The sequence below is a fragment of the Frigoribacterium sp. AC759 genome (assembly GCF_979256015.1).
This window is the reverse complement of the sequence record NZ_CEEDMT010000005.1, coordinates 1-56644: the sequence shown is the minus strand read 5'-3', so window position 1 is coordinate 56644 and position 56644 is coordinate 1. Positions and strand designations below refer to the sequence as shown.

49 protein-coding genes and 1 pseudogene are annotated in these 56644 nt (G+C 72.4%); 24 read left to right on the top strand and 26 right to left on the bottom strand.

What is annotated here, in order from left to right; translation table 11 throughout:
* Positions 1 to 83: 83 nt before the first annotated feature.
* Positions 84 to 524, top strand: coding sequence for a GNAT family N-acetyltransferase (locus ACZ6JE_RS06670; protein WP_243215100.1), 441 nt, complete (start codon positions 84 to 86; stop codon positions 522 to 524).
* 108 nt (positions 525 to 632) lie between these two features.
* On the opposite strand, the pseudogene ACZ6JE_RS06665 reads toward ACZ6JE_RS06670, so the two are convergent.
* Positions 633 to 1571 (bottom strand): annotated as a pseudogene (locus tag ACZ6JE_RS06665) (acyltransferase family protein); the annotation flags it as partial.
* A 117-nt stretch (positions 1572 to 1688) separates the two neighbouring features.
* A complete protein-coding gene (locus ACZ6JE_RS06660; RefSeq protein ID WP_243215099.1) occupies positions 1689 to 5459 on the bottom strand; it encodes a multifunctional oxoglutarate decarboxylase/oxoglutarate dehydrogenase thiamine pyrophosphate-binding subunit/dihydrolipoyllysine-residue succinyltransferase subunit in 3771 nt (1256 codons plus the stop codon).
* Between the two features lie 123 nt (positions 5460 to 5582).
* On the opposite strand from ACZ6JE_RS06660, the gene guaB1 reads away from it, so the two are divergent.
* The 3 genes from guaB1 (at position 5583) to ACZ6JE_RS06645 (ending at position 9591) form a co-directional block, all read left to right on the top strand.
* Positions 5583 to 7019, top strand: a complete 1437-nt coding sequence (gene guaB1 / locus ACZ6JE_RS06655; protein ID WP_192058237.1) for a GMP reductase — start codon at positions 5583 to 5585, stop codon at positions 7017 to 7019.
* Positions 7020 to 7144: 125 nt separating this feature from the next.
* Positions 7145 to 8551, top strand: a complete 1407-nt coding sequence (locus tag ACZ6JE_RS06650; protein WP_464318510.1) for a hemolysin family protein — start codon at positions 7145 to 7147, stop codon at positions 8549 to 8551.
* Positions 8548 to 9591, top strand: a complete 1044-nt coding sequence (locus ACZ6JE_RS06645) for a hemolysin family protein (RefSeq protein ID WP_192058233.1) — start codon at positions 8548 to 8550, stop codon at positions 9589 to 9591. The genes ACZ6JE_RS06650 and ACZ6JE_RS06645 overlap by 4 nt, the downstream gene beginning before the upstream one ends.
* A 273-nt stretch (positions 9592 to 9864) precedes the next feature.
* Here the strand turns inward: ACZ6JE_RS06645 and ACZ6JE_RS06640 are convergent, their stop codons facing one another.
* A complete protein-coding gene (locus ACZ6JE_RS06640; RefSeq protein WP_464318509.1) occupies positions 9865 to 11034 on the bottom strand; it encodes an NADH:flavin oxidoreductase/NADH oxidase in 1170 nt (389 codons plus the stop codon).
* 163 nt (positions 11035 to 11197) lie between these two features.
* On the opposite strand from ACZ6JE_RS06640, the gene ACZ6JE_RS06635 reads away from it, so the two are divergent.
* Positions 11198 to 12034 (top strand): ADP-dependent NAD(P)H-hydrate dehydratase, encoded by an 837-nt coding sequence (locus ACZ6JE_RS06635; protein WP_464318508.1) that lies wholly within the window; start codon positions 11198 to 11200, stop codon positions 12032 to 12034.
* Here ACZ6JE_RS06635 and ACZ6JE_RS06630 read toward each other — a convergent pair.
* From ACZ6JE_RS06630 to ACZ6JE_RS06615, 4 genes are all read right to left on the bottom strand, one after another.
* Positions 12031 to 12723 (bottom strand): YceI family protein, encoded by a 693-nt coding sequence (locus ACZ6JE_RS06630; RefSeq protein ID WP_464318507.1) that lies wholly within the window; start codon positions 12721 to 12723, stop codon positions 12031 to 12033. The genes ACZ6JE_RS06635 and ACZ6JE_RS06630 overlap by 4 nt on opposite strands.
* A gap of 139 nt (positions 12724 to 12862) precedes the next feature.
* Positions 12863 to 13636 (bottom strand): amino acid ABC transporter ATP-binding protein, encoded by a 774-nt coding sequence (locus ACZ6JE_RS06625; protein WP_192058225.1) that lies wholly within the window; start codon positions 13634 to 13636, stop codon positions 12863 to 12865.
* A complete protein-coding gene (locus ACZ6JE_RS06620; RefSeq protein WP_243214259.1) occupies positions 13633 to 14412 on the bottom strand; it encodes an amino acid ABC transporter permease in 780 nt (259 codons plus the stop codon). The genes ACZ6JE_RS06625 and ACZ6JE_RS06620 overlap by 4 nt, the downstream gene beginning before the upstream one ends.
* Positions 14413 to 14501: 89 nt before the next feature.
* Positions 14502 to 15329 carry an ABC transporter substrate-binding protein gene (locus ACZ6JE_RS06615; RefSeq protein WP_464318506.1) on the bottom strand — a complete coding sequence of 276 codons (828 nt, stop codon included), beginning with the start codon at positions 15327 to 15329 and terminating at the stop codon, positions 14502 to 14504.
* Between the two features lie 78 nt (positions 15330 to 15407).
* Between ACZ6JE_RS06615 and ACZ6JE_RS06610 the strand changes: the two genes are divergently transcribed.
* Together ACZ6JE_RS06610 and ACZ6JE_RS06605 are read left to right on the top strand one after the other, a co-directional pair.
* Entirely contained in the window at positions 15408 to 16706 is a 1299-nt protein-coding gene (locus ACZ6JE_RS06610; protein WP_464318505.1) for a glycosyltransferase 87 family protein, read from the top strand.
* Positions 16703 to 17029 carry a thiamine-binding protein gene (locus tag ACZ6JE_RS06605; RefSeq protein WP_243214255.1) on the top strand — a complete coding sequence of 109 codons (327 nt, stop codon included), beginning with the start codon at positions 16703 to 16705 and terminating at the stop codon, positions 17027 to 17029. Before ACZ6JE_RS06610 ends, ACZ6JE_RS06605 begins: the two co-directional genes overlap by 4 nt.
* A 30-nt stretch (positions 17030 to 17059) precedes the next feature.
* Here the strand turns inward: ACZ6JE_RS06605 and ACZ6JE_RS06600 are convergent, their stop codons facing one another.
* A complete protein-coding gene (locus ACZ6JE_RS06600) occupies positions 17060 to 17650 on the bottom strand; it encodes a hypothetical protein (protein ID WP_464318504.1) in 591 nt (196 codons plus the stop codon).
* A gap of 179 nt (positions 17651 to 17829) precedes the next feature.
* Between ACZ6JE_RS06600 and ACZ6JE_RS06595 the strand changes: the two genes are divergently transcribed.
* The 3 genes from ACZ6JE_RS06595 to ACZ6JE_RS06585 all read left to right on the top strand — a co-directional run bounded on the left by ACZ6JE_RS06595 (position 17830) and on the right by ACZ6JE_RS06585 (position 25158).
* On the top strand, positions 17830 to 23184 hold the full coding sequence (locus tag ACZ6JE_RS06595; protein WP_464318503.1) for a DUF6531 domain-containing protein: 5355 nt from the start codon (positions 17830 to 17832) through the stop codon (positions 23182 to 23184).
* Between the two features lie 90 nt (positions 23185 to 23274).
* The gene (locus ACZ6JE_RS06590; protein ID WP_464318502.1) at positions 23275 to 23673 is read left to right on the top strand and encodes a hypothetical protein; all 399 of its coding nucleotides are present in this window, start codon (positions 23275 to 23277) and stop codon (positions 23671 to 23673) included.
* 198 nt (positions 23674 to 23871) lie between these two features.
* Positions 23872 to 25158: an MFS transporter gene (locus ACZ6JE_RS06585; protein ID WP_464318501.1), complete on the top strand. Its 1287-nt coding sequence runs from the start codon at positions 23872 to 23874 to the stop codon at positions 25156 to 25158.
* 51 nt (positions 25159 to 25209) lie between these two features.
* On the opposite strand, the gene ACZ6JE_RS06580 is transcribed toward ACZ6JE_RS06585, so the two are convergent.
* From ACZ6JE_RS06580 to ACZ6JE_RS06560, 5 genes are all read right to left on the bottom strand, one after another.
* Complete coding sequence (locus ACZ6JE_RS06580) at positions 25210 to 25884, bottom strand: response regulator (protein ID WP_464318548.1); 675 nt, start codon at positions 25882 to 25884, stop codon at positions 25210 to 25212.
* 87 nt (positions 25885 to 25971) lie between these two features.
* Entirely contained in the window at positions 25972 to 27222 is a 1251-nt protein-coding gene (locus tag ACZ6JE_RS06575) for a hypothetical protein (protein WP_243214250.1), read from the bottom strand.
* Positions 27219 to 28376 carry a sensor histidine kinase gene (locus ACZ6JE_RS06570; RefSeq protein WP_243214248.1) on the bottom strand — a complete coding sequence of 386 codons (1158 nt, stop codon included), beginning with the start codon at positions 28374 to 28376 and terminating at the stop codon, positions 27219 to 27221. Before ACZ6JE_RS06570 ends, ACZ6JE_RS06575 begins: the two co-directional genes overlap by 4 nt.
* A gap of 99 nt (positions 28377 to 28475) precedes the next feature.
* Positions 28476 to 29684 (bottom strand): homoserine O-acetyltransferase MetX, encoded by a 1209-nt coding sequence (gene metX, locus ACZ6JE_RS06565; protein ID WP_243214247.1) that lies wholly within the window; start codon positions 29682 to 29684, stop codon positions 28476 to 28478.
* A 72-nt stretch (positions 29685 to 29756) separates the two neighbouring features.
* Complete coding sequence (locus ACZ6JE_RS06560; protein WP_192058202.1) at positions 29757 to 31088, bottom strand: bifunctional o-acetylhomoserine/o-acetylserine sulfhydrylase; 1332 nt, start codon at positions 31086 to 31088, stop codon at positions 29757 to 29759.
* A 189-nt stretch (positions 31089 to 31277) separates the two neighbouring features.
* Between ACZ6JE_RS06560 and ACZ6JE_RS06555 the strand changes: the two genes are divergently transcribed.
* From ACZ6JE_RS06555 to ACZ6JE_RS06535, 5 genes are all read left to right on the top strand, one after another.
* Positions 31278 to 32066 (top strand): SDR family oxidoreductase, encoded by a 789-nt coding sequence (locus ACZ6JE_RS06555; RefSeq protein WP_192058200.1) that lies wholly within the window; start codon positions 31278 to 31280, stop codon positions 32064 to 32066.
* Between the two features lie 804 nt (positions 32067 to 32870).
* A complete protein-coding gene (locus ACZ6JE_RS06550) occupies positions 32871 to 33761 on the top strand; it encodes a glycosyltransferase family 2 protein (RefSeq protein ID WP_192058198.1) in 891 nt (296 codons plus the stop codon).
* Positions 33758 to 34768, top strand: coding sequence for a glycosyltransferase family 2 protein (locus ACZ6JE_RS06545; protein ID WP_464318500.1), 1011 nt, complete (start codon positions 33758 to 33760; stop codon positions 34766 to 34768). The genes ACZ6JE_RS06550 and ACZ6JE_RS06545 overlap by 4 nt, the downstream gene beginning before the upstream one ends.
* Complete coding sequence (locus tag ACZ6JE_RS06540) at positions 34765 to 36129, top strand: glycosyltransferase family 2 protein (protein ID WP_464318499.1); 1365 nt, start codon at positions 34765 to 34767, stop codon at positions 36127 to 36129. The genes ACZ6JE_RS06545 and ACZ6JE_RS06540 overlap by 4 nt, the downstream gene beginning before the upstream one ends.
* Entirely contained in the window at positions 36126 to 37427 is a 1302-nt protein-coding gene (locus ACZ6JE_RS06535) for a hypothetical protein (RefSeq protein ID WP_243214241.1), read from the top strand. The genes ACZ6JE_RS06540 and ACZ6JE_RS06535 overlap by 4 nt, the downstream gene beginning before the upstream one ends.
* Here ACZ6JE_RS06535 and ACZ6JE_RS06530 read toward each other — a convergent pair.
* Positions 37424 to 37993: a hypothetical protein gene (locus ACZ6JE_RS06530; protein WP_464318498.1), complete on the bottom strand. Its 570-nt coding sequence runs from the start codon at positions 37991 to 37993 to the stop codon at positions 37424 to 37426. The two genes, ACZ6JE_RS06535 and ACZ6JE_RS06530, sit on opposite strands and share 4 nt — an antisense overlap.
* A gap of 67 nt (positions 37994 to 38060) precedes the next feature.
* Here ACZ6JE_RS06530 and ACZ6JE_RS06525 point away from each other — a divergent pair, with 67 nt between their 5' ends.
* The 6 genes from ACZ6JE_RS06525 to ACZ6JE_RS06500 all read left to right on the top strand — a co-directional run bounded on the left by ACZ6JE_RS06525 (position 38061) and on the right by ACZ6JE_RS06500 (position 43629).
* Positions 38061 to 38813: a YqjF family protein gene (locus ACZ6JE_RS06525; RefSeq protein ID WP_192058191.1), complete on the top strand. Its 753-nt coding sequence runs from the start codon at positions 38061 to 38063 to the stop codon at positions 38811 to 38813.
* 47 nt (positions 38814 to 38860) lie between these two features.
* Positions 38861 to 39448 carry a phosphoribosyltransferase gene (locus ACZ6JE_RS06520; protein WP_192058189.1) on the top strand — a complete coding sequence of 196 codons (588 nt, stop codon included), beginning with the start codon at positions 38861 to 38863 and terminating at the stop codon, positions 39446 to 39448.
* Positions 39445 to 40188: a Type 1 glutamine amidotransferase-like domain-containing protein gene (locus tag ACZ6JE_RS06515; RefSeq protein WP_243214238.1), complete on the top strand. Its 744-nt coding sequence runs from the start codon at positions 39445 to 39447 to the stop codon at positions 40186 to 40188. The genes ACZ6JE_RS06520 and ACZ6JE_RS06515 overlap by 4 nt, the downstream gene beginning before the upstream one ends.
* The gene (locus tag ACZ6JE_RS06510; protein WP_464318497.1) at positions 40185 to 40967 is read left to right on the top strand and encodes a uracil-DNA glycosylase; all 783 of its coding nucleotides are present in this window, start codon (positions 40185 to 40187) and stop codon (positions 40965 to 40967) included. Before ACZ6JE_RS06515 ends, ACZ6JE_RS06510 begins: the two co-directional genes overlap by 4 nt.
* A 497-nt stretch (positions 40968 to 41464) precedes the next feature.
* A complete protein-coding gene (locus ACZ6JE_RS06505) occupies positions 41465 to 42067 on the top strand; it encodes a GNAT family N-acetyltransferase (protein ID WP_243214237.1) in 603 nt (200 codons plus the stop codon).
* Positions 42068 to 42168: 101 nt separating this feature from the next.
* Positions 42169 to 43629, top strand: a complete 1461-nt coding sequence (locus ACZ6JE_RS06500; RefSeq protein WP_464318496.1) for an amidase — start codon at positions 42169 to 42171, stop codon at positions 43627 to 43629.
* A 10-nt stretch (positions 43630 to 43639) separates the two neighbouring features.
* Here ACZ6JE_RS06500 and ACZ6JE_RS06495 read toward each other — a convergent pair whose 3' ends face one another.
* From ACZ6JE_RS06495 to ACZ6JE_RS06475, 5 genes are read right to left on the bottom strand one after another with little or no spacing between them, the layout of a single operon-like run.
* Positions 43640 to 44452, bottom strand: coding sequence for an ABC transporter ATP-binding protein (locus ACZ6JE_RS06495; RefSeq protein WP_464318495.1), 813 nt, complete (start codon positions 44450 to 44452; stop codon positions 43640 to 43642).
* Positions 44449 to 45228, bottom strand: coding sequence for an ABC transporter ATP-binding protein (locus ACZ6JE_RS06490; protein ID WP_320479090.1), 780 nt, complete (start codon positions 45226 to 45228; stop codon positions 44449 to 44451). The genes ACZ6JE_RS06495 and ACZ6JE_RS06490 overlap by 4 nt, the downstream gene beginning before the upstream one ends.
* Positions 45225 to 46100 carry an ABC transporter permease gene (locus ACZ6JE_RS06485; protein ID WP_243214231.1) on the bottom strand — a complete coding sequence of 292 codons (876 nt, stop codon included), beginning with the start codon at positions 46098 to 46100 and terminating at the stop codon, positions 45225 to 45227. Before ACZ6JE_RS06485 ends, ACZ6JE_RS06490 begins: the two co-directional genes overlap by 4 nt.
* A complete protein-coding gene (locus ACZ6JE_RS06480) occupies positions 46097 to 47050 on the bottom strand; it encodes an ABC transporter permease subunit (RefSeq protein WP_192058177.1) in 954 nt (317 codons plus the stop codon). The genes ACZ6JE_RS06485 and ACZ6JE_RS06480 overlap by 4 nt, the downstream gene beginning before the upstream one ends.
* Entirely contained in the window at positions 47047 to 48561 is a 1515-nt protein-coding gene (locus ACZ6JE_RS06475) for an ABC transporter substrate-binding protein (RefSeq protein WP_464318494.1), read from the bottom strand. Before ACZ6JE_RS06475 ends, ACZ6JE_RS06480 begins: the two co-directional genes overlap by 4 nt.
* A 260-nt stretch (positions 48562 to 48821) precedes the next feature.
* On the opposite strand from ACZ6JE_RS06475, the gene ACZ6JE_RS06470 reads away from it, so the two are divergent.
* Positions 48822 to 49253, top strand: coding sequence for an SIP domain-containing protein (locus ACZ6JE_RS06470; RefSeq protein ID WP_192058173.1), 432 nt, complete (start codon positions 48822 to 48824; stop codon positions 49251 to 49253).
* An 83-nt stretch (positions 49254 to 49336) separates the two neighbouring features.
* The gene (locus ACZ6JE_RS06465) at positions 49337 to 50278 is read left to right on the top strand and encodes an SIP domain-containing protein (RefSeq protein WP_192059205.1); all 942 of its coding nucleotides are present in this window, start codon (positions 49337 to 49339) and stop codon (positions 50276 to 50278) included.
* 7 nt (positions 50279 to 50285) lie between these two features.
* On the opposite strand, the gene ACZ6JE_RS06460 is transcribed toward ACZ6JE_RS06465, so the two are convergent.
* Genes ACZ6JE_RS06460 through ACZ6JE_RS06450 form a run of 3 tightly spaced genes read right to left on the bottom strand, consistent with a single transcriptional unit; the run spans position 50286 to position 52857 of the window.
* Complete coding sequence (locus ACZ6JE_RS06460; protein ID WP_464318493.1) at positions 50286 to 51107, bottom strand: SDR family NAD(P)-dependent oxidoreductase; 822 nt, start codon at positions 51105 to 51107, stop codon at positions 50286 to 50288.
* Positions 51104 to 51493 (bottom strand): Fe-S oxidoreductase, encoded by a 390-nt coding sequence (locus ACZ6JE_RS06455; RefSeq protein ID WP_192058169.1) that lies wholly within the window; start codon positions 51491 to 51493, stop codon positions 51104 to 51106. Before ACZ6JE_RS06455 ends, ACZ6JE_RS06460 begins: the two co-directional genes overlap by 4 nt.
* Positions 51457 to 52857, bottom strand: a complete 1401-nt coding sequence (locus tag ACZ6JE_RS06450; RefSeq protein WP_464318492.1) for a dihydrolipoyl dehydrogenase family protein — start codon at positions 52855 to 52857, stop codon at positions 51457 to 51459. Before ACZ6JE_RS06450 ends, ACZ6JE_RS06455 begins: the two co-directional genes overlap by 37 nt.
* A 159-nt stretch (positions 52858 to 53016) precedes the next feature.
* Here ACZ6JE_RS06450 and ACZ6JE_RS06445 point away from each other — a divergent pair, with 159 nt between their 5' ends.
* Complete coding sequence (locus ACZ6JE_RS06445; RefSeq protein ID WP_192058164.1) at positions 53017 to 53187, top strand: CsbD family protein; 171 nt, start codon at positions 53017 to 53019, stop codon at positions 53185 to 53187.
* A gap of 102 nt (positions 53188 to 53289) precedes the next feature.
* Here ACZ6JE_RS06445 and ACZ6JE_RS06440 read toward each other — a convergent pair whose 3' ends face one another.
* The 4 genes from ACZ6JE_RS06440 to ACZ6JE_RS06425 all read right to left on the bottom strand — a co-directional run.
* The gene (locus ACZ6JE_RS06440; protein WP_464318491.1) at positions 53290 to 54111 is read right to left on the bottom strand and encodes a crotonase/enoyl-CoA hydratase family protein; all 822 of its coding nucleotides are present in this window, start codon (positions 54109 to 54111) and stop codon (positions 53290 to 53292) included.
* Positions 54108 to 54929 carry an arginase family protein gene (locus ACZ6JE_RS06435; protein WP_320479097.1) on the bottom strand — a complete coding sequence of 274 codons (822 nt, stop codon included), beginning with the start codon at positions 54927 to 54929 and terminating at the stop codon, positions 54108 to 54110. Before ACZ6JE_RS06435 ends, ACZ6JE_RS06440 begins: the two co-directional genes overlap by 4 nt.
* 90 nt (positions 54930 to 55019) lie before the next feature.
* Positions 55020 to 56138, bottom strand: a complete 1119-nt coding sequence (locus tag ACZ6JE_RS06430) for a DUF418 domain-containing protein (protein ID WP_464318490.1) — start codon at positions 56136 to 56138, stop codon at positions 55020 to 55022.
* A partial coding sequence (locus ACZ6JE_RS06425) for a PspA/IM30 family protein (protein ID WP_464318489.1) occupies positions 56135 to 56644 on the bottom strand: 510 nt, incomplete at its 5' end. The genes ACZ6JE_RS06425 and ACZ6JE_RS06430, both read right to left, overlap by 4 nt.

The following is a 56644-nucleotide window of genomic DNA, read 5'->3' as shown; positions in this document are numbered from 1 at the left end:
CGCGGGCGCCGAGGAGGCACGGGTCGGCCGGCCCCCTCCGCCGCCGGTCGTCACGGGCGGCGGGCCTGCGCTAGCGTCGGTGCATGACCGCACCGGTGCAGCCCCTCGGTACTCCGACCGCTCGCGACCTCGACGACCTCGTGTCGTTGATCCGCCTCCTCGGCTACACCCTCGACTCCGACGTCCTGTCGGCCCGGCTCGGGCGCCTGTCGATCGACGGCGGTCATGAGACCTGGGTCGTGCGCGACGCCGACGACCGCATCACCGCCGTCGCCGGCGGGCGCATCGTCTGGGCCTACAACGACGACTCACCCACGGCCGAGCTGCTGCTGCTGGTGGTCTCCGAGGTCGGACGTCGCGACGGACTCGGCTCGCACCTCCTCGGGCACGTCGAGACCTGGGCCCACGGGCACGGCGCCCGTGTCGTCAACGCCGTCGGCGCAGCCGCGACCGACACCGCCAGCCGGTTCTACCGCAAGCGCGGGTACCACGAGGCCGGCGTCCGCTACTCGAAGCTCATCTGATCGCGCGGCGCTCGCCCGCCGCCGCGCTCGCGAGCCGGCAGGAGTCGGCCAGCGGAAGAGGATGTCCGCCGGAGGCACGACGGTGACGAGCGCGTGCAGGGCGACCCCGACGCCGAACGACAGGCCGATGCCGAGCACCGTCCAGCTGAGGCTCGTGGCCCCCACGCGCTCGGTGACGGCGACGGCCATCGCCAACCCGACGAAGTGCGAGAGGTAGTAGACCACGCTGCGACGGCCGACGACGGCGAGCAGTCTCGACACCCGACGGTGCTGGAGGGCCTGAGCCGCCCGCACGATGGCGATCATCCCGACGGCGACCGCGGGCGCCATGCTGGGCAGGTAGTGCACCTCGGCGGTGCCCCGCGCGACGGCGATGGCGACGCAGGCGGCGGCCGCGACGGCGCTGACGACGACGGCCTGCGGCGTCCTCGCGACGGCGACCAGGCGGCTCGGCAGGCGGGTGAGGGCGACGCCGCCCATGAAGAAGGCCAGGAGGACGAAGAAGCGGTCGATCTCGGGGTCGGTGCCGACGCGGGGCGTGACGAGGGCGATCGACCAGGCCCCGACGGCCACGATCGTCGGCGGCAGGCGCCTCGTGAGCAGGGCGATGGCGGAGAAGACCAGCAGATACGCCAGGAACCACACACCCGCCGGCGCGGCCAGCCGCGTGCTGAGCAGTGACTCGACCGGTGAGCTCAGCACTGCCGAGCCGTTCGCCGCGACGACCTGGATGCCCCAGGACATCAGCGACCAGACGACGAGGGGCCACGCCACCCCCGCCAGACGTCGCGTGACGAAGCGCCATGGCCCGTGGCGCAGCGATGCGGGGACGAAGAGGCCGCTCAACACCATCAGCAGGGGCATGCGGAAGGGCGCCATCGCGTCGTTCAGCCACACCAGCGGAGCCGGAACGAGATGCGCGTTCTGCTGCAGGACGACGTAGTGGAACAGGACGACCAGCACGATGCAGGCTCCCCGCACGGTGTCCGTCCACGTCTCACGTGTCGTGGTGCCGGGATCGCGTCGAGCAGGCTGATGAAACGTCATGTATGCAAAATATCATAGACATATCAGTTTGTCGTGGTAACAGAGAGACGGGGCGACAGAGAGACGGGGCGCAGCATCGTGCGATGCTGCGCCCCGTCGTCGAGCGATGAACCGTGCCTACAGCGTGAGCGCCTTCTCGATCAGCTCGGTCTGCTGGCGGGCGCTGGCCTTGGTCGACCCGGCAGCCGGAGACGCGGACGCCGGGCGCGAAGCCACCGTGATGCGGCGGTCGAGGTGCTTCTGCAGCTCGAGCACGACGAACGGCCAGGCGCCCTGGTTCTCGGGCTCCTCTTGCGCCCAGAACAGCTCGGCCTCGGGGTACTGCGCCAGCACCTCGCGGATGCGGTCGAGGGCCAAGGGGTAGAGCTGCTCGAGTCGGACGAGCGCGACGTCGTTCTGCACGCCCCGCTTGTCGAGCTCGGCGGCGAGGTCGTAGTGGATCTTGCCGCTGTGCAGCACGACGCGCTTCGTCGTCGACGGGTCGGAGACGCGGGTGCAGTCGAGCACGGGCTCGAAGCGGCCGGTCGTGAAGTCGTCGACGCCGCTGGTCGCACCGCGCAGTCGCAGCATGGCCTTCGGCGTGAAGACCACCAGCGGCCGGCGGGGGCGAGCGTAGGCCTGACGGCGCAGCAGGTGGAAGTACGACGCGGGGGTCGACGGCCGGGCGATCGTCATGTTGTCTTCGGCGCACAGCTGGAGGAAGCGCTCCATACGGGCCGACGAGTGGTCGGGGCCCTGGCCCTCGTAGCCGTGGGGCAGCAGGAGGACGACGCTCGAGCGCTGCCCCCACTTCTGCTCGGCGCTCGAGATGAACTCGTCGACGACCGTCTGGGCGCCGTTCGCGAAGTCGCCGAACTGCGCCTCCCACATGACGAGGGCGTCGGCGCGCTCGACCGAGTAGCCGTACTCGAAGGCCATCGCCGCGTACTCGCTGAGCAGGGAGTCGTAGATCCAGAGCTTGGCCTGGTCGTCGGAGATGTACTGCAGGGGCAGCCACTCCTGGCCGTTCTCACGGTCGTGCAGCACGGAGTGGCGCTGCACGAAGGTGCCGCGTCGGCTGTCTTGGCCGGCGAGACGCACGGGCGTGCCCTCCGTGACGATCGAGCCCATCGCGAGCAGCTCGCCGAAGGCCCAGTCGATGTTGCCGTTGCGGCTCATGTCGACGCGCTTCTTCAGCAGCTGCTGGAGCTTCGGGTGCACGACGAAGCCCTCGGGCGGGTTGTCGTGCGCGTCGCCGATGCGGTGCAGCAGCTCGAGGGAGATCGCCGTCGACTCGGGCTCGCCGGCGCTGTCGTCGCGCTGGGTCGCCGGGCGCTCGAGGTCGGCGACGTCGTGCGCATCGCCGGTGATGACGGGGATCGACCCGGTCTGGGCGGCGTGCGTCTCGGCGAAGGCCCGCTCGAGTCGATCCTGGAAGTCGCGGTGGGCGCCGTCGTACTCGTCTCGCGTGATGTCGCCTCGGCCGACGAGGGCCTCGGTGTACAGCGTGCGGACGCTGCGCTTCTCCTCGATGAGGTTGTACATCAGCGGCTGGGTCATCGAGGGGTCGTCGCCCTCGTTGTGGCCCCGGCGGCGGTAGCAGACGAGGTCGATCACGACGTCGCGCTTGAACTGCTGGCGGTAGGCGAAGGCGAGCTCCGCCACCCGCGCCACGGCCTCGGGATCGTCGCCGTTCACGTGGAAGACGGGAGCCTGGATGGTCTTCGCGACGTCGGTCGAGTAGACCGACGACCGCGACTCGGACGGCGGGGTCGTGAAGCCCACCTGGTTGTTGATCACCAGGTGGATCGTGCCGCCGACGCGGTAGCCGCGCAGCTGCGACATCTGCAGCGTCTCGACGACGACGCCCTGCCCGGCCATGGCGGCGTCGCCGTGGATCAGGATGGGCAGCGTGCCGAAGACCCCGGAGGCGCCGCGGTCCTGTTTGGCGCGGACGATGCCCTCGAGCACGCCGTCGCCGGCCTCGAGGTGCGAGGGGTTCGCGGCGATGTAGACCGGGATGGTCTCGCCCGTCGCGCTCGTGAACTCGCCCTCGGTGCCGAGGTGGTACTTGACGTCGCCGGAGCCCTGGACGGTCTTCGGGTCCTGGGTGCCCTCGAACTCGCGGAAGATCTGACCGTAGGTCTTGCCGGCGATGTTGGTGAGGACGTTCAGACGACCGCGGTGGGCCATACCGATGGCGACCTCGTCGAGGCCCTCGCGAGCGGCCTGCTGCAGCACCGTGTCGAGCAGGGAGATGGTCGACTCGCCGCCCTCGAGGCTGAAGCGCTTCTGCCCGACGTACTTCGTCTGCAGGAACGTCTCGAACGCCTCGGCCTCGTTGAGCTTCGCGAGGATGCGCATCTGCTCGTCGTGCGACGGCTTCACGTAGGGGACCTCGACGTGGTCCTGGACCCACTTGCGCTGCGCAGGGTCCTGGATGTGCATGTACTCGATGCCGATCGTGCGGCAGTACGAGTCGCGGAGGATGCCGAGGATGTCGCGGAGCAGGAGGTTCGTCGTGCCGCCCAGGCCGCCGGTGACGAACTCGCGGTCGAGATCCCAGAAGGTGAGTCCGTGGCTCTCGATCGCGAGGTCGGGGTGCGTGCGCTGGCGGTACTCGAGCGGGTCGATGTCGGCCATCAGGTGACCTCTGACCCGGTAGCTGTTGATCAGCTCCTGCACGCGCGCCGTCTTGTTGATGCGCTCGGCGATGTTGACGTTGATGTCGGGGTTCCAGCGGATCGGCTCGTAGGGGATCCGCAGCGCCGCGAAGATGTCCTCGTAGAAGCCGCGCTGACCGATGAGCAGCTCGTGGACCTTCTTGAGGAACTCGCCGGAGCCGGCTCCCTGGATGACACGGTGGTCGTACGTGCTCGTCAGGGTGATGGTCTTGCCGATGCCGAGCTCGACCAGGGTCTTCGACGCCGACCCCTGGAACTCGGCCGGGTAGTCGAGCGCCCCGGCGCCGATGATCGACCCGGCGCCCTTCATCAGGCGCGGCACGCTGTGGACGGTGCCGATGCCGCCCGGGTTGGTCAGCGAGATCGTGTTGCCCTGGAAGTCGGCGGCGGCGAGCTTGTTGTCGCGAGCCCGCTTGACGACGTCCTCGTAGGCCTGGAGGAACTCGCCGAAGTGCATCTCGTCGGCCTGCTTGATGCCGGGCACGAGCAGCGCCCTCGTGCCGTCGGGCTTCGGGATGTCGATCGCGAGACCGACGTTGATGTGCGGGGGAGTGACGATCGAGGGCTTGCCGTCGACCTCGTCGTAGAAGACGTTCTGGCTCGGGAACTCCTTCAGGGCCTGGACGAGGGCCCAGCCGATGAGGTGCGTGAACGAGATCTTGCCGCCGCGCGCCCGCTTGAGGTGGTTGTTGATGACGATCCGGTTGTCGATCATCAGCTTCGCCGGGATCGTCCGAACGCTGGTCGCGGTCGGGACGGAGAGGCTCGCGTCCATGTTCGTCGCCAGCGACTTGGCCATGCCCCGCAGCGGTGCGACCGTGTTCACGGGCTCGGGCGTCGGCTGCTCGGCGGTGGACTCGGCCCGTGCCGGCTCCTTCTTCTTCTTCGGAGCCTCGGCCGGGATCGGCTTCTTGGCGGGCTCGACGGAGGTCGTGCGGGCCGCGACCGACTTCTTGGCCGGAGCGCCGTCGCTCGGGGCCTGGTCGGGTGCGGGGGCCGGGGCCGCCGCCGGGGTGGCGGCGTCCGTCTGCGGGGGAGCGGTGGTCGGCGTCGACTCGGACGAGGTCTCGGAGGGGCTGTACGCCTCGAGCACGGGCCACCACGATTCGTCGACCGAGTTCTTGTCGACCACCCACTGCTCGTAGAGCTCGTCGACCAACCACTCGTTGGCCCCGAACTCGGCCGCCGCGCCGTCGTCCGTCGTTCCCGTCACGTGGCTAGTCACTGCCGATCGCCCACTCTCCGTTGATTGTTGATCAGGTGGGGCCCCGAGGGGCCCGCCTCGACCCAGCTTAAACGCTTACCGCGCTCCGGGGCTCTCGGACTCACAGGGATTAACGTTGTCCGCATGAGGTTCTACGAGACGACGCCGACCCACGACCTGACCTACTCCGACGTGTTCCTGGTGCCCAGCCGGTCGTCGGTGACGAGTCGCCTCGACGTGTCGCTCGCCCCCGGCGACGGCACCGGTGCCACCATCCCGGTCGTCTCGGCGAACATGAACTCGGTCACCGGGCCCCGCCTGGCGGCCACGCTCGCCCGGCGGGGCGGTCTCGGGGTCCTCCCTCAGGACATGCCCCTCCAGCAGCTCGACGCCGCCATCCGCTGGGTCAAGAGCCAACCGGTCGAGTACGACACCCCCTACACGCTCGACGCCGGCCAGACGGTCGACGCCGCGCTGTCGACCGTCCCCGCCGTCGAGGGCCACGGCATCGTCCTGCACGACGCGGACGGCGCCTACCTCGGCTGCATCGCCGCCTCCCGCCTCGCGACGGCCCCCCGCGACGCCGTGCTCGGCGACCTCCTCCACGGCGCGCTGACCTCGCTCGACGCCGACGACGTCGAGGGCCCCCGCGCGGCGTTCGACCGCCTCGTCGCCGCCGACCTCGACTTCGCCCCGGTGCTCCGGCACGGCCGCGTCGTCGGAACCGTCAGCCGGAAGAGCGCCCTCCGCTCGACCCTCTACCAGCCCGCGCTCGACGCCGGTGGGCGGCTCCGCGTCGCCGCGGCCGTCGGCATCAACGGCGACGTGGCCGAGAAGGCCAAGGCGCTCGCCGCGGCCGGCGTCGACGTGCTCGTCATCGACACCGCGCACGGCGACCAGGACGGCATGGTCAAGGCCATCGCTGCCGTCTCGGCGCTCGGGCTCGGCCTGCCCATCGTGGCCGGCAACGTGGTCACCGAGCAGGCCGTCCATCACCTGGTCGGCGCCGGGGCGACCATCGTCAAGGTGGGCGTCGGTCCCGGCGCGATGTGCACCACCCGCATGATGACCGCGGTCGGGCGGCCCCAGTTCTCGGCGGTGCTCGAGACGGCGGCCGCCGCGAAGGCCCTCGGAGCCCACGTCTGGGCCGACGGCGGCGTCCGCTACCCCCGCGACGTCGCGCTGGCGCTCGCCGCCGGAGCAGCCTCGGTGATGATCGGCTCGTGGTTCGCCGGCACGATCGAGGCCCCCGGCGATCTGGCAAGCGACGAGCGCGGCCTCTACAAGGAGAGCTGGGGCATGGCCTCGACCAAGGCGGTGCAGGGTCGCTTCGAACGACTCGACCCCTACGAGCTGGCTCGCAAGACCCTGTTCGCCGAGGGGATCTCGTCGTCGAAGATCTACCTCGACCCGCTGCGCCCCGGGGTTGAGGACCTCCTCGACATGATCACGTCGGGCGTCCGCAGCTCGTTCACCTACGCCGGGGCCCGTTCGGTGCCCGAGTTCGCGGAACGCGCCCTCGTCGGCGTGCAGTCCGCCGCAGGCTACGAGGAGGGGAAGGCCCTGCCGGTCGGCTGGTGAGAAGAGGCCCCGAGGGGCGCGCGAGTGCCGTAAGCTCTTCCGTCTATGGACGACCCTCCGTCTCCGACGCCGATCGCGTCGACGACCCCCCTCCCGCACCGTTCCGAGCGAGGTGACCGTTCGTCGTGAACGAGTGGATCCTCCTCGGCTTCGGCCTCCTCCTCACCATCGGCACCGGGCTGTTCGTCGCGAGCGAGTTCTCGCTCGTCAACCTCGACCGGTCCGAGCTCGAATCCCGACAGGGCAAGGGCGAGAAGGGGCTCACGACCACCATCGGGGCCCTGCGCATCACCTCGACGCACCTGTCGAGCGCGCAGCTCGGCATCACGCTGACGACGCTGCTCACCGGTTACACGATGGAGCCGGCGATCTCGCGACTGATCTCGCCTCCGCTTGTGGGCGCGGGCGTCCCGGAGGCCGCCGTGACGATCGCGGCGCCGATCGTGTCGATCGTGGTCGCGACCCTGCTCTCGATGATCATCGGCGAGCTCGTGCCCAAGAACTTCGCTCTGGCCCTCCCGCTCAAGACGGCGAAGCTCGTCATGCCGTTCCAGGTCGGGTTCACCACGGTCTTCAAGCCCGCCGTCGCGCTGCTCAACAACACCGCGAACGGCATCCTCCGCGCGATCGGCGTCGAACCCAAGGAGGAGCTCTCCGGTGCACGGACGGCCGAAGAGCTCTCGTCGCTCGTGCGTCGATCGGCGACCGAGGGCAGCCTCGAGGCCGACACCGCGACGCTGCTCTCTCGCACGCTGGCCTTCAGCGATCACACCGCCTCCGACGTGATGACCCCGCGACCCCGGCTGTCGTCCGTCTCGCGCACCGACAGCGCCGAGACGGTGCTGCAGCTGGCCCGACGGACGGGCTACTCGAGATTCCCGGTGACCGACGACGGCATCGACGACGTCGTGGGCCTCGTGCACGTCAAGCAGGCCGTGTCGGTCCCTCGTGAGCGTCGCGCCGACGTGCCCGTCTCGGCCCTGCAGACCGACGCCGTGCGAGTGCCCGAGACCATGACCCTCGACAACCTGCTGACCGAGGTCAGGGGCAGGGGCTACCAGATGGCGGTCGTCGTCGACGAGTACGGCGGCACCGCCGGGGTCGTCACCCTCGAGGACCTCATCGAAGAACTGGTCGGCGAGGTGTCGGACGAGCACGACCGCAGCCGCGTCGACGTCGTCCGATCACGCAACTGGCTGACCTTCCCGGGTCTGCTCCGCCCCGACGAGCTGCTCGAGCGCGCCTCCGTCAAGGTGCCGGAGGACGGCCCGTACGAGACCGTCGGAGGATGGCTGATGAGCGAGCTCGGACACCTGCCCTCGGCGGGCGACGTCGTCGAGACCGAGGCCGGCGCGTTCCGCGTCGAGCGGCTCGACGGGCGTCGGATCGATCGGATCCGCTTCACGCCCGCCACGGACGACGACCCGGTCGACGGGTCGGGTGCGGTGCCGGTCGACCCGACCCGCGCCTCCTCGGCCACCGCTGCGGCGACCCCTCGCGGGTCGTCCGCCGACCGGAAGGCCGTCCGATGAGCGGCGACTGGTTGGGCATCGTCTGGCTCGTGCTGCTGCTGATGGGCAACGCGTTCTTCGTCGGGGCCGAGTTCGCCGTCATCTCGGCCAGACGGTCGCAGATCGAGCCCCTGGCCGAGGCTGGCAGCCGCGCCGCGCGCACGACCCTCTGGGCGATGGAGCACGCCACGATGATGCTCGCGACGACGCAGCTGGGCATCACCATCTGCTCGCTGCTCATCTTGAACGTGTCCGAGCCGTCGATCCACCACCTCCTGGAGGGGCCGCTCGGTCTGACCGGATTGAGCCCCGAGCTCGTGAGCGTCGTGGGCTTCGTCATCACATTGGTGCTCGTGTCGTTCCTGCACGTGGTGTTCGGCGAGATGGTGCCGAAGAACATCTCGTTCTCGCTGCCCGACCGCGCAGCGCTGATGCTCGCGCCGCCGCTCGTCGCCATCGCACGCGTGCTGCACGTGGTCGTCGTCTCGCTGAACTGGTCGGCGAACACGGTGCTGCGGGCGTTCAAGGTCGAACCGAAAGACGAAGCCGCCAGCGCCTTCACCGTCGACGAGGTCGCCAACATCGTCGCGCAGTCCCGCCGCGAGGGCACCCTGACCGACGCCAGCGGCACCGTCCAGGCGGCGTTCGAGTTCACCGAGAAGAAGGTCTCCGACGTGGCCGTGCCCATGCCGGGCCTCGTCACCCTGCCCGAAGACGCGACGCCGTCGGACGTCGAGCGGGCCGTCGCGCAGAACGGCTTCTCGCGCTATGTGCTGGTCGACGACCAGGGCGACCCGACGGGCTACCTGCACCTCAAAGACGTGCTCGACCTCGACGACGACGAGTTCGGCGACCCTGTGCCGCCGAAGCGGATCAGACAACTCATCTCGATCTACCGGGGCACCGACCTGGAGGACGCCCTGGCGACCATGCGCCGCAGCGGCGTGCACGTCGCGCGGTCGTTCGACGAGTACGGCACGACCGAGGGTGTGCTCTTTCTGGAGGACATCCTGGAGGAGCTCATCGGCGAGGTTCAGGACGCCACGCGACGCGGTCGCTGACCGCGCCGCGGCGTCCATGTGACGCAGAAGGGGCCCCCAGCATGGCTGGGGGCCCCTTCTGCGTCACCTCGATGGGCGGGGTTGCTGGCGGCGGCGTCGAGGTGACGCGAAAGGGGCCCTCGGGGTGAGCGAAGGCCCCTTCTGCGTCACCTCGATGGGCGCAGGTTGGGGACCAGCGTCGAGGTGACGCAAAAGGGGCCCTCGGGGTGACTGAGGGCCCTGTTCGCGTCACTTCGATGAACTGCGGGCCGCGGCCGCGGCTGGCGCGGCGGGTCAGCGCGCGCGGAAGGGTGCGCGCTGGTACTGCGCCGGCACGTAGTCGAGCTCGACCCCGAGCTCGGCGGCGGCCCGCAACGGGAAGTGCGGGTCGCGGAGGAACTCGCGCGCCATCAGCACCACGTCGGCCCGACCGCTCGCGACGATCTCGTCGGCCTGCTCGGCCCCGACGATGAGGCCGACCGCGCCGGTCTCGACCTCGGCCTGCGTGCGGACGTGCTCGGCGAAACGCACCTGGTAGCCGAGGCCGACCGGGATGCTGACCCCGGCGACCAGGCCGCCGGTCGAGATGTCGAACAGGTCGGCACCCGCCTCGCGCGACCACGCGGCCACGGTCGCGGTGTCGTCCTCGTCCCAGCCGCCCTCGGCCCAGTCCGTGGCGCTGAAGCGCACGAGCAGCGGGTAGTCGTCGCCGACCTCGGCGCGCACGGCCCGGACGACCTCGAGCAGGAGGCGCGCCCGGTTCTCGAGGGAGCCCCCGTACTCGTCGGTGCGCTCGTTGCTGAGCGGCGAGAGGAACTGGTGCAGCAGGTAGCCGTGGGCGGCGTGCAGCTCGATCAGCTCGAAGCCGGCGTCGACCGAGCGGCGAGCGGCGACACGGAACGCCTCGACCAGACCGCCGACCTCGGCGGTGGTCAGGGCCACAGGCTCGTCGTAGCCCTCGAAGGCGACGGCGGACGGTGCGACCGTCTGCCAGCCGCCCCGGTCGGCCGGCACGGTGCCCTGCTCGGCGCTCCACGGGCGGAACGTCGACGCCTTGCGACCGGCGTGCGCCAGCTGGACGCCGGGCACGGAGCCCTGCGACCGGATGAACGCCGTGATCGGGCGGAACGCCTCGAGCTGCTCGTCGTTCCAGAGACCGAGATCCTGGGGAGAGATGCGGCCCTCGGGGGTGACCGACGTGGCCTCCGCGATCACCGCACCCGCGCCTCCTCGGGCCAGCGCACCAAGGTGCACGAGGTGCCAGTCGGTCGGGACGCCGTCTTCGCGCTCGGCCGAGTACTGGCACATGGGCGCGACCCAGAGCCGGTTGCGGAAGCTCTGTCCGCGCAGCGTGATCGGATCGAAGAGTCCGAGGGGGCGGTCGCCGACCTCGTCGCCGTTCTGCGCGGAGGTCTGCGGGGTGGTCGTGGGTGTCGCTGCCGTCTGGGTCACGAGTGGGGTCATCGCCTTTCGATGGTGGATCGTCGTCGGGGTGCAACGGTACGCGGGGGCGGGATGTTCCCTCGGGCGCGGTGCAGCGGGGAAGGGCGCGGCTGCCCTCGGGTCGCGACCGGACGCGCGGCGACCGACGCGCGGCGACCGAGGCGCGGCGACTAGCGTCGACGGCATGACCGACTTCGTGCCGTGGACCCCCGCCGACGCCGCCGACTGGATCGCCGTGCCCGCGGCCGACGACGACAAGTACAGCCGCGGCGTGCTCGGCGTCGTCACCGGCTCGAGCGCGTACCCCGGCGCCGCCGTGCTGGGCGTCGAGGCGGCGCTGCACACGGGGCTCGGCATGCTCCGCTACCTGGGTCCGGCGCGCGCGTCGGACTTCGTGCTGCATCGCCGACCCGAGGCCGTCACCAGCCCGGGGCGGGTCCAGGCCTGGCTGCTCGGCTCCGGTGTCGACCCCGACCACCTCGACGACGAGACCCGCGAGGGGTTCGCGACCGGCGCCTCCTCGGGGCTGCCGCTCGTGCTCGACGCCGGCGCCCTCTCGGTGCGCGACGAGGCCACCGGGCCCGTGGTGCTGACACCGCACTTCCGAGAGCTGGCGCGGGCGTCTGGTCGCGAGGTCGCTGACGTGGCCGCCGACCCGGGCGACGCAGCGATCCGCGCGGCGGGGGAGTGGGGCTGCACCGTGCTCGTCAAGGGGCACCGGACCCACGTGGCCTCGCCCGGTGGCACGCTGCTGGTCGCCGAGAGCGCTCCGACCTGGCTGGCCACGGCCGGTGCGGGCGACGCGCTCGGCGGAGTTCTGGGCGCCCTCGTCGCGACGCACGCCGACGAGATCGCCGCCGACGACGAGGCCCTCGCGCGGTTGGCCGCCACGGCGGCGGTCGTCCACGGCCTGGCGGCGGAGCGGGCGAGCGGCGGCGGTCCGATCACCGTGCTGGGCCTGATCGACGGACTGCCCGCCACGATCGCGTCGATCGTGACGGGCAGAGGGCGGCGAGCCTAGGAGGCGGGGGTCGCCGCCACGAGGAACTCGACGGTGCCCTGGTCTTCGACCTCGACGAAGCCGAGGCTCGGCGCGGTCACGCCGTAGTCGGAGAACGTGACGGGGATCGAGCCGCTGACCTGGACGCCGTCGCCGGAGAGCGCGGCCTGGAGCGGCACCTCGACGGTCTGCGTGACGCCGTGCATGGTCAGCTCGCCGGTGGCCTGGACCGTCGCGACCTGGCCGTCGGACGGCACGGCGGCGTCGATCGGGTCGGTCAGGGTGAAGGTGGCGGTCGGGTAGGTGCCGACCTCCATCGCGTCGTCACGGAAGTACCCGTCGCGGTTGCCGCTGTCGGTGGCGATGCTCGCCACGTCGACGGTGATGTCGGCCGCCGTGACGGCGGTGCCGTCGACGGTCACGGTGCCCGAGACCTGATCGGTGGTGCCGACCACGGTGACGTCGGTGCCGTTCAGCACCTCGTCGACGCGGTAGCCGGCCGAGCTGCCCTCGCCCACCGACCAGTCGCCGGTGAGCTGGCCCTGATCCACCGTGCTGGCGCCGGGGGTGAGTGACACGGTGGGCGCGGCGTCGGGCTCGCCGACGATGACGTCGCGGTAGAAGGCGGGGCCGGCGACGGCCGCCGTAACGCCCAGGCCGACGACGACGACCGCCGCCACTCCGATGATGATTCCGGTCTTCTTCTTCATGGTTCGTGTCTCCTGGGTCGGCTCGGGTTGGGCGTGACCACGCCGCGGGGTCGGCTCGGATGCCATGGGCCGGAACGGCTTGGTGGAGATGATGGCGGGTGAGTCTATGGGGTGGCTGGAATCAGCTGGGAGTCACCCGTCAGGCGGTGAAGCGGGTGAGGAACTCCCTCGCCCGTGCGGTTCGCGGGGCCGTGAAGACCTGTTCGGGCGGGCCCTGCTCGGCGACGCGGCCGGCGTCGAGGAACACCACGCGGTCGGCGACGTCGCGCGCGAAGGCCATCTCGTGGGTCGCCATGACGATGGTCGTGCCGACCTCTTTCAGGGTGCGGACCAGATCGAGCACCTCGCCGACCAGCTCGGGGTCGAGAGCGCTCGTGATCTCGTCGAGCAGCAGCAGGGTCGGACGCGGGGCGAGGGCCCGGGCGATCGCGACGCGCTGCTGCTGGCCGCCCGAGAGACGGTCGGGGTAGGCGCCCGCCTTGTCGCCGAGACCGACGCGTTCGAGCAGCTCGCGGGCCCGTGCGTGGGCCTCGGCCTTCGGGCGACGCAGGACATGCCGACTGGCCAGCGACACGTTCTCGAGCACGGTGAGGTGCGGGAACAGGTTGAAGTGCTGGAAGACCACGCCGATCCGCGCGCGCACCGCGTCGGCCTTGACCCGGGGGTCGCTGATGTCGTCGCCGCCGAGCACGATGCGACCGTCGTCGATCGGCTCGAGGAGGTTGATCGTGCGAAGCAGCGTCGACTTGCCCGAGCCGCTCGCCCCGATCAGCGCGACGACCTCGTCTCGGGCGACCTCGAGGTCGATGCCGTCGAGCACCGTCGTGGCGCCGAACGACTTGCGGACGCCCTCGAGACGGAGGACGACCTCGGGGCCGGGGCCGGCGTCGCCTGTGATGCGTGACCCGGTCATACGACGCTCCCTGCCTGTTCGCGACGACGGAGGCGCGCCGACAGCCAGTCCGTCAGCCACAGTGTCGGCAGGGCCAGCACGACGAACAGCAGCCCTGCGAGCACGTACGGCGTGAAGTTCGCGGCGGTCGCCGTCTCGATCTGGGCCGCGCGCACCGCGTCGACCGCCCCGAGCACGGAGATCAGCCCGACGTCCTTCTGCATCGAGACGAAGTCGTTCATGAGCGCCGGCGTCACCTTGCGGATCGCCTGGGGGAAGACCACCAGACGGAGGGTCTTCGCATGACCGAGACCGAGCGACCGCGCGGCCAGCCGCTGCGAGGGGTGCACGGCGTCGATGCCGGCCCGCACCACCTCGGAGACGTAGGCCGAGTAGGTGAGGATGAGCGCGATCGTGCCCCAGAACTCGGCCGGGAGGCGCGGGATGCCGAGCCCGAGACCCGGCAGACCGAAGCCCACGAGGTACAGGACGATGATGAGCGGCAGCCCGCGGAACAGGTCGGTGTAGCCCCGGACGAGCGCGCGGACGGGGAAGAACACGGGGCCCCGGAGGGTGCGGAGGGCGGACAGCAGCGTCGCGAGCAGCGCCACGCCGATCGCCGCCACCACGAGCACCCTGATGTTCAGCCAGAGGCCCTCGACCACGCGAGGCCAGGCGGCGATCAGGGTGGGGCCGTCGAAGAAGCTGAATTTCACGCGCTCCCAGCCCGGGGTGCTGGTGACCGCCCACCAGGCGAGGGCCGCGAAGACGATCGTGCTGACGACGGCGACGAGCACCGAGCGGACCGACTGGCGACGGCGATAGGCCCGTCGCCCCAGTTCGAGATCGCTGATCGGGGCGGACCCCGGGGCGATCGCGGTGGGCGCTACGAGAGGTCCGAGACGTCGTAGTCGGCGAGCCACTGCTGCTGCAGCTCGGCCAGCGTGCCGTCGTCGCGCAGATCGTCGACGGCCTGCGTGACCTCGTCGGTGAGGGCGCTGTCGAGCGGCAGGACGATGCCGAGCTGGTCGCTGGCGCCGTCGACCGCGGCCAGCTGACCGAGGACGATACCGCCCTCGACGAAGTAGGTCGCCGTCGGGACGTCGAGCACGATCGCATCGACCTGCCCCGACTCGAGGGCGGCCTTGGCGTCGTCGTTCGAGTTGTAGGCCTGCACGCCGCCGTCGGGATCGATGACCGACTCGGCCGCGGTGAAGCTCGTCGTGCCGCTCTGCGCCCCGATGTCGAGCCCCGTCAGGTCGGCGACGCTGGTGGCGCCCTCGGCGGCCGAGCCCGGCAGTGTCACGACGGCCTGGCGGGTCTCGTAGTAGGGCGACGAGAAGTCGACCGCCCTGGCCCGCTGATCGGTGATCGAGAACTGCTGCAGGTTGAGGTCGAAGGTCTTCGGGCCGGGGGCGATGGACTCGTCGAAGGTGGCGCGCACCCAGACGACGTCGTCGCGGTCGTAGCCGAGACGATCGGCGACGGCATACGCGAGCGCGGACTCGTAGCCGTCGCCGGTGGTCGGGTCGTCGTCTTCCACCCAGGGGGAGTAGGCGGGCTCGCCGGTGGCGATCGTCAGCTCGCCCTCGGTGACGGCACCGACGCCGTCCGAGCCCTCGGAGTCGGACGTGGGCGCGCAGGCGGCCAGGACGCCGATCGAGAGGAGGGCGGCGGCGACGGACGCGACGAGTCGCGACGGTGTACGGGTCATGCCCCCGAGGATAACGGTGACCGACGACACCGCCGAGCTGTGCGGCGTCGTGTGACGCGCGGCGGCTAGCCTGACCGGATGACCGTCGCCGCGCCTCCTGAGATCCCCGGCGCGCGGACGACGACGGGGCGGATCGTCTCGACGCTGGCACAGCGGCGGGTGGTCCTCTGGACGGCCTTCGCGGTCGTGCACCTCGTGGTCGCCTGGGTCGCGCTGGCCGGCCCCGACCAGTCGCTCGGCGACGTCCGCACCGTCTACCGGTCGTGGATGGACGACTTCGTCTCGGGCGGCGACCGGGTCGGGATCGACGTCGCCTGGGTGTACCCGCTGCTGGCGGCCGTACCGATGCTCGTCGCGCGACTCGGCGGCTCGACCGACTACGCCACCGTGTGGCTGCTGGTCGTGATCGCCCTCGACGCGATCGCCTTCGCCGTCCTGCTGCGCCGGGCGACGCGGACGACGCGGGCGACGACGACCGCCGCCTGGTGGTGGCTGCTCTTCGTGGTCGCGCTCGGTCCGATCGCCTTCGGGCGCATCGACGCCGTCACCGTGGCCCTCGCCCTTATCGGTCTGCTGCTGGTGGCCGAGCGCCCCGTGGCGGCCTCGGTCGTGCTGACGATCGCCGCGTGGGTGAAGGTCTGGCCGGCCGCCCTGGTCGCCGCCGCCATGCTGGCCTCCCGTCGCGGCATCGCGATCGTCGTCGCCGCGGCCGCGACGACGGTCGTGGTGGTCGCCGTCTCTCTGGCGCTCGGCAGCGGCGTCACCGTGCTCGGCTTCGTCGGTCAGCAGGCGGGCCGGGGGCTGCAGATCGAGTCGCCCGCGGCCACCCCCTGGCTGTGGCGCGCCGCGGCGGGGGTGGCCGGCACGGGCGTGTACTACGACCAGCAGATCCTCACCTTCCAGGTGCAGGGCGACGGGGTCGGTCTCGCGGCCAGGGCCGCCACGCTGGTCATGGCTCTGGTGGTGGGCGCCGTGGTGCTGCTCGGTCTGCGGGCGCGACTGGCGGGGGTCGCCGCGCCGCACCTCCTCGGTCCGCTCGCTCTCGCGCTGACGACGGCGCTGATCGTGACCAACAAGGTCGGTTCGCCGCAGTTCGTGTCGTGGTTGGCCGTGCCCGTCGTCGTGGGGCTCGTGACGTCGCGGGCCGGCGGGCCGTCGTTCCGACTCGCGGCGGGGCTGGCGGTCGGCATCGCCGCCCTGACCCAGCTGATCTACCCGTGGTTCTATGACGACCTGCTGCGGGTCGAGCCGTGGATGCTCGTCGTCATCACGCTGCGGAACCTCGGCGAGATCGCCCTGCTCGTCGTCGCGTGCGTCATGCTGTGGCGCCTCGGGGGAGTGCGCCGCGGCCCGGCCGCTGACAGGATGAGCGCATGATCGTCGCCTTCTCGCTCTCGCCCAGCGGCGGTGCCCCCGCCGGAGACCTCGACCCCGACGCCCACGGCGACTCCGTGCACGCCGCGGTGGCCGCCGCCGTGCGGGTCGTGCGGGACTCCGGGCTGCCGAACCGCACCTCCTCGATGTTCACCGAGATCGAGGGCGACTGGGACGAGGTCATGGCCGTCGTCAAGGAGGCCGCGGAGGCGGTGGGCGCGTTCGGCAGTCGGGTCTCGCTGGTGCTCAAGGCCGACATCCGCCCCGGGCGGACCGGCGAGCTCGACGGCAAGGTCGAGCGCCTCGAGCGGGCCCTCGAGGCCTGAGCGACGCCTCGCAGTCGGCCCCGTGACGCGTCAGCGCGGGGGACGGCCTCGGAAGTCGGCCAGCGCCTCGGGCGTGTGCCGCTCGAGGTGGTCGAGCAGCTTCCGGTAGTTCTCGTCGCGCCGGTTGGCGATGAAGAGGCGCTTGCGGCGGGCGTCGCGGGCGTCGATGCCCGACCCGTCGATGGCGCCCGGGCTGAGCAGAGGGCGGTACGACGCGATGTCGCTCACCAGGACCCAGCGTGCCGGACGGAACCAGGACTGCACGAGGAGCCCTTCGTCGTGGACGTCGAGGCGCGTGCGCCGGATGCCGCGCCAGAGGAGGACCTCCATGGCCCCGAGGGCGCACAGTGCCCCGGCGATGGCCGAGCCCTCGGCGACGTCGGGCTCGTCGGTGAAGGGGACCTGCAGCGCCAGCACGAGACCGAAGAAGAACGAGGCCAGACCGACGACGGCGAACATGACCGACACGAGGCGCGGGGGGTGCGTGGTGAACAGCGGGGGGGAGTCTGGTGCCGCCGCTCGACGCGACCGGCTGAGGAGTGAGGCGGCGAGCGGCACGCCCACGGCGGCCAGGACCGAGACGGCGGTCACCACGAGCCCGAGGACGGTCCAGTCGATCATCCGGCGATGATACCGACCACTCTGTGGAGAGGATCGCGACAGAAGGCGCCTCTGCCCGTACAGTTGGCATGTTCGAGCCCCGGGGGCGCGTCTTGCGCGGGGGCGGACGCCGGGATCCGTGACGAGTCGTTCGTTGGACACGGCGTCGAGACGACGTATCACCAGGGGGAACGAGAATCGTGGCGAATCCGACCGGCAACGAAGAAGTGACGTTCGACGACGCGACAGCGGACGCTCTCGTCACCGAGGCCAACGCATCGGCCGAGGCGATCGAGGGGCAGGTGGCTTCGCGCCGGTCGTATCGGACCACGGCCGAGCAGGACTTCCTCGGGCGCTTCTCGGAGATCTTCGGCGCGAACCAGGACACCGCGAAGGCGGACGGCGACAAGATCGTCGCCGCGCTCCGCGACATCGCGAGCTGGGTCGGCACGATGAAGGAGTCGGCGCAGAAGGAGAACGCCCGTCGCAAGCGCGCCCGCGAGTGGACGGAGCGTCAGGAGAACCGGTCGGACATCGAGAAGTGGTGGGACGGCATCGTCGGCGGAGAGGACATGCCGACCGAACCGGCCGAGAAGGAGCCGACCTTCCCGGCGTCCACCGTCGCCACCGGTTCCCGGGAGACGCCCCTGCCCGCATCTGGAGGCGGCGCTGCAGGGGGCGGCGCTGCCGGAGGCGCCTCGTCGGCACGACCCGAGAACCTCCGGTCGTTCGCCACGGGCTCGTCGCAGCTCGACACCGAGCTGACGGGCCGGCCGGCCGCGCTGCGGGGCAAGCTCGCGGACTTCGCGTCGCGGTGCAAGTGGGGCGAGATCGAGGCGAGCGGACTCGTCACGGGATTCGAGAAGTGGCTCGAGGCCAACGGCCAGGACGTCGCGTGGGCCAACACCGTGGCCGACGCGTTCGCGGCCGCCGGAGGAGAGGGCGACGTCTCGACCGTGTCCGACTCGGCGCTCGCCGCCGCCCTCCAGGCGGCGGGGGTCTCGGCCGACCGGACCGCCCTGACGATCGATCCGCCACGGGCCTTCGGCGAGCAGCCGACCACGGGCTTCACGATGGACCCCGTCAACACGACCACCGGCAACTTCCTCGAACCGGAGCACGACCTGGGCTTCGGGGGAGCCTCGGCGTCGCTCGCCATGACGCGCATGTACAACTCGCTCGACGACCGCGTCGGTCTCTTCGGCCCCGGCTGGTCGTCGGTGCTCGAGACGAGGCTGCTGATCGACGACGAGGGAGCGTCGTTCGTCGGCGCGGACGGACGCCAGATCCGGTTCCCCCGTCAGGACACCGGCTGGGGCCGCGGCATCGGCGAGAACCGCTGGCTGACCGAAGAGGACGGCCTCCTCGTCGTCAGCGACAACGAGGGCGTGCGCGTCGACTTCACGCCGTCGGGTCGCTGGGTCGGGCAGCGAGGGAGGCGCGGCACGGCCGTCCGGGTCGAGTACGACGGCGACGTGGTCACCCGGCTCGTCCACGAGCGGGGGCGCTCGATCGAGATCGAGCACCTCGACGGCCGAGTCGTCGTCGTGCGCGGATCGGACGGCCGGCGGGTCGAGTACGAGTACGACCAGGGCCGGAGGCTCGTCGGCGTCACCACGCCAGGGGGGACCCGCCGATACGGCTGGAACGACGAGGGGCTCGTCTCGACGGTCACCAGCGCGGCGGGCGTGATCGAGGTCGACAACACGTACGACGAGCACGGACGCGTCGTGCTGCAGGTCAGCCCCCATGGCCGCCGGGTCCGCTTCGCCTACCTCCCCGGTCGGGTGACGGTCGTCTCCGACGAGGACGGCAGCCGGTCGAACACCTGGCTGGCGGACGCCAAGGGCCGTCTCGTCGGCGTCGTCGACAGCGACGACCGGCGGCAGTCGATGAGCTACGACGCCCACGGGAACCTCGTCTCCGCCACGCAGCGCGACGGGGCGATCACCGTGCACGCCTACGACGACCGCGGTCGTCGGACGCGCACGGTGACTCCGGCGGGAGCCGACATCACCTACGGCTACGACGACCTCGATCGCGTGACGACCGTCGTGACCGAGTCGGGCGGGGTCGTCGCCTTCGAGTACGACGGCGACGACCGGAACCCCTCGGCGATCATCGACCCCGCCGGCGGGCGATCCGAGTCGACGTGGCGGGACGGCCGCCTCGTCCGCGTCGTCGACGCGACGGGCGTGCCGCTCGAACTCGAGCACGACCGCTTCGGGGACATCGTCGCGGCTCGCAACGCCGACGGCGGCGTCGTGCGTCTGGAACGCGACGCCACGGGTCACGTGGTGGCCTCCACGACCCCGTCCGGAGCTCGGACCGAGTACCGCTACGACGGCTCGGATGAGCTCGTCTCGCGGCGCGACCCCGACGGCGCGCTGTGGCGCTTCGAGCGCGGCCCGGCGGGTCGACTCGAGGCGGTCGTCGATCCCCGTGGTGCGGTGACGCGGTACGGCTACGGTCCGGCCGGCGATCTGGTCTCGGAGACCGATCCTCTCGGGCGCACGACCACCCGCACGATGGACGATCAAGGCGACGTCTCGCGCCTCGAGCTGCCCGACGGAGCCGCCTGGGCCTTCGAGCACGACGCCCTCTCCCGCCTGCGGGTCGTCACGGATCCGACGGGCGCGCGCTGGGATCGCGAGTACGGGGTCACCGGGGACCTCCGGTCGATCACGGACCCGACGGGTGTGCGGCGCCTGGCGGAACGCGACGAGACGACCGGACTCTCGTCCCTCCGAGACGCCTTCACGACGACGACCGTGCGGACGGACGAGTTCGGGCGGCCCGTCGAGATGACCTCCGACGAACGCGGGCACGAGCTCGTCACCTACGACGCCTGCGGTCGTCCCGTCGAGCTCGTCGACGGGGAAGGCGGACTCACGCGTCTCGAACGCGATCCGGCCGGCCGGGTCGTCGCCGTCACGACGGCGACCGGGGCGCGATCGACGTACGAGTACGACGCCTGCGGACGGGCCGCCGTCGCGACCGACGCCTCCGGCGCGCGGACCAGCCTCTCGTACGACGCCGACTCGCGCGTGTCCACGCGCACGTCGCCGACGGGCGAGGTGGAGCGATTCGAGTACGACCCCGTGGGTCGTCTCGTGAGTCGCACGATCCCGGGCGCCGGGACGGCACGGTACCGCTGGGACTCCGTGGGTCGTCTCGTCGGCAGCCACGACCTCAGGTTCGGACGGAGGAGCTTCCGATACGACGACGCGGGGCAGCTGATCGCCGTCGTGAACGGCCTCGGCGGCGTGACCTCGTACGACTACGACGAGCGCGGTCGCCCCGTGACGATCACCGACCCGGTCGGCGGCGTGACCCGGCGGGCCTACGATGCCGCGGATCGCGTGGCGGCCGTGACCGACCCTCTCGGACGGACGACGAGGTACTCGTACGACGCCGCGGGGCGTCTCGTGGCACGGACGGACCCCGACGGGCACCTCCTCGAGAACGGGTACGACCGCGCGGGCCGGCAGAGCAGCGTGAGCGTCGACGGCGCGGTGGTGCTCGAGATCTCCCGCGACCCCTTCGATCGAGCGGTCGTCGTGAGCGATCACAGCAGGGGTGAGGGGCGTTCGATCGAGCACGAGCTGCGGCACGACCGACGTGGACTGCTCGTCCGTCGATCGCGGGGTGCCGAGTCCATGACATGGGAGCGCGACGCCGACGGCGCCGTCGTCACCCGTACCGGCCCCACGGGTTCGCGGACGGAGTATCGACGTGATGCGAACGGTCGGGTCGTGGGGGTGGCGCTCGACGGTGCGCACCTCGGCGGCGTCTCGTACGACCGGGCGGGCCGCGTCGTCGAATCGATCGCGAGCGACCTCGTGCAGACGTGGTCGTACGAGGGCGGCGTCGTGGTGGAGCACACCGCGACCCGGGCGAGCGGAGTCGACCGGACCCGCGTCGAGCACGACGCGGATGGGCGCATCTCGGCGGTGGAGCAGGGCGGCGGTCGGGTCGAGTACCGCTACGACGACGCCGCGCAGCTCGTGGGCGCGCAGGCGAGGGGAGGCGCCGGGCGCACCTGGCGGTACGACGTGGCCGGCCGGCTCGTCGTCGAGACCGCCGACGGGGTCGAGACCCGACGGGAGTACGACGCGGCAGCCCAGCTGGTCGCCACCGAGACGCTCGGCGTCCGTGTGGAGTACGTGCACGACGGCCTCGGGCGGCGGATCCGCCGCACCGAGCCGGACGGCACGACGCGGCAGTACGCCTGGTCGGACCTCGGGCGTCTCGGCGGCATCGTCGACCGCGACCGCGACGGCGCGGAGATCGGACGGATCGACGTCTGGGTCGACGGCCTGGGTGAGCTCGCCGAGGCAGGAGGAACGTCGATCTGGTGGGACTCCGCCGCAGCCGTGCCGGCGCTGGCCTGCCTCGGGCCAGCACCCGTGCTCGCACTCCCCGGCGGGGTCACGGCGATCGACGACGCGGTCCTGTCCAGCGGGTGGCGCGCGGCGCGCGCCACGGACGTCGACGACCCGTGGGAGGCGCTGGCCGCCGTGTCGAGTCCCGGTTCGGGTCTCGGACTGCCCGACGGCATCGGCCTCACGGCAGGCGGCGGTCTCACGATCGGCGGCCTCGACTGGCTCGGCGCCCGCGTCTACGACCCCTCGGCACGGGGCTTCCTGTCGACGGACCCGATCGTGGCGACGCTCGGCGCAGGATGGGCGGCCAACCCCTACTCGTACGCCGGCAACGACCCGCTGCAGGCGCTCGACCCGCTGGGCCTCAAGCCCGCCACCGACGCCGACCTCAAGGCCTACAACGATGCGAACCAGGGGTTGCTCGTCGATGCCTGGGACGAGGTCAAGTCGCACAAGGAGGCGATCCTCGCCGGAGCCATGATCGCGGGGAGCATCGCCCTGATGTTCGTGCCCGGTGTCAACATCCTCGCGCTGGCTGCAGGCGGTGCCCTCATGGCGGGCGGGTTCAGCATCATCCAGCAGGGCCCGGACAGCGGGAACGTCGACTACAAGCAGGTCGGTCTGCAGATGCTGATCGGAGGCGCCGCGGGTGCCGCCGGCGGAGCCGCTGCGATCGCGGCGTCGAAGGCCGCTCCGGCGGTGACCCAGGCCGTGGCGCCGGTCGTCCAGCGGATCGCGTCTCCGATCGGCCAGCGCGTCGCGACGGCCGCCGTGGGTCGGGCCGGCCAGGGCGCCGTCGCCGCCGGTGTCGAGGGGGCCACGAGCAACGTGCTCGACTACGGCCTGGACCCGAAGCAGGACCACTCGTTCGCGGGCTACGTCGGCCAGGGAGTGAACGGCTTCGTCGCCGGGTCGGCCACGAGCGGGATCTCGAGCATGATCCCCGCTCCTTCGTCGACGAACATCCTGTCCGAAGCCCTGCCGTCGCTGAGCCCGCGGTGGAACGCGGCGGGCGAAGGGCTGCTCGACATGGGCCAAGATGGCTTGGTGGGCGGGACGTCGGGGCTCGCGCAGTACGCGCTGGATCCCGACCCCGAGACGACTGCCGGGCAGGCGTTCTCGAACGGCTTCTTCTCGGGAGCCGAGGGACCGAGCCTTCCGCGACACTGACCGGCCGCATCACGAGCCGTCTGACGAGAGAGATGAATGACCATGTCGAATTCGCACCGTTCCGCGGCAGCACCACCGAGAAAGCGTTCGGTGCGTCGCGCGCGGCTCATCCTGGTCGGCGGGCTCGCAGTTTTCGTGGTGCTCGTCGGTACGTTCGGCGTCGGACCTCATGTCCTCGAGTCGTACGACTCCTCTCACCGAGAAGAACTCACCTGCAGGGTCGACTCGGTGGACGCCCTGTCGGGGCGGAGCTCGAGCCGGACCGGGATCGGCGGTGCCTCCGCGCTCGTGAGGGTGCAGACCGACTCCTGCGGCGTCCTCGACATCCGCGACGGGGTCACTCCCGAGAACGTCGACGCCAAGGCGGCCGAGCTGACCGAGGGCGAGACCTACGTGTTCTCGGTCGGCGCCGGCTCGCTGCGGATCGAGGGCCTGCTCGGATTCTTCAGGCAGGAGCCGCCCATCTACGACTTCCGCCCCGCTGCGTGACGACGGCGCCCTCGGGGCTGTCACCGCGCCTCCTGAGGTCGTAAGCTCGTCGGTGGTCTCGCGCTCATCGAATCGATTCGGTGACGCCCCGACCGGCCGGAGGCGCGGGTCGCCTCCGACGCCCCACCCGGCCCGTTCGACGGAGAGCCCCGGGCCACCGCCGCCCGACACCTCCCACCCCAGCGAAGGCAGCCGCCCGTGAACACCCTCTCCACCCATCGCAAGACGTTCGCCCTGATCGCCCTGGCCCTCGGCGGCTTCGGCATCGGCTCGACCGAGTTCGTGGCCATGGGGCTGCTGCCCAACATCGCGCAGGATCTGCTGCCGGGGCTGTACGCGCAGTCGTCCGACGAGGGCATCGCCCGCGCCGGCTGGCTGGTCAGCGCCTACGCGCTCGGCGTCGTCGTCGGGGCACCCACCATCGCCGCGATGTCGTCGCATCTGCCGAAGAAGAAGCTGCTGATGGGCCTGCTCGGGCTGTTCGTGCTCGGCACCGTGCTCTCGGCCGTGCTGCCCTCGTTCGGCTGGGTGCTCGGCGCCCGGTTCTTCGCCGGTCTGCCGCACGGCGCCTACTTCGGCATCGCCTCGATCGTCGCCGCGACCATCATGGGGCCCGGCAACCGCGGCAAGGGCGTCGCGCTCGTCCTCAGCGGGCTGACGATCGCCAACGTGATCGGCGTCCCCACGATCACCGCCCTCGGCCAGGCGCAGGGCTGGCGCGTCGCCTACCTCGCGGTCGCCGCGATCTTCGCACTCACCTTCGTCGCGGTCGCCCTCGCCGTGCCGCACCTCGAGGGCGACTCGTCCGCCTCGATGAGGCGCGAGCTCAGCGCGTTCCGCAAACCCCAGGTCTGGCTCGTGATGGGTATCGGCGCGATCGGCTTCGGCGGGTTCTTCGCGGTCTACAGCTACATCGCCAACGCCGTCACCGAGGGTGCGGGCGTCGACGAGGGCGTCGTGCCGTGGGTGCTCGTCGGCGTCGGGGTCGGCATGACCATCGGCAACGTCATCGGCGGATGGGCCGCCGACAAGAACCTCAAGGCGGCCCTGACCGTCGGGTTCGTCGGGCTCATCGCCGCCCTCGTCGCCTACGCGCTGCTCGTCGACGGCATCGTCGGCATCTTCGCGACGACGTTCCTGCTCGGGCTCGTCAGCTCGATGATCGGCCCGTCGGTGCAGTCGCGCCTCATGGAGGTCGCCGGCGAGAGCCAGGTGATCGGCGCCGCCCTGAATCACTCGTCGATGAACCTCGGCAACAGCGCCGGCGCCTACCTCGGCGGGGCCGTCATCGCCGCGGGCTTCGGCTTCGCCGCCCCGGGCTGGGTCGGAGTCGCCCTGGCCCTCGCCGGCGTCGTGCTCACGGTCGTGAGCTTCCGCCTGCAGAAGAGCGGCGACGCCCGTCAGGCGGCGCTCTGCGCGGCGGCCGCCGAGGCGGACCACAAGGAGGACACCGATAGCGGCTCGATCTTCATCGTGCAGAACTGACGGAGGCGCGGGGCGGCGCGAGAGCCGACCCGCGCCTCCGGCAGGGGGACGCTAGAAGCTGGTCTGCGTCGGCAGATCGGTCTGCAGCAGGATGCCGTCTTGGATGGCCCGCTTGCGGAGCGCCACCTTGGTGCCCACGTCGTAGCCGGCGACGCGGTACTTCTCGCGGATCCGCTTGAGGTAGCTCTTCGCCGTCTCTTCGCTGATGCCGAGCTGGTACGCCACGGCCTTGACCGGCTCGCCGCCGCCGTAGAGGGCCATGACGCGACGCTCTTGAGCGCTGAGCTTCGGCACGCCCCCGACCTCGGCCGCGTTCAGGGCCAGGTCGAGCTCGGCCGAGATGTACGACTCGCCCTGCGACGCCGAGCGGATGGCCTCGACGATCATCTCGGCGTCCTCGCTCTTCACGAGGTAGCCGAGCGCGCCCGCGGCGAGTGCCTCGCGCACGACGTTCGGCTCGGAGTACGTGCTCATCAGCACGGTCTTGACACCGGTGGTCTTGAGCGTGTTGATCTTGAGCGAGATCGGGATGCTGTCTTTCAGATCGAGGTCGAGCAGGACGACGTCGACGGGGAACTCGGGGTGCGTCAGCAGCTCGGGCCACGAGGCCACGGCGGCGACGACGGAGATGTCGCCCGCCGCCCCGCGGATCCACTCGCTGAGCGCTCCGAGCAGCATCTTGTGGTCGTCGACCAGGGCCAGGCGGATGCGATCGTCGGTGTTCATCACGGGGTCCTTCTTTCTGGGGAGCTTGACCATCATGCTAGATGCCGGGGGAGGAGCGGTGCCGGCGACGCGGAGCGGCCACGCCGATCACAGTTCGGCCGGGTTGTCGACCAGGCACGAGACCTGCAGCCGCACGCTCTGCTCGTGGGTCGAGACGGTGTACTCGCCCACGCGCTCGAGTGCGCTCCAGGTGGCCGGGGTGACCCGGTTCCGGCGGATGCCGGTCGTGGCGACCACCACGGGGATCTCGACGCTGCGCCCGGCGAGCGAATGCGCGGTCGCGGTGACGGGCCCGAGGGTCAGCGTGATCGTCGTGCCGGGGGTGCGGCTCTTCGAGTCGCCGAGCAGCAGCCAGACGGCCTGCAGCAGACCGTCGCGCTGCGGCGGAGCGAGGAGGCCCGCGAGGGACGACGGGTCGGCGAGCGTGACCGATCGGCCCAGGTACTCGGACTCGGTGACGGCGTGGTGCAGCCAGGTCTCGCGCCGACCCTCGATGAGGTGCAGGCGCAGCTCGGTCGCGAGCGACGCGGCCTGCGACGCGACCTTGGGGGCCAGCGGCAACGGCACGTCGCCGCCCGCCACGCCGTCGAGCAGCTTCTCGGCGGCGAGGTCGAGTCGGGCGAGCTCGTCGCTCGCGAGCATGCCGACCGCGAAGCGCGGCTGCGAGACGTTGCTCTGCACCAGCACGCGATCGAGCTCGACCTGCACCATGCGGCGGAACCTCTGCAGCACGAGCGTCGCGACGGCGCTCGGCAGCACGGCGAGCGAGATCATGGCGATCTGCTGTGGCCCGGTGTCGGCGGTGATCGGGGTCGTCGCGAGGGTCATCGCGACGAAGGCGGCGAAGAGCAGGGTCGTGGCGACGACGATCTCGCGGGCGGGTCGCAGCGTGACGATCGGGAGGAGGCCGAAGCCGACGGCGACGCTGACCGTCGCGTAGGCGCCGACGTCACGCAGCGGGGCGATGGCCACGAAGTCGAGCGCGACGACCAGGGCGAGCACCACGGCGATGGCGGCGAACAGGCGACCCGTCAGTCGTTGGCCGCGGATGGTGACGAGCGCGGTCGTGACGACGAAGACCGCGATGTAGAGGAGCCATGCGGTGAGGACGGGGGCCACCGACGGGTAGTCGTCGAGGTGGCTGAAGAAGAAGATGAGGCCGTAGACGGCCTGCAGACCGGCGAGGACGGCGGCGCCGATGCCGAGATGGCCCGTGCCGAGGGTCGCCCCCGCGGCCCGGGCCTGACGCAGCGAGCGGGCCCCGGTCGAGCCGATCGGCAGTCCACGGGCAGCGCGACGCCCGCGGGTGACGCCGAGGGTGTTCTCGTCGACGTTCATCGCGGGGCCTCCAGGACGACGGTGGTGCCCGCGCCGGGCGACGAGAACAGGCGGGCGCTGCCGCCGACCTCGCGCAGGCGCCCGACGACGGACTCCTTGAAGCCGAGTCGCTCCTCGCTGACCCCGGCGAGGTCGAAGCCGACGCCGGCGTCGGTGACCATGGCCCGGACCATGCTCTCGTCGTGGATGATCGTGACGTGCGCCTCCGTCACGCCGGCGTGCCGGCGGACGTTCTCGAGGCACTCGGCGAGGGCGAGCAGGAACGCGTCGAGCACGTGGCTCGGCAGCAGCACCTGACCCGTGCCGTGCCAGCTGACCTCGAGGCCCATGCGGCCGAAGCGCTGCTTGACCGACTCGAGGGTCTGACCCAGAGGGTCCTCCTCGACGGTCTCGAGCGAGTACTCGCCCGACGCCTGCGGCTGCGGCGTGCCGCCGAGTCGGAGGTGCCTCAGCAGCCGCGCGTCTTCGGCGGCCTGGGCCTGCAGCGCCTGGGGCGTCACCCCGACCCCCGAGTGCGCCAGCAGCGTCAGCGTCGCCAGCACCGTGTCGTGCAGCAGTCGCGCCCCCTGTCTGCGCTGCGCCTCGGTCTCGCTGGCCTGACGCTCGGCACGGTGCGCGTTGCCGATGCTGTAGATCCGCCGCGCGGCGAGCGGCACGCTGCGGCCCAGCCAGACGCCGGTCACGAAGACGAGCACCCAGCCGAGCACGACCGCCGCGACCGGGTACGTGAGGAAGGATCCGGTGGCCGAGGCCACCAGTGCGACGGCGACGACGAAGGCCACGGCGGCGACCGCGACGCGGACCCGGCTCGACGAGAGGACGACGCAGAACGACGCCGTCGCCCCGCCGACGAGCGGGATGACGGCGGTCGCGAGGGCGGGGTCGGTCGGGTCGCCCGACGGCAGCAGGGCGACGAGGCTCACGGCGATGCCGGAGACGAGCCCGATCAGCACCCAGCGCGGGGCCGCCGACCGGCCGACCATCCAGAGGGACGCGATCAGGAGAGCGGCGAGCGGCACGATCGCGGCGAGGTGGAGGGGCTCGGTGACGCCGGGGATGGCCAGGGCGACCAGCGAGACGACCGCGCACGGGATGCCGAGGGCCCGGGCGGTGCTGCCGAGCAACCGGTCTCGCTCCTGCGCGAAGATGTCCATGCGGATCCCAGGTGTGCATCGGGTGTCGTTCATCCTGTCGGTTGACAGCAGACCCCATGCTTCCACACAGGACCCCCCGCCGGGGGGCGTACGCGCCGTTCAGTCGACGAGCAGTCGTCTCAGGTGACCGCCGACGGCCTCGTTCTCGATGAGGAACCCGTCGTGGCCGAACTCGCTCACGATGACCGCGGGCTCGTGCCCGTCGATGCCGTTCGCGAGATGGCGGGCGATGATGCGCTGGTCGGACACCGGGAACAGCCTGTCGCTGTCGATCCCGAGCACGAGCGTGCGGGCGGTGACGCGGTCGAGGGCGGCGGCGACCCCGCCCCGACCTCGGCCGACGTCGTGCGAGTTCATGGCGCCCAGCAGGCCCGCGTAGCTGCCGGCGTCGAACCGGCGCGTGAACTTGTTGCCGTGGAAGTCGAGGTAGCTCTCGACCTGGAACCGGCCCGGGCCGCCGAGGGGCGAGATCTCGCTCTGCCAGCTGCGGCCGAACCGGGCGTTGAGCTCGTCGGGTGAGCGGTAGTTGAGCAGGGCCATGCGCCGAGCGAGGGCGAGACCCCGGTAGGGCCCCTCGCCGTCTGGCGCGTCGTAGAAGTCGCCGTCGTGCCACGCGGCGTCCATGCGGATCGCCTCGTACTGCACCGTGTTGAGCGCGATCTGGTCGGCGCTGACGACCGGCGGGGCGGCGAGCACCGCCAGCCGATCGACCCGGTCGGGGTGCGACACGCCCCATTCGAGGGCGTGCATGCCGCCCATCGAGCCGCCGACGACGGCCGCCCAGCGTCCGATCCCGAGACGGTCGGCGAACGCCGCCTGCGCCTCGACCTGGTCGCGGATGGTCAGATGCGGGAACCTCGAACCCCACTCGACCGCGTCGGGTGCGAACGACGACGGCCCGGTGCTGCCCTGGCAGCCCCCGAGCATGTTCGGGGCGACGACGTGCCAGCGGTCGGTGTCGATCGCGAGACCGGGGCCGACCACGCCGTTCCACCAGCCCGCGGTCGGATGCCCCGGACCGGCGGCACCGCGCACGTGGCTGTCGCCGGTGAGGGCGTGCAGCAGCAGGATCGCGTTGCCGCGGTCGGCGTCGAGCTCGCCCCAGGTCTCGTAGGCGATCCGGGGGCGGGGGAGCACCGAGCCGCTCTCGAGCCCGAGATCGCCGAGGGTGACGAAGCGCCGGTCGCCGGGGTCGTCGCCGTCGCGCCACGCGCCGGTGACCGGCGGCCGCCCCAGCATCGCCAGGCGGGTCCGCTCGCTGACGACGCTCGACGGGACGGTGTCCTCGGGTGTGCTCTGCCAGTCCATCGATCCCATCCTGGTGGACCCGAGGAGGCGCGGTGCGATTGTTACCGCACCGCGCCTCCTGCAGGGTCCGGGTCAGCTGCTGCGGAGCGACTCGCGGGTGACTGCCCGGGCCGCGGCGAAGCCCGCCTCGAGGTCGGCCTTGAGGTCGTCGATGTTCTCGAGTCCGACCGAGAGTCGCACGAGACCCGGGGTGACGCCCGTGGTCAGCTGCTGCTCGGGGGTCAGCTGCGAGTGGGTCGTCGAGGCGGGGTGGATGACGAGACTGCGGACGTCGCCGATGTTCGCCAGGTGACTGAAGAGGCTCAGCCCGTCGACGAGCGCGCGGCCGGCGTCGACGCCGCCCTTGAGCTCGAACGAGAGCACGGCCCCGACGCCGCGGGGGGCGTACTTGTTGGCCGCGGCGTACCACGGGCTCGTCGGCAGGCCGGCGTAGTAGACGGCCGCGACGTCGGAGCGGGAGTCGAGCCACTCCGCGATCTCCTGTGCGTTCTGCACGTGGCGCTCGATGCGGAGGCTGAGGGTCTCGATGCCCTGGATGAGCGAGAACGCCGTGTCGGGGCTGTTCGAGGCGCCCAGGTCGCGCAGCAGCTGCACCCGCGCCTTGATGATGTACGCGAGGGGGTCGCCGACGGCCTGCGTGTAGACGGCGCCGTGGTACGACGGGTCGGGCTGCGTCAGCCCGGGGAACCTCTCGGCGTTCTCCGACCACGCGAACGCGCCGCCGTCGACGATGAAGCCGCCGATGACGGTGCCGTGCCCGCCGAGGAACTTCGTCGCCGAGTGCACGACGATGTCGGCGCCGTGCTCGAGGGGGCGGATCAGGTAGGGGGTCGCGATGGTGTTGTCGACGATCAGCGGGACGCCCTCGGCGTGGGCGACGCCCGACACCGTCTCGATGTCGAGGATGTTGATCTTCGGGTTGCCGATCGTCTCGGCGAAGAACAGCTTCGTGTTCGGGCGGACGGCGCGGCGCCACTCGTCGGGGTCGTCCTGGTTCTCGACGAACGTCGTCTCGATGCCGAGCTTCGCGAGCGTGTACTTGAAGAGGTTGTAGGTGCCGCCGTAGATCGACGACGACGAGACGATGTGGTCGCCCGCCTGCGCGATGTTCAGCACGGCGAAGGTCGACGCGGCCTGACCCGAGGCGACGAGCAGCGCGCCCGTGCCGCCCTCGAGCGCCGCGATGCGCTGCTCGACCACGTCGTGCGTGGGGTTCATGATGCGCGAGTAGATGTTGCCGTTCTCGGCGAGGGCGAAGAGGTCCTGTGCGTGCTGGGCGTCGCGGAAGACGTACGACGTCGTCTTGTAGATGGGGGTGGCGCGGGCGTGCGTCGTCGGGTCGGGCTGCGCCCCCGCGTGGATCTGCTGCGTCTCGAACTTCCAGGTGGACGTGTCGTCGCTCATGCTGTGCTCCTGCGGTCGGGGTCTGCGGCGGCCGATCGGCCGGACTGCGGTGCTGCAACGCTACGCAGGGCGCGCTGGGGCTGTCCACGCGGGCGGACACGCGACGTAACCCGGCGCGCTAGCGTCGACGGATGCCGGGTCGACCGGCGGAGCGTCGGCCGCGGCCGACCCGACGACGAGGAGCAGTGGATGACGAAGCGTGTCGTGGTGACGGGGGCCAGTTCGGGGATCGGTGCGGCGACGGTGCGGCTGTTCCGGCGACGCGGCTGGGACGTGATCGCCGTCGCCCGACGCGAGGAGCGCCTCCTCGACCTCGCCGCCGAGACCGGGGCGACCGCGTTCAGAGCGGATGTCACCGTGGACGCCGACGTGGCAGCGCTGCGCGAGCACGTCGAGTCGACCGGTCCGCTCCACGCGCTGGTCAACAACGCCGGGGGCGCCTTCGGGCTCGACAGCGTCGAGTCGGGATCGATCGACGACTGGCAGCGGATGTTCGACGTGAACGTGCTCGGGACGAAGCGGATGGTCTCGGCGCTGCTGCCGGCCCTCCGCCGGGGCGCCGACGCCGAGCGGGCGGGCGGCGCCGGGGGCGGCGCCGACATCGTGACCGTGACCTCGATCGCCGGTCACGTCGCCTACGAGAACGGCGGCGGCTACAACGCCTCGAAGTTCGCCGAGCACGCCCTGGTGGCGGTGCTGCGCCTCGAGCTCGCCGGAGAGCCGATCCGCGTGATCGAGATCGCACCGGGCATGGTGCACACCGAGGAGTTCTCGGTCAATCGGTTCGGCGGCGATCAGGGCCGGGCCGACGCCGTCTACACCGACGTCGAGGGGCCGCTCGTCGCCGACGACGTCGCCGAGGCGATCGTGCACTCGGTGGAGCTGCCGGCGCACGTCAACCTCGACCTCGTCACGCTGAAGCCGGTGGCCCAGGCCGCCCCGCACAAGGTCGTGAAGGGCCCGCTGCAGACACGGTGACACGCCGACGGCGGTCGTCGAGGGTGGTCGAGACGGGTGATTCGCGGACGATACGACGGATCACCCGTCGGTCTCCCGAGCAGTTTCGAGGCGTTCGCAGCCGGGTCCCGACCGCCCCCGGAGGGGGCTCGGCGACCCCCGGACGGGGGGCACGCGAGCGGCTCCCGTGCCCGGTCAGGCGGGTCCGCTCATCTCGAACTGAGTACCACTCAGTCGGTTTCGGGGGACAAGCCGTGTCCCCCCGATGTGCCCCGGCCGGGTCGACGATCGGCGCGGAAGCGATGGCACTCGGCCGCGCCGCACAGGGCGCAGTCGCTGCCGCGGCGGTAGTGCTCGTGCGCCTCGCGGGCGTGCCCGCAGACGCAGAGCGTGCTGTCTTCGTCGACTTTCCGCGCCATGGGGCTCCTCCGAGCATCGGTCCGATGTGCCGTCGTGCGACGGCGCCTCGGCGTGCCCTCGACTGTACCCACGACACCCGGGCCAGGGGCGTCGGCTCTCGTCGCCGACCGCCCGAGCGGGGGACAGCGGGCGGACGGGCCGTCGTTCGAGGGTGCGACGAGCGCCGTCCGGGTGAGGCGGCGGCCCGGGCACGACCGACGGAGGCCGACGGGCGACACGACGCGATCCCGGGTACTTGCGCTGCCTCGGATCGAGCGTAGGTTTGGTCTCACCCGACGGCGACGTCGTTCAGCCCGAAACTGATCGACCGAGCCCAGCTCTCCTGGCGTGAACCCGAAACTCCGCCCGTGCAGAGCTCCTCTCGCAACACCCCTTTGCCAGTTCGCTTACCCCTGCAAGGACCCCATGAACCAGGTGTTCCCCACGCCCGAAAACGGCGCCGCTCCCCGTATCTCCATCGTCGTCCCGGCACGGAACGAGGCCCGCAACCTCGAGATCGTCCTGCCGATGCTCCCGCTCGTGCACGAGGTGATCCTCGTCGACGGCAACTCGGTCGACGACACCATCGCCACGGCCCAGCGCGTCATGCCCGACATCAAGGTCGTCCGTCAGACCCGCAAGGGCAAGGGCAACGCGCTGGCCTGCGGCTTCGAGTCCGCGACCGGCGACATCATCGTCATGTTCGACGCCGACGGCTCGGCCGACCCGGCCGAGATCCCCCGCTTCGTCGAGGCGCTCACCTCGGGCGCCGACGTCGCCAAGGGCAGCCGCTTCGTCCACGGCGGCGGCAGCGAGGACATCACGCGCTTCCGTGCGCTCGGCAACTGGGGCCTCAACGCCCTGACCAACCTGCTGCTCGGCACCAAGTACACCGACCTCTGCTACGGCTACAACGCCTTCTGGGCCCGCATCGTCCCGAGCCTCGACCTGCTGCCGGCCGACCTCGCACCGCGCGCCGACGGTCAGATGCACAACGGCGACGGCTTCGAGATCGAGACCATCCTCAACTGCCGCATCGCCGCCCTCGGCTACGACATCGTCGAGGTCCCGAGCGTCGAGAAGCTCCGCATCCACGGCGTCAGCAACCTCAACGCGATCTCCGACGGATTCCGCGTGCTGCGCGTCATCCTGGAGGAGCGTCGTCGTCGCCCCTCGGCGGCCGCGCGTCTCCGTCGGTCGATCCGCGAGGCCGCCCTCACGTCGGCCGAGGCCACGAACGAGCCGGCGCCCGTCTTCGCCGTCGTCGACGGCGCCCGTCTGGACGCTCGACTCGGAGCCCGCCAGGACGTCGCGTGACCCAGCAGCCGACGACGGTCTCCGTCATCGTCTGCGCCTACACCGAAGACCGATGGGACGACCTGGTCGCCTCGGTGGAGTCCGTCCGCGGGCTCCCCGAGGCGCCCGAGGTGCTGCTGGTCGTCGATCACAACGACGGCCTGCTCGCCCGATCGCGCGATCGGTGGAGTGACGTCGTCGTGGCCGCCAACGAGTCCCGGCAGGGGCTCTCCGGCGCCCGCAACACGGGGGTGGCCCTGGCCTCGGGCGACATCGTCGCGTTCCTCGACGACGACGCCTCGGCCGACCCCGCGTGGCTGACGCACCTGCTCGGCCCGTTCGCCGACCCCCGCGTGGCCGGGGTCGGCGGGCACGCGACGCCCGTCTGGCCCGAGGGCGGCAACACGCTCTACCCGGCCGAGCTGCTCTGGATCGTCGGCTGCAGCCACCGCGGTCTGCCGACCCGGCTCTCGGACGTGCGGAACGTCATCGGCTGCTCGATGGCCTTCCGCCGCGACGCCGTCCTGTCGGTCGGCGGCTTCAACCTCGACACCGGGCGCGTCGGCACCATCCCCCTCGGGGGAGAGGAGACCGATCTCTGCATCCGGATCCGGCAGGCCGACCCGTCGGCGCGCATCGTCCTCGAACCGCGGGCCGACGTGCGTCACCACGTGACCGCCGGTCGCGTGACCTGGGCGTACCTCCGTCGCCGCTCCTTCTACGAGGGGGTGTCGAAGGCGGCGCTCAGCCGTCAGCTGGGCGCGTCCGACTCGCTCTCGAGCGAGTCCGCCTACCTGCGTCGCGACATCCCGCGCGCCGCGCTGCGCGAGCTCCGCTCGGTCGGCCGAGGAGGCGCGGGTCGTCTGGCCGCGCTCGTCACCGCGGTCGTCGCCACCGTCGCCGGCTACGCCCTCGGCAGCCTGCGCCGCGCCTCCCTGGCTCCCGTCGATCCCTCGGCCGGCCAGGTCCTCCCCGCTCGCGGATCGGCCCGTCCGGCGGCCGTCGGACCGACGGACGGCGCCCCGTGACCGATCTCCAGCTCGTCCGGCCGATGGCCGGCTCCGCCGCGCCCTCCTGGGGCGGTGCGCTCTGGGTCGGCGAGGTCGACGTCGACGAGCTGACCCGCCCCGGTGTCGGCGACGTCGTGCTGGCGGCCTCCGAGGGGCATCGGGCCGCCCGGCTGCTCGTCCGTCGAGGTCGCGCCGTGCTGGGCTTCGTCGAGGTCCCCGTGGTCGACGGGCGGATCCCGCTCGAGCTGCTCCGCTCCGAGGTGGCCGCGCTGGCGACGGTCGTCGTGCCCGTCGAGCCGATCCACCTGCCCTCGGTCACGGTCGTGCTGTGCACCCGCGACCGTCCGGGTCATCTCCGCGGCGCCCTGCGCAGCGTGCTCGAACTGGACTACCCCGAGTTCGACGTGGTGGTCGTCGACAACGCCGCCGCGACCACGGAGACCCGAGACCTCGTCCGCACCGAGTTCGACGACCCGCGCGTGCGCTACACGGCGGAGCCCGTCGCGGGCCTGTCGAGCGCGCGCAACGCGGGTCTCGCGGCCGCCACGGGCGAGATCGTCGCCTTCACCGACGACGACGTGATCGTCGATGCGCAGTGGCTGCACGGCCTCGCGTCGGGCTTCGCCCAGGGCGAGGACGTCGCCTGCGTGTCCGGGCTCGTGCCGAGCGGCGAACTGCGCACGCCCGTCCAGCGCTTCTTCGACGACCGGGTGTCGTGGTCGCAGAACACCACCACGCGCGTCTTCCGTCTCGACGAGCCGCCGGTCGACCTGCCGCTGTTCCCGTTCTCGGTCGGCGCGTTCGGCACCGGCGCCAACTTCGCCCTCCGTCGCCCGGTCGCCCTGCTGCTCGGCGGCTTCGACACCGCGTTCGGCGTCGGCACGCCGACAGGCGGAGGAGAGGACCTCGACGTCTTCACCCGCGTGCTGCTCGCCGGGCACGCCCTCGTCGTCGAGCCGTCGGCGCTCGTCTGGCACCGGCACCGCTCCGACCTCGGGGCCCTGCGCGTGCAGGCGAGGGGATACGGCACCGGGCTCGGCGCCTGGCTGACGAAGATCGCCCTCGACCCCGTGACCCTGCGGCTCGCGCTCCGCCGCGCCCCCGGGGCGATCCGGGTGCTGGCCGCGAAGCGCCGTGTCGAGGGGGCGCCCGCCGACGTCGACGGACCTTCGCGCGCCTCCTCGGCTCCGGTCGACGCCGACCTGACCCGCGAGATCGCCCGCACCGCCCGGCAGGAGCTGCTCTCCGTCGCGCTGGGGCCGATCCTGTACCTGCGTCAGCGGCGTCGTGGAGCCGGGCTGATGGGCCGTCGCAGCGCGGGCACCGGGCCGCGACGCACGACCGGCGCCGACCCCTCGGTCGCACGGCGGTCCGCATGACCGCCGTGACGAACGGCGCAGGGGGCTCCGTGCCGGCCTCGGTCGCCGACGTGCGCGTGCCCATCTCGGCCGTCGACCGACTCGGAGCCGGCGGATACATCGTCTCGGTCTTCGGCCCGATGACGCTGCCGTCGCGCGACGCGATCGCCGACGCCCTCTGGCGCATCGCCGCCGTCGGCCCCGACGCCCGGCTCGGACTCGTCGCGCTCGACGACCGCACCTGGGGCTTCGGCCTCGAGTCGCTCCGTGAACGATGCGACCTGATGGTCGTCGAAGCGCCCGAGTTCGCGAGCGGAGACGCGGGCGACGCGCTCGAGCGGCTGATCGGCCGGCTCGAGCCCGGGCCGCCCGTGCGCATCCTGCTGGCCGGCGACCGCCTCCTGATGATCCTCGACCACGGCGTCGTCGACGCGCGCTTCACGACCCGCCTGCCCCTCGCCCTGATCGAGGTCGCGACGGGTGGGGACATCCCGGCGTGGCTGACGGCCGAGAACGCCCGGAGACCGCTCTGGTCGGCGTTCGTCGAGACCTTCGCCAAGCACCCCGCCCGCGTCGCGACGCTCCTGCGGGTGCGCCGCGTCGAGACCCCCGTCGTGCCGCAGCGGGTGCCCGTCGAACGCCCGCTGATCGGCTGGACCGGCTCGACCGCCGTCGTCGTGGCGAACGGGACCCGCGAGACGTTCAAGGGGCTGCACGCCTGGCTGCGTCGGCGCGACGAGCCGGTGGCCTTCGGCGCGGGCGTCATCGTCGCGCTGCGGGCCGCCCTCGCCGCCGAGGGGCTGCGTCTCGGGCCGGACAGCGAGATGGTCTACGACGTCCGCGGGTACCTGCCCACCGGGGTCGAGGCCACGGGCAGCTTCGTCACGGGGATCCCCGTGACGGGCGGCGACGATCTCGTCGCGGTCGACCAGAGCCTGGCGCAGACAGCGGCGTCGGGGCGGCCTCTCGCCGCGCTGATGGCCGGTGCCGTCAAGGAGGCGCTGCGCCCGGCGCGTCGCCGTGCGCCCGGAGCCACACCGGCCAGGGCGAGGGCCAGGGTCGTCGTGAGCAACCTCGGGGTCAACCGCTCGCTGCAGTCCCTCCCGTGGGTGCGTGACGGGCGGGTCGTCGACACCGCGTCGGCCGTGCACCCCATCGCGCCCGAGACGGTCGCCGTGCAGCTCGTCGTGCTCGACGGACGGCTGCACGTGGCGGTGTCGTACAACGACACCTCGTTCGACCGCGACGCCGTGCGCCGCGCGGTGCAGGCGTTCGTCGACGACCCGGTGGGTCTGCTCGACGGGGTCGTCTCCCGCTAGTCGCCCTCGGGGCGGAGCAGCGCGGCGATGTCCTCGTCGACGAGCGTGCGGATGCGCTCGTCGCGCCCCTCGTCGTAGTCGGGCAGAGGCGAGGCGGCCCAGCCGAGGCGGTCGACGACCGTGCTGCCGACGTCGTCCCAGGCCCGGGCCCTCGCGGCCGCCACGAGCGACGCCACGAAGTCGTCGTCGGCGGCGCTCTCGGCGATGCGCGCCGCCAGCTCCTTGTGGGTGGCCTCGCGGAGGCGCAGCGCGTCGATGTCGTCGACCCGGTAGTCGAACTGGTGCCGTGACCGGCCGTACGACCGGTGCGTCCGCCGTCGGAGCGTCTTCAGCCGCGCGACGCCCTCTCGCTGCTCGGCCTCGAGCCGCGCCAGCTCGTCGCGGGCCGCCGTCGTCGCGACGTCGTCGTCGAACGGCAGATGCTCCTGCAGCGCCCTGACGATGACGGTGTTCGCGACGGCCACGACCGCGGCGGCGCGGACGATCAGGAACCCGTCGTCGACGGCGCGCTCGAGCGGGGTCGGGTCCGCTCGGCGGACGGGAAGGCCTGGCAGGTCGGGGAGCACCGGTGACGGATCCTCTCGGGTCCCCTCCGACCCTACCCACGCGGCCCTCCGCACGTAGGGTGAGGCGATGACCGCCCGCGACCCCGATCCCGTCTCCGACGTCGCCCCCGAGCTCTCCCGTCGGCCGTTCATCCGGCAGCACTGGGGCGGGCTCGCCTTCGCGCACTGGAGGGTCGAGCCCGACCGGGTCGCCCCGCTGCTGCCGCACGGCACGCGGCCCGACGTCTTCGACGGGTCGACCTGGGTCGGTCTGATCCCGTTCGAGCTGTCGCGGAGCGCCTTCGGGCCCTTTCCGCCGGTGCCGGTGCTGGGGACGTTCCTCGAGACCAACGTGCGGCTCTACTCGGTCGACGAGCAGGGGCGGCGCGGTGTCGTCTTCCGCACGCTCGAGGCGGAGCGCCTGCTGCCGGTGCTCGCCGCGAACGCGGGCCTGGGGCTGCCGTACCGCTGGGCCTCGATGACCCGCAGGAGGCGCGGGGGAGTCGTCGAGTACGCCTCGCGCAGGCACGGACCCGGCCCGCGACCGGCCACGCGCCTCCACGTCCGTCCGACCGACGAGGTCGTCGTCGGCGACCCCCTGGCCGACTTCCTCACGGCGCGCTGGGGCATGCACGTCGAGCGGGGCGGGACGACCCGGTTCTGGCCGAACGAGCACGGCGCGTGGCCGCTGCGGCGGGCCGAGCTGGTCGACCTCGACGACGAGCTGGTCGCCGACTCCGGTCTGCCCGGGGTCGCCGATCGGGAGCCCGACTCGCTGCTCTGGTCGGACGGCGTCGACACCGTCTTCGCGCCTCCCGGGGGTCGCTGGGTCGGGCCCTGACCCGGCGGTCTTCGCGGTCCGCGCGCGGGCGCACTACGGTTGCTGGCATGGTTTCCTCACCCGACGACTCGACCGACACCGCCGCAGCACCACCCGAGGCGCCGCCGGCGACGGGTGACACGGCGGGCGGGTCGACGGGCGCCCCCGAGCGCGAGGTGCTCGGCTGGCTCGAATTCGGCGAGGCGGCGCGGCATCTGGCGAGCGACGTGGTCGCGGCCGACTTCACCCCCGACGTGATCGTGGCCGTGGCCCGCGGCGGGCTGGTGCTGGCCGGCGCCATCTCGTACGCCCTCGACACGAAGATGTGCGGCTCGATCAACGTCGAGTTCTACACGGGCATCGACGAGCGCCTGCCCGAGCCCGTGCTGCTGCCCCCGACCCTCGACGCCCCGTCGCTCGAGGGCAAGCGCGTGCTGATCGTCGACGACGTCTCCGACTCGGGTCGCACGCTCGTGCTCGTCCGCGACCTCCTCGCCGCCGTCGCCGCCGACGTCCGCACCGTCTGCCTCTACAGCAAGCCGCGCACCCTGCTCGAACCGGACTTCGTCTGGAAGCGCACGTCCCGCTGGATCACCTTCCCGTGGAGCGCCCTCCCGCCGGTCACCCGCGACAGCGGCACGGTGGTCGAGGCGTGAGCATCCACCTGGTGGGCGGCGGCTGGTCGCCCGACTCGCCCGAGCTCTACGACCTCTTCGTCGCCGAGGCGGCCGTCCGCGGCGGCGCCGTCGGGCGCGCCGTGCCGCGCATCGCCCTGCTCGTCGTCGTCGCCGACGACTCGCCCTCGGCCGAGTTCCGCACCGGCTACCCCGCGATGATCGCGTCTCAGGGGCGCTGCGAGGTCGTGACGAGCGTGATCGAGGCCGGCGAGTCGTTCGACACCCGGGTGCTGAGCGACGTCGACGGCCTGATCGTCGCCGGCGGGCTCACCCCCGCGTACCTCGAGGCCGTGATCCCGCTCGTCGACCAGGTGCGCCTCCTGGTGGCGGACGGGCTGCCGTACCTCGGCTTCTCGGCCGGCGCGATGATCGCCGCCGACCGGGCGCTGCTCGGCGGCTGGCTGATCGGCGACGTGCCGGTCTGCCCCGAAGACGCGGCGGAGGACCTCGACGAGGTCACCCTGAGCGGCGGCCTCGGTCTCGTCGACATCGCCGTCGACGTGCACGCCGCCCAGTGGGGCACCCTCACCCGGCTGATCGCCGCGACCGAGGCCGGGCTGGTCTCGGGCGGCGTCGCGATCGACGAGAACACCGCGCTCGTCGTCGGCGACGGGGCCCTGACGGTGCTCGGCACGGGCAGCGTGTGGCGGGTCGAGCCGCAGGTCGACGAGGGCGGCGAGATCGTCGGCGTCTCGGTCGGCACCCTGGGCCCGGCGTGACCTACGCCCCCGGTGGCGCGTCGCCCGAGTCGGCGGCCTCGGCCGAGTCGCCCGCCTCGTCCGAGTCGCCCGCCTCGCCCGCCTCGCCCGAGTCGGCCGCGCGCCGGCCCCTCGCCGAGCAGATCGACGCCGGCTGGGCGGAGGCGCTCGAGCCGGTCGCCGACCGCATCGCCGACATGGGCGAGTACCTCCGTGCCGAGGTCCGCGCCGGTCGCGGCTACCTGCCCGCGGGCGAGCACGTGCTCCGGGCGTTCCGGGCGCCGCTCGAGAGCGTGCGCGTGCTCATCGTCGGTCAGGACCCGTACCCGACGCCGGGGCACCCCGTCGGGCTCTCGTTCTCGGTCGACCCCCGGGTCCGCCCCATCCCGCGGAGCCTGGCGAACATCTACCGCGAGCTGCACGACGACCTCGGCGTGCCGCCGGTCGCGCACGGCGACCTCACGTCGTGGTCCGAGAACGGCGTGATGCTGCTCAACCGCGTGCTGACCGTCCGCCCCGGCGAGACCGCGTCTCATCGCGGCAAGGGCTGGGAGCCGGTCACGCAGCGGGCGATCGAGGCCCTCGCGGCCCGGGGCGGCCCTCTCGTCGCCATCCTCTGGGGGCGCGACGCCGCGGCCCTGAAGCCGATGCTCGGCGACGTCCCGACCATCGAGTCGGCGCACCCGAGCCCACTCTCCGCCTCACGGGGGTTCTTCGGCTCGAAGCCGTTCAGCCGGGCGAACGCGTCGCTGGTCGAGCAGGGCGGCGACCCCGTCGACTGGGCGCTGCCGCCCGCCTGAGCGGCGCCGCGCCTCCTGGGCTTCAGGCACCCCGGCCCTGGGCTGAGCGGGCGTCTCCGGCGAATGCGGGCGTGGAGACTCGCCCGTCGGCGTCGCACTGGCCCGTCTGCGCAGGTGTAGGAGCGTCCGCCTGGGCTGCGCCGCGCCGCTCCTCCTGGGGTGCCGGGCGGCGTAGCCGCGGCCCGGGCGGGCGTGTTCGTCATGGGCGGGCGTGGAGACTCGCCCTTCGGCGTCGCACTGGCCCGTCTGCGCAGGCATACGAGCGTCCGCCTGGGCTGCGCCGCGCCTCCTGAGGTGCGCCGCGCCTCCTGAGGTGCGCCGCGCCTCCTGAGGTGCGCCGCTCCTCCTGAGCCGCGCCGCTCCTCCTGAGTGCCGGGCGTAGCCGCGGGCGGAGCGGGCGTCTCCGGCGCATGCGGGCGTGAAGACTCGCCCGTCGGGGTCGCACTCGCCCGCCTGCGCAGGCGAAAGAGCGGCCGCCCGCATGGCAGAGTGGCACCGTGCTCGAAGAGGAATACCAGCCCCGTCGTCGCCTGCCCCGCGCCCTTCAGTCACCGGCGCCCGTCGAGCCCGCGTTCCGGTTCGAGGTGCGTGCCGCCGCCCCCGCCGATCTGCCCTACGTGCGCGAGATCTACAACCACTACGTCGCGAACTCGTCGGTCACCTTCGACGAGGACGCCATGACGCTGGCCGAGTGGCGGCGCAAGTTCTCGTTCGTCACGTCGCTCGGCATGCCGTTCCTCGTGGCGGTCAACCCGAGCGGCGAGGTGCTCGGCTACGCGCTGGCCTCGCCCTGGGGCGGCAAGGCCGCCTACCGCTACACCGTCGAGACCTCGATCTACCTGCGGGCCGCGTCGACGGGCAAGGGGCTCGGTGCGGGGCTGCTCGAGGCGCTCGTCGAGGCGTGCCGCGACGCCGGGATCCGCGAGATGGTCGCCGTGATCGCCGACAAGAACGCCGAGGCGTCGGTGGCCCTGCACGCCCGGCTCGGCTTCGTCGAGGTCGGGCGCATGGGCCGGGTCGGCTTCAAGTTCGGGCGGTGGCTCGGCACCATCACGATGCAGAAGTCGCTGAAGAAGCGACGCGGTCGACTCGGGCGCTGAGCACGGGCACGGGCGCTGCCCGGCACGAGCTCGGCCCGGCACGAGCTCGGGCGGGCCGACCGGGGGAGTCGAGGAGGCGCGGCCAGGCCTAGGCTCGACGGATGCCCGAACTCCACGACCTCACCGCCCACGAGCAGTGGAACCAGCTGCGGCACGGCAGGGTCACGCCCCGCGAGCTGACCGACCACTACCTCGAGCGGATCGAGCGCCTCGACGGCGGCGGCACCGGTGAGCCCGCAGGCGGCGGCCGCCCCGGCATCGGCGCCTTCACGACGGTCACGGCCGACGCCGCCCGTGCCCGCGCCGACCGGCTGACCCGGGAGGGGCCGACGGCCGCGCCGCTCTGGGGACTCCCGTCCGCCGACAAGGACCTCACCGACCGGGCCGGGGTGCCCACCCGGTCGGGCTCGCGCCTGGCCGACGGCAGGGTGCCGTCGACGTCGTCGGAGATCGTCGACGTGCTCGACGAGGCGGGCGGCATCAGCCTCGGCAAGACGGCCACCCCCGAGTACGGGCTCACGGCCTACACCGAGACGCTGATCGGGCCCCCGACCCGCAACCCCTGGCGGCCCGAGACCGGCGCGGGCGGTTCGAGCGGCGGGGCCGCGGCGGCCGTCGCGGCGGGTCTGCTGCCCTTCGCCCCGGGGTCCGACGGCGGCGGCAGCATCCGCATCCCGGCGGCGGCGACCGGTCTCGTCGGTCTCAAGCCCTCGCGGGGCCGCGTGCCGTCGCAGTCGGGGCTGTCCAGTCTCGGCGGACTGGCCGTCGGCGGGCCTCTCGCCCGGACGGTCGCCGACGCCGCCATGCTGCTCGACGCCATGGTCTCGCCCGACGGCCGCCCGCCGCGGCACGGGCAGGCGCTGCACGCTCCGACGTCGCCCGACGGGGCCTACCTCGGCACGGCGCTGCGCGGCGAGGGACGCTTCCAGGTGGCGGTGATGACGACCAGCCCGTGGGACGACGCGTTCGACGTCTGGGTCGACCCGCGCCTCCTCGGCGTCGTCCGGCACACGGCCGATCTGCTCGCCGACCTCGGGCACGGCGTCGACGAGACCACGATGCCGGGCTCGGACTACCCGACGCTGTTCCGCACCCTGTGGCAGGCCGGGGCCGCGGGCATCCCCGCCGAGACCGAGGCCGAGCTGGCGAGGCTCGAGCCGATCACCCGCTGGCTGGTCGAGCAGGGGCGGCGGGTGACCGCCCGCGAGCTGGCCGCGACCCTCGTCGGGCTGACCGCCTTCGAGCGCACGGTGATCGAGAGCTTCGCGCCGTACGACGCCGTGCTGACGCCGACGCTCGCCCTGCTGCCGCGCCCGATCGGCTGGTACGACGACGTCGACGCCGAGCGCAACTTCGAGCAGCAGTGCCTCTACTCGCCGTTCACGTCGTTCGTCAACGTCGCGGGGCTGCCGGCCATCACCCTGCCCGTGGGCGAGATCGACGGGCAGCCGGCGGGTGTGCAGCTGATCGGCCGTCCGGGTCGCGAGGACGTCCTGTTCGCCCTCGGTGCGCAGCTCGAACGGCGTCTGCGGTGGCAGCGTCGGCACCCGCCCGAGTGGTGAGCGGCGCCGCTCAGTCGAGCGTCGGCACCGACGCCATGAGGCCGCGCGTGTAGTCGTGCCGCGGGTTCCGCAGCACGTCGTCGACCGCCCCCTGCTCGACGATGCGCCCGTCGTGCAGCACGGCGACCCGGTCCGCGAGGTGCTGCACCAGTCCGATGTCGTGCGACACGGTGAGCAGCGAGAGCCCGAGGTCGTCGCGGAGCTCGCGCAGCAGGGCGAGGATCTGCGCCCGCACGGTGACGTCGAGGGCGCTCATCGGCTCGTCGCCGACGAGCAGCCGGGGGCGGTGCACCACGGCCCTGGCCACCGCGACGCGCTGCCGCTGCCCTCCGCTCAGCTCGTGCGGGTAGCCGTCGCCGTGCTCACGGGTGAGTCCGACCCGTCCGAGCATCTCGTCGACCAGCGCCCGGTGGTCGCCGTCGATCGACAGCGCCCGCAGCGGCTCGGCCACCGTGTCGCGGATCCGCATGCGGGGGTCGAGCGAGCTGTACGGGTCCTGCAGCACGACGCCCGTGTCGCGGCGGAACCAGCGGAGCGCCGCCGCCCGAACCGGTCGCACCGGGCGCCCGTCGAACGTGACGGACCCCGCGGTGGGCGCGTCGAGCGCGAGCAGCAGCTTGACGAGCGTGCTCTTGCCGCTGCCCGACTCGCCGATCAGCGCCACGCTCTCGCCGGCGGCGACGTCGAGGTCGGCGTCGATCAGGGCGTGCCGCACGGCGCCCGGCTGGAACGGCGAGGGCCGCGGCAGCCGGTAGGTCCGGGTCAGACCGCGACCGGTCAGCAGCGGAGCCGAGGAGGCGCGGGTCGGGTCGTCGACGGTCACGTCGTCCTCCAGGTGGTCGCCTCAGTCGCCGCCACGAGCCCGCGGGTCACGGGGTGGGCGGGCCGGGTCAGCAGCTCGCGCACGGGGCCCTGCTCGACGAGGCGGCCGGCCGACAGCACCGCCGCGTGGTCGACGACACGGCGCAGCACGGCCAGATCGTGGGTGACGAACAGCAGCGAGGTGCCGCGTTCGTCGACGAGGCGGCGGAACAGGTCGAGCACCTCGGCCTGCGTCGAGACGTCGAGCGCCGTGGTCGGCTCGTCGGCCAGCAGGAGGCGCGGGCGGGCGATCAGGGCCGTCGCGATCACGACGCGCTGGCGCTGACCCCCCGACAGCTGGTGCGGGTAGCGGTCGACGATGCCGGCCGGGTCGGGCAGACCCACCTCGGCCGCGGCCTCGATCGCCCGGGCGCGGGCCTCGCGGCGCCCGATGCCCTCGTGCAGACGGAGCGGCTCGGCGATCTGGCTGCCGATGGTCCGGATCGGGTCGAGCGAGGTGCGCGGATCCTGGAACACGACGCCGATCTCCGCGCCCCGCAACGGCGCGTGGTCCCGGTCGGACAGGCCGACCAGCTCGCGGTCGTCGAGTCGGATGCTGCCGCGGACGGTCGCGGCGTCGGGCAGCAGCCCGAGCACGGCGAGCAGGGTCATCGACTTGCCCGAGCCGGACTCGCCGATCAGGCCGAGGCGCTCGCCGTCGCCGATCGACAGCGACACGCCCTCGATCACGGGTCGGCCGCCGAGGTCGACGTGCAGGTCGTCGATGGAGAGGCTCACGAGACGACCCCCGGTCGGTCGGCGGGCGTCGCCGCACGCGGACGGAGGCGCGGGTCGGCGGCGTCGCGGACGGCGTCGCCGAGCAGGTTGAAGGCGAGCACGGTCAGGGTGATCGCGGCGCCCGGCCAGACGATGCTCCACGGGTGCACCCCGATGAACTTCTGCAGATCGCTCAGGAGGCGCCCCCACGACGCGGTCTCGGCGGACGCGCCGTAGCCGAGGAACGACAGCCCCGCCTCGGCCAGGATCGAGGTCGCCATGGCGAGCGAGAGCTGCACGGCGAAGAGCGGGGCGACGTTCGGCAGCACGTGCCGGGTGACGACGCCCAGGGCGCCGACGCCCGCGGCTCGGGCGGCGAGCACGTAGTCCTCCCGCCCCACGCGTCGGATCTCGGCGCGCGAGACGCGGGCGATGTTCACGCCGTAGCCCGTGCCCGCGGCGATGACCACGACGCCGAGCGATCCGCCGAAGGCCGCCGCGAGGGCCATCGCGATGAGGATGGTGGGGAACGCGACGAGCACGTCGATCAGCACCGCGACGGAGTCCCTCGCCCACCGCGGGGTCAGCGAGCCGAGCACGGCGAGGAGCACCCCGACGACGAGGGCGGTCGCGCCGGAGGCCAGGGCGACGAGCGCGGTCGTCGTCGACGCGCGGGCGACGTAGCTGAAGACGTCGCGACCGACGGAGTCCGTGCCGAACAGGTGCTCGGTCGAGGGCGGAGCCCAGGCCGCGTACGGGTCGGTCGCGAACGGATCGAGCGGGGTCCAGAACGGACTCGCGACCGCCGCGATCGCGACGAGCGCGAGCCAGCCGACGCCGAACGCGCCCGTCGGCGAGCCGACCACGGCGCGCAGCCACGACCCGCGCCTCATTCGCCGCGCTCCCGTGATCGGGGGTCGACGCTGCGGTGCACGACGTCGACGACGAAGCCGACGGCGAGGACGATCGCGGTCAGGGTCATCAGCTCGCCCTGCACCTTGGTCAGATCGCGGCGGCCGACGTCGGCGACGAGCATGCGACCGACGCCGGGCAGGCTGAAGAGCTGCTCGACGAGCACGGCGCCGACCACGAGGCCGGCCACCTGGATGCCGAGCACGCTCACGACGCTCAGCATGACGTTAGGCAGTCCGTGGCGCACGAGGGCCCGGTCGCGGGTCATGCCCTTGGCCGCGGCGGCGCGGACGTAGTCGGCGTCGAGCGCCCCGAGCGCGGCGGACCGGGTGAAGCGCAGCAGCACGGCGCCCTCGACGAGGCCGATGGTCACGGCGGGCAGCACGAGTGATCGCAGAGCCGCCGCGGGGTCCGACCACCCGTCGATCGGGAACCCCTGCGTGGGCAGCCAGCGCAGGGTGACGGCGACCAGCGCGATCAGGAGCATGCCCGCCCAGACCGCCGGCACGGCGGCCAGCACCTGGGCGCCGACCGACACGGCGGTGCCGAGCGGGCGACGCCGACGGAGCGCGGCGAGCACACCGAGGGGCACCCCGATCAGCAGGCCGATCACGAGCGACAAGCCGGCGAGCGGCAGCGTGACGGCCAGCTTGTCGGCGATCTCGTCGCCGACCGGGGTGCCCGTCACGAGCGATCGGCCGAGGTCGAGTCGCAGCAGCCCGCCGGCCCAGTCCAGGTACTGAGAGACGATCGACCGGTCGAGGCCGAGCTCGGTGCGGAGCGCGGCGACCTGGGCGGGCGAGCCGGTCGTCCCGGCGATGACCTGGGCCACGTCACCCGGCAGGAGGCGCAGGGTGGCGAAGATCAGGACGCTCGCGACGACCAGCCCCAGCGCGAAGAGGACCAGTCGACCCGCCGTGAATCGGATCACTCCGTCGCGGCCAGGTCGGACAGGTCGAGACGGGTGGTCGTCGACGAGGTCGGGAACCCGGTGACGCCGTCGCGCACGGCGGTGAGGGTCGTCGACGTGTACAGCCACTCGGCGGGTGCGTCGGCGGAGACGATCTCGGCGGCCTCGGCGAGGGCGGCGTCGGCGTCGGCCGGGTCGGTCGCGGCCAGAGAGGCCGCGTAGAGCTCCTGGACGGCGGGGGAGTCGTAGCCGAAGTAGTAGTCGGGGTCGGCCCAGTTGCCGAAGTCGTGGGTCTCGGCGTGGTTGACCATGCTCAGCTGGAAGTCACGGGGCGAGCCGTCGGACGGGGCGACGAAGACGTCGGTCAGCCAGGTCGAGAAGTCGACCTGGTCGACCGTCAGCGTGATGCCGACGGCCTTCAGCTGGGTGGTCAGGACATCGCCGATGGCGGCGGGGTAGACGTTCGCGTACTCGAGGGTCAGATCGAGGTCGGACCGCCCGGCCTCGTCGAGCAGGGCGCGGGCGGCGTCGGGGTCGTACGCGTCGACGTCCGTCAGGTCGCGGTACCCGGGGTCGAGCTCGGGGATCGGTCCGCCCTGGTCGACCGCCGACCCGCCGGTCGCCGCGATCAGCGCGTCGTTGTCGACCGCGAGTCGGATGGCCTTGCGCACGCGGGGGTCGGTGAACGGCTCGACGGCGTTGTTGAAGGCGAGCGTGTACTTGTCCGTCGTCTTCCCCTCGTCGACCGTGAGGCCGTCGATCCCGTCGAGCTGGCTGCGGAGGGTGGCGTCCACCGCGGTCTGCACGTCGATCTCACCCGAGATCGAGGCGTTGATCCGGGCGGAGGGGTCGGGGATGTACCGGAAGTCGACGCCGCCCACCCCGGCGGGCGTGCCCCAGTAGTCGTCGTTGCGGCTGAGACGGAGGTTGTCGCCCTGGGTCCAGCTCTCGAGCGTGAACGGGCCCGTCCCGTTCGCCGTCGTCGACAGGTCGTTGTCGGCGGCCTGCTCGAGCACGAGACCGGCACGACCGGTGAGGGAGAACAGGAGCGCCGAGTCGGGGCGCGACAGCGTGAGGACGATCGTCGAGGGGTCGGGGGAGGCGATCGATTCGACGGCGTCCAGGTCGCCGTGGTTCGCGAGGGTGTCGTCGTCGGCGACCTGCTGCAGCGACCAGACGACGTCGTCCGCGGTGAGCGCGGCCCCGTCGTGGAAGGTCACTCCCTCGGCGAGGGTGAAGGTGTAGGTCAGTCCGTCGTCGCTCACCTCGTGCGAGGAGGCGAGGACGTCGACGATCTCGTTGTCCTGCGTGCGGCCGACGAGACCCTGGTAGACGTTGTCGATCAGCACCTGGTCGAGGGCGATGCCCGCGGTCCGCCGGATGTCGAGGTCGGTCGGCTCGAGGACGAGACCGACGGTCACCGTGGCGTCCGGATCGGGTGCGCCCGACCGGTCGGAGTCGGTGGACGACGAGCAGCCGGCGGTGACGAGCACGAGAGCGGTGACGGCGGCGAGGAGGGGCAGGGTGCGCACGCGGAGGGGCCTTCCGGGGGAGGGCCGGGGCGTCGATGCCCCGGCGAAGGATGCCGAGGTGGTCTCGGCTCTGCTGCGGGGGATCTCCGGTCGCTGGCGGAACGGTCGTCACGATCCGCCACCGTGGTGCTGTCGGACACGGCGCGGCCCCTCGCCGCGGGTCGCTGACGGACTCGCGGACGCGTCAGAACCTACCACCAGGGTGTGAATCAGGTGGACGCGTCGCGAGATAGGTGAGGCTTACCTATACTGATTCCGACATGTTCCTCGAATACAGCGACCCGCCCCTGCAGCACGACGCCACGCGTGTGCTGTTCGCCGGCGACGCCACCTCGATCGACCACCTCCGCGGCATGCTGGCGGCCCTGCCGCTCTGCGCCAGGGGGCAGGTCTTCGTCGAGGTCGACGACAGCAGCCAGATCGTGCCGCTCGCCTCGCCGGGCCGGGTGTCCGTCACCTGGCTCGCCCGTGATCGCCGGTCGGGTGCGCCCGGCTCCGGCCGGTCGTGCGACCGCGGCGAGGCGCTCGAACGCGCCGTCCGGGCCTGGCTCGCCGAGATGTACGTCGACACCGAGTCGCTCGTCGGGGGCGAGCACGTGATCTGGATCGCCGGGCCTCCGTCGTTCGCCTACGACCTGCGCCACGATCTGCACCGCGTGTTCCACGCGGTCGACGGGGCCGTCGCGCTCTGATCTCCTCCCGGTGGGCCTGTCGCCGCTCAGGTAAGGCATGCCATACTTAGGGTGTGCTTACTTCTTCGCTCGACGCTTCGCCCGTGACCGTCGAAGGCGATGTCGTCGAACCCGAGGCCGCCTCCAAACCGGCGCACCGTCCCTACCGGGCTCGCATCGTGCGTCGGGTCCGGCTCTCGCCGTCGTTCGTCCGGCTGACCTTCGCCGGGCCCGATCTCGTCGACTTCGGCGCCGACGGTCTCGATCAGCGCATCAAGGTCGTCCTCCCGCTCGAGGCGACCGGGTTCGACACCTTCCCGTCGGGTGACTGGTGGGGCGGGTGGCGGGCGCTGCCCGACCACGAGCGCAACCCGTTCCGCACGTACACGGCCCGCGCCGTCCGCCCTGCGCTGGGCGAGGTCGACGTCGACTTCGTCGTGCACGCCGACGGCGGCCCCGCAGCCGCCTGGCTGGCCGAGGTCTCGGTCGGCGACGATGCGATGCTCGTGGGGCCCGACGCCACCAGCGGCGTGACGGGCAGCGGGGTCGAGTGGAACCCGCGGGGCGCCTCCTCGGTCCTGATCGCCGGCGACGAGACGGCCGTCCCGGCGGTGTCGTCCATCGTCGAGAGTCTCCCCTCCGACGCACGCGGCTGCGTGTTCCTCGAGGTGCCGACCGCCGACGACGCCCTCACGCTCGTGGCCCCGGCCGGGGTGAGCGTCCACTGGCTGCCCCGATCGACGTCGGGTGCCGAGCACGGCGCCCTGCTGATCGACGCCGTCCGCGGCTGGACGAAGCGCTACGTCGCCGCCTGGCACCACGGGGTCGAGGTCGACGAGGTCGACGTCGACCACGACATCCTGTGGGATGTCCCTCAGGGCGCGGCGCTCCCCGGGCAGGCCCTCGAAGGCGAGCTCTACGCCTGGCTCGCGGGCGAGGCCGCGGCCATCAAGACCCTCCGCCGGTTCCTCGTCGCCGAGGTCGGCATCGACCGGCGCCAGGTCGCCTTCATGGGCTACTGGCGACTCGGCCGAGCCGAACTCTGACCGCTCCTCAGACCGCCGACGGCAGTCCGACGATCTCCGAGCTGCGGTCCCACAGGGCGGCGGCGAGCGAGTCGTCCTTCGCCTGGGGCACGACCAGCCCGTTCGGCTTGAGCTGGTCGAAGTAGGTGCCGCTCGGCACGCCGACCGTGCTGGGGCCCGCCAGCTGGATCAGGGGCAGCGCGCCGGCCGCGGCCGAGATGCCGTAGTGACCGTTCGTCAGCACGTTGGCCATCCGCCACATCGGCGAGTCCGCGCCGAAGTTGGTCTTGACGATGCCGGGGTGGAACGAGAACGCCTCGAGACCGGTGCGCTTCGCCAGCTCGCGGATGAACAGGATCGTCTCGATCTTGCTCGTGCCGTACTGCCGCCAGCCGCCGAGCCACGGGCGCTTCGCCCAGTCCAGGTCGTCGAGGCGGACACGACCGAACAGGTTCGCGACGCTCGCCGTCGAGATCACCCTGGCCTGACTCTCGATGAGTCGGGGCAGCAGCAGGCGGGTCAGCAGGAACGGCGCGAGGTGGTTCGACTGGAGGATCCGCTCGTGCCCGTCGGCCGTCAGACCCCGCGGGTTGACGAGGCCGCCGGCGTTGTTGGCGAGCACGTCGATGCGAGGGTACCTCTCGAGGAGGCGCTCCGACAGCGAGCGGACGTCGGCCAGTCGGTCGAAGTCGGCCACGAAGGCCGTGCCGCCCACCTCGTCGGCGACGGCGCGCGTGCGCTCGGGGTTGCGACCGACGATCGCGAGATCCGCGCCGCCCTTCGCCAGGGCCTTCGCGGCCTCGCGGCCCAGACCGCTGCTCGCTCCGGTGATGATCACGGTGCGGGTCATCGGTAACCGCCTTCCTCGAGGCCGGCCTCGATCTCGAACCTGTTCGTCAGCGGGTCGCTGCCGGCCAGGAAGTACATCAGTGGCATCAGCATGCCGTATCGACGCCACTGCGTGACGTGCACGGCCTCGTGGCGGAGCACCCGCGGGCCGTCGTTGTGCCGGGTCAGGTAGACCCGGCCGACGCAGGTGCCGCCGCGACGGAAGGCCCACCGGGGCAGGCCCCGGCAGACGATCAGGTCGCCGACCACCCGGATGCGACCCGTGCTGAGGGGCACGCCGACGGCGAGCCCCACCAGGGTCGCGAACGAGCAGCCCAGCCGCGACACGGGGGAGTCGAGCAGGATGCCCGTCACGGACGCCCGTAGACGTCGAGCAGCCGGAGCCACACCTCGCTCACGGTCGGGTACGACGGCACGGCGTGCCACAGGCGGTCGATCGGCACCTCGCCGACGACCGCGATCGTCGCGGCGTGCAGCAGATCGCTGACGTCCGGGCCGACGAACGTGGCGCCGACGACCACCTTGCGGCTCTCGTCGACGACGAGCCGGGCCCGGCCCTTGTACGAGTCGGAGTGCAGGGCGGAACCGGCGACCGAGGCGAGGTCGTAGTCGACGACGCGGACGTCGAGCCCGCGCCGGCCTGCGGCCTCGGCGGTCAGGCCCACGCTGGCGACCTCGGGGTCGGTGAAGGTGACCTGCGGCACGGCGGCGTCGTCGGCCGTCGCGACGTGGGTGCCCCACGGCGTGGTGGAGAGCTCGGTGCCCTGCGCGCGGGCGGCGATGACCTCTCCGGCCGCACGGGCCTGGTACTTGCCCTGGTGGGTGAGGAGCGCGCGGTGGTTGACGTCGCCGACCCCGTACAGCCAGTCGGTGCCGTGCACCAGGAGGGTGTCGTCGACCTGCAGCCAGTCGCCCGGCTCGATGCCGACGTTCTCGAGACCGAGGTCCGAGGTGCGGGGCACGCGCCCGGTCGCGACGAGCACCTCGTCGGCGACGATGGTGCTCCCGTCGTCGAGGGTGACCTCGACGGTGTCGTGCTCGGTGCGGACGACCGACGTCGGCGAGACCCCCAGGCGGAGGTCGACTCCGAGCTCGCGCAGACCGTCGCCCACGAGCTCGCCGGCGAAGGGCTCCTGGCCGCCGAGCAGGCCGCTGCGGGCGATGAGCGAGACGGTCGCGCCGAGCCCCTGGTAGGCCGTGGCCATCTCGGTCGCCACGACGCCGCCGCCGATCACGACGAGGCTCTGCGGGATGCTCTTCGCGCTGGTCGCCTCGCGGCTCGTCCACGGGCGGGCCCCGGCGAGGCCCGGGATGTCGGGCAGCAGGGCGGTCGAGCCGGTGGCGGCGACGACGGCGTGGGTCGCGGTGTGGACGACGCCGTCGACCGTGACCTCCTTGACACCGGTGATGGTCGCGTGACCGCGGATGAGATCGATTCCGGCCCCCGACACCCAGTCCGCCTGGCCCGAGTCGTCCCAGCCGCTCGTGAAGGAGTCGCGACGGCGGAGGACGGCGGCGACGTCGACGTCGCCGGTCACGGCCTGGGCCGCCCCGTCGACGGCCCGGGCCGCACGCACGACGGCGGTGGAGCGCAGCAGCGCCTTCGACGGCATGCACGCCCAGTAGGAGCACTCGCCGCCGACGAGCTCCCCTTCGACGAGGGCCACCGTCAGCCCCTTGCGCTTGGCGTAGTCCGCCACGTTCTCGCCGACTGCGCCGGCGCCGATCACGATGAGGTCATATGTCGTCATGCCCTGACCGTAGTCCTCGCCCCCGAGCATCCGTCCGGCCGTGCCCTGGCCGTTCCGCGCGGCGATCCTGAACGCGGGATGTGCGTTCGGTCGATGTGGACGGGGTGCTCGATACCGTGCAATGACCACGCGCTGACGCGCCAAGCAGAGGAGGTCTTCATGGGACTCGACGACAAGATCAAGAACGCCGCTCAGGACATCGCGGGCAAGGCGAAGGAGGCGGTCGGCGACCACAAGGGCGACGACAGCCTCAAGGCCGAGGGTCAGAAGGACCAGACCGCCGCGAGTGCCAAGAAGACCGGCGAAGACGTGAAAGACGTCTTCAAGTAAGACGCGTCATCACGCCCGGAGCCCGCTCCCCTCGGGGGCGGGCTTCGTCGTGCGCCCGGCCCGCCGGTCGTGCACGTCGGTCGTGCACGCGTTCCGCACCGGTCAGGAGCCGGAGAAGCGCGCCTCGCGGCGCTCCGTGAACGCGGCGAGCCCCTCGCGGGCGTCGTCGCTGGTCAGCAGCCGCACCAGTTCGGGTTGCAGGCGCGCCTCGGCCGCGGCCTCGCCCTCGCGCAGCGCGAGTCGCGCGTTCGCCAGAGTCGCCTGCACCGCGAGCGGCGCCTGCGAGGCGATCCGCTCGGCCAGGGCGAGGGCCCGATCGAAGGCGGCCCCCTCGGGGACGACCTCCTGGACGAGCCCGATGCGCCGCGCCTCCTCGGCGTCGAGGAGATCGCCCGTCAGCAGATACCGCATCGCATCGCCCCAGCCGACCCGGCGGGGGAGTCGCGTCGTGGCGCCGCCGAAGGGCAGGATCGCGCGGCTCACCTCGATCTGACCGAAGCGCGTCGACGAGTCGGCCACGACGATGTCGCTCGCCAGCGCCAGTTCGACCCCCAGGGTCAGGCAGGTGCCCTGCACGGCCATGACCACGGGCTTCGTGAGCGAGCTGCCGTCGACCTGCCACGGGTGCAGACCGCCCTCGGGGACGATGTCCAGCCCGGCGTCCGTCACGGCGGGCATGACGTCGCCGAGGTCGAGCCCGGCGGTGAAATGGTCGCCGTGGGCGAAGACGAGACCGACGCGCAGCTCGGGATCGCGGTCGAGGCGGCCGTAGGCCGACGAGAGCTCGCGCAGCATCCGCAGGTCGGCCGCGTTGCGCTTCTCGGGTCGATCGAGCCCGATGAGGAGCACGTGGCCGCGACGTTCGACGCTGACCCGGGGGCGGTCGGCGGCGCCGGTGCCGCCCGTCGCGTCGGCGCCGCTCATCGCGAGAGGGCCCCGACGATGCGGAGGATGGTCCCCATGTCGTCCGATGCGCTGGCCGCGTCGACGGGTGCGAACGAGCAGAGCCCCGCGCCGACCAGGGTGAAGCGCGACTTCAGGGCCGTGATGGTGGCGATCAGGGTCGCGAGGTCGATGCCGAAGGGCTGCGGGGCGAGCAGGCCGTCGAGCGTGCCCGGGTCGAGCACGTCGAGGTCGACGTGCAGATACACCTCGGTGGCGCCGGTCTCGGCGACCGCGGCGACGACGTCGTCGGGCGACAGGTCGAGCGACGAGATGGTCGTCACGCGCCGGCTCTCGACGTAGCGGTCTTCGGCGTCGTCGAAGGTGCGGGCGCCGGCGAGCACGATGCGGCTCGGGTCGAGGGGCGTCTCGGCCGGGTCGAGGGTCGGGAGGTCGTCGGCGACGTCGCCTACCAGGGCACGGAGGACCATCCCGCTGAAGGCGCCGCTCTCGCTGCTGCGGGGGCTGTGCAGGTCGGGGTGGGCGTCGAACCAGACGACCGCCGTCGAGGGGGTGAGCGCATGCCGCACGGCGCCGAGCTCGATGCCGCAGTCGCCGCCGACGACGAGCGCGGGCGAGTCCGCCGTCGCGAGCTCCTGCTGCAGTGCGTCGGCGACGGTGAGCACCGATGAGAGCCGGTGCACGGGGCTGCCGAGGGAGTCTCCGGCGCCGACGGGCACCTCGACCAGCGTCGTGGCGGACGCGGGCAGATCGCCGAGCACCGCGTAGGCGCCCTCGGCGAGCCGCATGGCCCTCGACGACGGAGAACCCTGCCACTGCGGAACCACGACGAACCTCACGCGCGTCAGTCTGGCACAGCCTGGGGGCGCCGTGGCGGAAGATCCGGCGCGCTGTGGAGGCCGCGTCGACGGGCTCCGAGGAGGCGCGGGTCAGCGGGCGAGGGCGGCCTCTCGGGTCTCCCAGGGCCGGCTCGCCCGAGCCACCAGACGTTCGAGCGGACCGCGTCCGACGAACCGGCGCCACAGGGTCGCGTAGACGAGGGTGCCGATCACGGCCGCGACGAGCCAGCCGAGGGGGAGCCCGTACGACCCGCCCGTCGACCGGTACGCGGTGAAGAGCGGCGCCGTGATGAGCAGATGCAGGGTGTAGACGGTCAGCGGTTGGGCACCCGTCGCGGCGAGCGGAGCGAGGAGCGCACGGACGACGCGGGTCGCGCTTCCGTCGGGACGGGCCGCGCCGGTGATCACGAGCAGCAGCCCGACGACGGCGAGGGCGACGCCGCCCGAGCCGACGATCTCGGCCGGCATGCCCTCGTGATCGGCGGGGTCGAGAGCCGCGACGGTGGCGGCCCCGGGCAGGAATCGCGCGCCGTAGCCGACGACGGCGGCGATGACGCCGACGATGATCAGCAGTCGCGCCGTCTTCGGCCGGGCCAGGTCGCTGCGGGCGGCGACGAGTCCCGCGATGAGGAACGGCAGCCACACGAGGGCGGGGTAGGCCCCCACGAGCAGGGCGTCCGCCGCGAGACCGGGAAGGCCCGACAGGGTGGTGTCGCCGACCGGGCCGACCGGCACGAGGGTGGCCGCGAACGGGGCCGCGACGGTGACGACCGCGGCGAGGGGGACGAGGAGGCGCCGAGGCAGCCAGAGGACGCCCAGCAGCAGGAGGAACATCACGCCGTAGTAGGGGAGGATCACGAGCACGTAGACGTTCCAGGCCTGCAGCAGGAGTCCGAGCACGATGAGCAGCGCGGCCCGGATGGCGATCGAGGCGGAGACCCTCGCCCGTCGACCGGGCGGCGTCGCGCGGGCCCCGCCGGAGACGAGACCGAGCGAGATCCCGGCGAGGGTGGCGAACAGGATCGCGGAGCGGCCGTCGAAGACGCGCTCGTCGAGCAGCTCCCGCGGCCACATGTGCGCGGCGAACATGCCGAGCACCGCGACACCGCGGGCGACGTCGATCCCGACGAGTCGACCCGACGACGCTGCGGGCGCCGACCGGGGTGACCCGCTCGAGGGGCTCGACGCACCCGCGGTGCCGACGGTCATGCTCCGAGCTTGAGCGCGGCCAGGCGCGCCTCGATCTCGGTCTGCTCGTCGAGGTCCTCGAGGCCCTCGAACTGCGCGTCGAGACTGGAGGCCGCGAGCTCCTGCTGGCCGAGCACCTTCGCCTCCTCGCGACGCACCTTGTCCTCGAAGCGGCTGATCTCGCTCGTCGGGTCCATCAGGTCGATGCTCTTGACGGCGTCGGCGACCCGCGACTGCGCCTCGGCCGACTTCGCCCGCGCGTTCAGCTCGTCGCGCTTGCTGCTCAGCTGGTCGAGCTTGCCGCGCATCTGCGTCAGACCCGTCTTCAGCTTGTCGACGACCTGCGTCTGCGAGGCGATGGTCGGTTCGGCGTCCTTCGCCTCCTTCTCGGCCGACAGCTGCTTGCCGAGGGCGACCTTCGCCAGGGCGTCGAACTTGTCGGCGTCGACCGTGTTGCCACCGGCGCGCAGCTCGTCGGCCTTCCCGCTCGCAGCGCGCGCCTTGCGCTCCCAGTCGGCGGCGGCGGC

What these genes read in the sequence shown, in the direction of transcription:
- ACZ6JE_RS06615 (WP_464318506.1), bottom strand. Translation starts at nt 15,329, where the DNA reads ATGACCCGTACACCGTCGCGACTCGTCGCGTCCGTCGCCGCCGCCCTC.
- ACZ6JE_RS06610 (WP_464318505.1), top strand. Translation starts at nt 15,408, where the DNA reads ATGACCGTCGCCGCGCCTCCTGAGATCCCCGGCGCGCGGACGACGACG.
- ACZ6JE_RS06520 (WP_192058189.1), top strand. Translation starts at nt 38,861, where the DNA reads ATGGTTTCCTCACCCGACGACTCGACCGACACCGCCGCAGCACCACCC.
- ACZ6JE_RS06575 (WP_243214250.1), bottom strand. Translation starts at nt 27,222, where the DNA reads ATGAACGTCGACGAGAACACCCTCGGCGTCACCCGCGGGCGTCGCGCT.
- ACZ6JE_RS06635 (WP_464318508.1), top strand. Translation starts at nt 11,198, where the DNA reads ATGACCGACTTCGTGCCGTGGACCCCCGCCGACGCCGCCGACTGGATC.
- ACZ6JE_RS06445 (WP_192058164.1), top strand. Translation starts at nt 53,017, where the DNA reads ATGGGACTCGACGACAAGATCAAGAACGCCGCTCAGGACATCGCGGGC.
- ACZ6JE_RS06430 (WP_464318490.1), bottom strand. Translation starts at nt 56,138, where the DNA reads ATGACCGTCGGCACCGCGGGTGCGTCGAGCCCCTCGAGCGGGTCACCC.
- ACZ6JE_RS06600 (WP_464318504.1), bottom strand. Translation starts at nt 17,650, where the DNA reads ATGATCGACTGGACCGTCCTCGGGCTCGTGGTGACCGCCGTCTCGGTC.
- ACZ6JE_RS06460 (WP_464318493.1), bottom strand. Translation starts at nt 51,107, where the DNA reads ATGACCCGCACCGTGATCATCACCGGAGCGAGCAGCGGTCTGGGCCGC.
- ACZ6JE_RS06630 (WP_464318507.1), bottom strand. Translation starts at nt 12,723, where the DNA reads ATGAAGAAGAAGACCGGAATCATCATCGGAGTGGCGGCGGTCGTCGTC.
- ACZ6JE_RS06625 (WP_192058225.1), bottom strand. Translation starts at nt 13,636, where the DNA reads ATGACCGGGTCACGCATCACAGGCGACGCCGGCCCCGGCCCCGAGGTC.
- ACZ6JE_RS06670 (WP_243215100.1), top strand. Translation starts at nt 84, where the DNA reads ATGACCGCACCGGTGCAGCCCCTCGGTACTCCGACCGCTCGCGACCTC.
- ACZ6JE_RS06470 (WP_192058173.1), top strand. Translation starts at nt 48,822, where the DNA reads ATGTTCCTCGAATACAGCGACCCGCCCCTGCAGCACGACGCCACGCGT.
- ACZ6JE_RS06550 (WP_192058198.1), top strand. Translation starts at nt 32,871, where the DNA reads ATGAACCAGGTGTTCCCCACGCCCGAAAACGGCGCCGCTCCCCGTATC.
- ACZ6JE_RS06525 (WP_192058191.1), top strand. Translation starts at nt 38,061, where the DNA reads ATGACCGCCCGCGACCCCGATCCCGTCTCCGACGTCGCCCCCGAGCTC.
- ACZ6JE_RS06645 (WP_192058233.1), top strand. Translation starts at nt 8,548, where the DNA reads ATGAGCGGCGACTGGTTGGGCATCGTCTGGCTCGTGCTGCTGCTGATG.
- guaB1 (WP_192058237.1), top strand. Translation starts at nt 5,583, where the DNA reads ATGAGGTTCTACGAGACGACGCCGACCCACGACCTGACCTACTCCGAC.
- metX (WP_243214247.1), bottom strand. Translation starts at nt 29,684, where the DNA reads ATGGACTGGCAGAGCACACCCGAGGACACCGTCCCGTCGAGCGTCGTC.
- ACZ6JE_RS06450 (WP_464318492.1), bottom strand. Translation starts at nt 52,857, where the DNA reads ATGACGACATATGACCTCATCGTGATCGGCGCCGGCGCAGTCGGCGAG.
- ACZ6JE_RS06570 (WP_243214248.1), bottom strand. Translation starts at nt 28,376, where the DNA reads ATGGACATCTTCGCGCAGGAGCGAGACCGGTTGCTCGGCAGCACCGCC.
- ACZ6JE_RS06560 (WP_192058202.1), bottom strand. Translation starts at nt 31,088, where the DNA reads ATGAGCGACGACACGTCCACCTGGAAGTTCGAGACGCAGCAGATCCAC.
- ACZ6JE_RS06535 (WP_243214241.1), top strand. Translation starts at nt 36,126, where the DNA reads ATGACCGCCGTGACGAACGGCGCAGGGGGCTCCGTGCCGGCCTCGGTC.
- ACZ6JE_RS06580 (WP_464318548.1), bottom strand. Translation starts at nt 25,884, where the DNA reads ATGAACACCGACGATCGCATCCGCCTGGCCCTGGTCGACGACCACAAG.
- ACZ6JE_RS06485 (WP_243214231.1), bottom strand. Translation starts at nt 46,100, where the DNA reads ATGAGGCGCGGGTCGTGGCTGCGCGCCGTGGTCGGCTCGCCGACGGGC.
- ACZ6JE_RS06605 (WP_243214255.1), top strand. Translation starts at nt 16,703, where the DNA reads ATGATCGTCGCCTTCTCGCTCTCGCCCAGCGGCGGTGCCCCCGCCGGA.
- ACZ6JE_RS06555 (WP_192058200.1), top strand. Translation starts at nt 31,278, where the DNA reads ATGACGAAGCGTGTCGTGGTGACGGGGGCCAGTTCGGGGATCGGTGCG.
- ACZ6JE_RS06440 (WP_464318491.1), bottom strand. Translation starts at nt 54,111, where the DNA reads ATGAGCGGCGCCGACGCGACGGGCGGCACCGGCGCCGCCGACCGCCCC.
- ACZ6JE_RS06500 (WP_464318496.1), top strand. Translation starts at nt 42,169, where the DNA reads ATGCCCGAACTCCACGACCTCACCGCCCACGAGCAGTGGAACCAGCTG.
- ACZ6JE_RS06640 (WP_464318509.1), bottom strand. Translation starts at nt 11,034, where the DNA reads ATGACCCCACTCGTGACCCAGACGGCAGCGACACCCACGACCACCCCG.